Raw genomic sequence first — 56959 nt, 5'->3', positions numbered from 1 at the left:
GGCAGATCTTCGCAGTGGTTACACGCTCGGCGACGGCTCGCAGATGACGATCGGGATGGTCCGGTCGGTCCAGGACTGGTAGTCGTCGTAGGACGGGTACATGTCCACCAATTGCGGCCAGTAGTGGGCGCGTTCCTCGTCGGTGGCGTCGCGCGCGGTGAGGTCGAGCACCTCTTTTTTGATTTGCACCTGCACCTTGGGGTTGGCCTTGAGGTTCAGGTACCACATCGGGTTCTTGGCGGCGCCACCCTTGGACGCCGCGACGATCACCCGGTCGCCGTCGCGCAGGAAGTACAGCGGGCTGACCCGGGGCTCGCCGGTCTTGCGGCCGGTGGTGGTCAGCAGGGCGACGGGGATCTTCTGGAAGGTGCCGCCGAGGCCCTCGCCGCCGTTGCGGCGGTACATGAACGTGTTGAGGCGCGACATCCACTTGATGATGAAGTCGGCATATGGCGAGTCGTGAAACCGCGGGGGTGATTTCGGCATGACTGTAGATCCTACGGGCGGGCTAGCGCTGAATGAATGGACGCAGACTGGCCTTGATGTGATGGATCAGTCCGTCCTCTTCCGGTATCACGAAGGTCTCGTCGACCCGCGACGCTACTCGACGGCCGCCGAATGCGACCTTGGTCAGCACGTCGTACACCGCTCGCACCTCGTCGCCGGATACGGTGTACTGCGGCCGCGTCGTGGCCGAGATGATGCGGTATTGCGGTCCGCGATTCAGGCTGCGCCGCAAGTGATTTCCGGAGAACCCGGATTTGAGGCCCACCTCGATCCGGACGCAGTCCGGCGCGAACGGGACGGCGTCGGCGTCGTGGGTGACCAGCGCGTCGATGTATGCCTGGGCCGCCGCGATGCGGTCGGCCTCGGAGACGCCCACTAGATGCGTTCGATGATGGTGCCGGTGGAAAGGGCGCCGCCCGCACACATGGTGATCAGCGCGGTCGTCTGGTCGGTGCGCTCGAGCTCGTGCAGCGCGGTGGTGATCAGCCGGCTGCCGGTGCTGCCCACCGGGTGCCCGAGTGCGATGGCGCCGCCGTTCACGTTCACCCGGTCCATGTCGGGCTCGTGGACTCGCGCCCAGGACAGCACCACCGAGGCGAAGGCCTCGTTGATCTCGGTCAGGTCGATGTCGCCGATCTTCATGCCGGCCTTCTCCAGCACCTTCGCCGTCGACTGCACCGGGCCGTCCAGGTGGTAGTAGGGCTCGGCGCCGACGAGCGCCTGGCTGACGATCCGGGCCCGGGGCCGCAGCCCGAGCGCCTTGGCCTTGTCCTCGTCCATCCACAACACCGCGGCGGCGCCGTCGGAAATCTGCGACGACGTCCCCGCCGTGTGGATTCCGCCCTCAAGGACTGGCTTGAGTTGGCCCAGGCCCTCGATCGTCGTCTCACGCAGGCCCTGGTCGCGAGAGACCATGTGGCGCTCGCTGGTGGGCTGCTTCTGCTCGTCGAGCACCGGCGCCTCGATCGGCGAGATCTCCCGGTCGAAACGGCCCTCGTCCCACGCCCGCTTGGCACGCAGCTGCGACTGGAATCCCCAGGCGTCGATGTCGTCGCGGGTTATGCCGCGGCGCTTGGCGATTCGCTCGGCGGCGGTGAACTGGTCTGGCAGGTCGATGTCCCACGACGCGGGCCGCAGGATGCTGCGGTCGGGGCCGGCATTGGCGCCGAGTCCGACGCGGCTCATGGCCTCGATCCCGCACGCGATGCCGACGTCGATGGCACCCGCCGCGATCAGACCCGCGACCAGGCCGTTGGCCTGCTGGCTGCTGCCGCACTGGCAGTCCACGGTGGTGGCGCCGACGTGCTCCGGCAGTCCGGCGACCAGCCAGCTCACGCGGGTGATGTTGTTGGACTGCTCGCCGTATTGGGTGACGCAGCCGCCGACGACCTGTTCCACGTCGCCGGCGTCGATACCGGCCTTTTCGACCAGTGCCTTTTGCACCGCGCCCAGCAGCTCGGTGGCGTGCAGACCTGAGAGCCAGCCGTTGCGCTTGCCGATCGGGCTGCGGGTGGCTTCGACAATTACCGGGTTACCCATGCCGTCAGGCTAGAACACGTTTCATTACTATGACAAGCGACGATGCGTCGGCGCCTTTTTTCTACGGTGGAGGCATGTTTTACTGGCAACAGAGCTCCACTAGGAGAGCTAGTGTCCTGGGACCGCCAGTCACTGGGGAAGTCGCAGAGCCAGTCGCAGGACCAGCATAGGGACCAGCAGTAAGGAGAAGTAGCGTGCCCAGCCCCAACCTTCCGCCCGGGTTCGATTTCACCGACCCGGACATCTACGCGGAGCGGATTCCCGTCGAAGAGTTTGCGGAGGTGCGCTCGACCGCACCGATCTGGTGGAACGAGCAGGCCCCGGGCCACGGCGGCGGGTTCAACGACGGCGGTTTTTGGGCGATCACCAAGCTCAACGACGTCAAGGAAATCTCGCGGCGCAGCGACGTCTTCTCCAGCTACGAGAACTGCGTCATCCCGCGGTTCAACGACGACATCGCGCGCGAGGACATCGAGCTGCAGCGGTTCGTCATGCTCAACATGGACGCGCCGCACCACACCCGGCTGCGCAAGATCATCTCGCGCGGCTTCACCCCGCGGGCGGTCGGGCGGCTGGAGGACGAGCTCCGGGAGCGCGCCCAGAAGATCGCCCGGGACGCGGCGGCCGCCGGTTCCGGGGACTTCGTCGAGCAGGTGTCCTGCGAGCTCCCGCTGCAGGCGATCGCCGGCCTGCTCGGGGTGCCGCAGGAGGACCGCGAAAAGCTGTTCCGCTGGTCCAACGAGATGACCGGAAATGACGATCCCGAGTATGCCGACATCGACCCCAAGACGTCGTCGTTCGAGGTGCTCAACTACGCGATGCAGATGGCCGCCCTCAAGGCGGAGAAGCCCGGCGACGACATCGTCACCACGCTGATCAACGCCGACATCGACGGGGAAAAGCTTTCCGACGACGAGTTCGGCTTCTTCGTGATGATGCTCGCGGTGGCCGGCAACGAGACCACGCGGAACTCGATCACGCAGGGGATGATGGCGTTCGCCGACTTCCCCGACCAGTGGGAGCTGTTCAAGAAGGAGCGCCCGCAGACCGCCGCCGACGAGATCGTGCGGTGGGCCACCCCGGTCACCTGTTTCCAGCGGACCGCATTGGAGGACTACGAACTCTCCGGCGTGCAGATCAAGAAGGGCCAACGGGTGGTGCTGTTCTACCGGTCGGCCAACTTCGACGAAGAGATCTTCGACGACCCCTACACCTTCAACATCCTGCGGGATCCCAACCCGCACGTCGGTTTCGGCGGCACCGGTGCGCACTACTGCATCGGCGCGAACCTGGCCAAGCTGACGATCAACCTGATCTTCAACGCCGTGGCCGATCACATGCCCGACTTGAAGCCGATCTCCGAGCCGGAGCGGCTGCGCTCGGGCTGGCTCAACGGCATCAAGCGCTGGCAGGTGGACTACACCGGTAAATGCCCGGTGGCGCACTGACAATGGACTTCGATCTCACCGCCGAGCAGCAGGCCGTCGCCGACGTCGCGACGTCGGTGCTGGAACGGGATCTTTCGTGGGAGGCGCTGGTCAGCGGGGGCGTGACGGCGCTCCCGGTGCCCGAACGCCTCGGGGGCGACGGCGTGGGTCTGCCCGAGGTCGCCACGGTGCTGACCGAAGTGGGCCGCCACGGCGCCATCACGCCGGCGCTGGCCACGCTGGGCTTCGGCGTGCTGCCGCTGCTCGAGCTGGCATCCGACGAGCAGCAGGACCGCTACCTGGCCGGGGTCGCAAAGGGTTCGGTGCTGACCGCGGCGCTCAACGAGCCCGGCGCGGCGCTGCCCGACCGGCCCGGCGTCACGTTCGCGGACGGGCGGTTGTCCGGCACCAAGATCGGCGTGGCCTATGCTGAGCAAGCGGATTGGATGATCGTGACCACCGACAGCGCGGTGGTGGTCGTGTCGCCCAAGGCGGAGGGCGTGCGGCTGGTGGGCACGCCGACGTCGAACGGTTCGGACGAGTACACGGTCACGTTTGACGGTGTGGCGGTTGGCGATTCGGACGTGTTGGCCGGTGCCGATAGTAACGGGCCGCGCCGGGTCAACCAGCTGGTGCTGGCCGCGGTGGGCGCGTTCGCCGACGGGTTGGTGGCAGGGGCACTGCGCCTGACCGCCGACTACGTCGCCAACCGCAAGCAGTTCGGCAAGCCGCTGTCGACGTTCCAGACCGTGGCGGCGCAGCTCGCGGAGGTCTACATCGCCTCGCGCACAATCGATTTGGCGTCGAAGTCGGTGGTGTGGCGGCTGTCCGAAGGGCGTGACTCCGATAGCGACCTGGACGTCCTGGGTTACTGGATAACGTCGCAGGCGCCGCCGGTGATGCAGATCTGCCATCACTTGCACGGCGGCATGGGCATGGACATCACGTATCCCATGCACCGGTACTACTCCACGATCAAAGACCTGACCCGCCTGCTGGGCGGGCCGTCTCTTCGCCTTGACCTGGTGGGAGCGCAATGTTCATAGACCTGACCCCCGAGCAGCGACAGCTGCAAGCCGAACTGCGGGAATACTTTTCAAACCTGATCTCGTCCGACGAGATGAAGGCGATGGAGCAGGACCGGCACAACGAGGCCTATCGCGCGGTGATCCGGCGAATGGGCAAGGACCGAAAGCTGGGGGTGGGGTGGCCAAAGGAGTTCGGCGGCTTGGGCTTCGGTCCGATCGAGCAGTCGATCTTCGTCAACGAGGCGCACCGGGCCGACGTGCCGTTGCCGGCGGTGACGTTGCAGACCGTGGGTCCGGTTCTGCAGCAGTTCGGCAGCGAGGCGCAGAAGAAGAAGTTCCTGCCGGCGATCCTGGCCGGTGAGGTCCATTTCGCGATCGGCTACACCGAGCCCGAGGCCGGCACCGACCTGGCGTCCCTGCGGACCACCGCGGTGCGCCAGGGCGACGAGTACATCGTCAACGGCCAGAAGATCTTCACCACCGGAGCCCACGACGCCGACTACATCTGGCTGGCCTGCCGCACCGACCCGGAAGCCGTGAAGCACAAGGGCATCTCGATCCTGATCGTCGACACGAAGGATCCCGGATACTCCTGGACGCCGATCATCCTGTCCGACGGCGCCCACCACACCAACGCGACGTATTACAACGACGTCCGGGTGCCGGCCGACATGCTGGTCGGCGAGGAGAACGGCGGATGGCGGCTGATCACCACGCAGCTCAACAACGAGCGGGTGATGCTGGGCCCCGCGGGCCGCACCGCCGGCATCTACGATCGGCTGCACGCCTGGGCGTCCAAGCCGGGCGGTAACGGTGTCACGCCGATCGACCACGAGGACGTCAAGCGGGCGCTCGGGGAGATCTACGCGATGTGGCGGATCAACGAGCTGCTGAACTGGCAGGTCGCCGCCGCGGGCGAGGACATCAACGTGGCCGACGCCGCGTCGACGAAAGTCTTTGGCACCGAGCGCATCCAGTACATCGGCCGGCTCGCCGAGGAGGTCGTCGGCAAGTACGGGAACCCGGCGGAACCGGACACGGCCGAGCTGCTGCGTTGGCTGGACTCGCAAACCAAGCGCAACCTGGTAATCACCTTCGGTGGAGGCGTTAACGAAGTGATGCGTGAAATGATCGCGGCCGCCGGCCTCAAGGTGCCGCGGGTGCCCAGATGACGGACGCGGACACCATCAAGAAGGCCGTCGCCGAAATCACGTCCACCGTCGTAGCCGCGCCCCGCACGGGCCGGGATCCGGTGAACCAACCCATCATCAACAACTGGGTCGAGGCCATCGGCGACCGCAACCCGATCTACACCGACGAGGCCGCGGCGCGCGCCGCCGGCCATCCCGGACTAGTGGCGCCGCCGGCGATGATCCAGGTGTGGACGATGTTCGGCCTGGGCGGTGAACGTCCGGCCGACGATCCCATGGGCCCCATCATGGAATTGTTCGACGACGCAGGCTATGTCGGTGTCGTCGCCACCAACTGCGAGCAGACCTACCATCGGTATCTGCGGCCGGGCGAGCACGTGACCGTCCACTCCGAAATGCGCGACGTGGTCGGCCCCAAGCAGACGGCGCTCGGCGAGGGCTGGTTCATCAACCAGCACATCACCTGGCGCGTCGGCGACGAGGACGTCGCCGAGATGGCCTGGCGGATACTCAAATTCAAGCCTCGCGAGGCTGCCGCGACCCCGTCTTCGGTGCCGGAGGATCTGGACGCCGACGCCATGATGCGCCCCGCGGTGTCGCGCGACACCGCGTTCTTCTGGGAAGGCGTGGCGGCTCACGAGTTGCGGATTCAGCGGCGTCCCGACGGAAGCCTGCAGCACCCGCCGGTGCCGGCGGTATGGCAGGACAAAGATCAGCCGATCGACTACGTGGTGGCCGGTGGTACGGGCACGGTGTACAGCTTCGTGGTGCACCACGCGCCGAAGGTGCCCGGGCGCACGCTGCCGTTCGTCATCGCGCTGGTGGAACTCGAAGAGGGTGTCCGCATGCTCGGCGAGCTGCGGGGGGTGGATGCCGCCGCGGTGAAGATCGGAATGCCCGTCCGGGCAACCTATATCGACTTTCCCGCCGGCGAGTCCGGCCCCGAGTGGACCCTGTACGCATGGGAGCCCCAAGCATGAGCGCACCCGCCATCGAAGTGGGTACGAAGCTGCCCGAGCTCAAGATCGAAGGCACCCCCACGTTCATCATCTCGACGGCCATCGCCACCCGCGACTTCCAGGACGTGCACCACGACCGGGATCTGGCGCAGGCCAAGGGATCCAAGGACATCTTCGTCAACATCCTCACCGACACCGGGCTAGTGCAGCGCTTCCTGACCGACTGGGCGGGCCCGACGGCGTTGATCAAATCGATCGGGCTGCGGCTGGGCGTGCCGTGGTACGCCTATGACACGATCACCTTCTCCGGTGAGGTGACGGCGGTGGAGGACGGCCTGATCACGGTGAAAGTGGTGGGCCGCAACAGCCTTGGCGACCATGTCATCGCTACCGCGACGCTCACGATTGGGGACGCCTAATGCTGTCGGGTAAGGCCGCCATCGTCGGCATTGGCGCTACCGACTTCTCGAAGAATTCCGGCCGAAGCGAGTTGCGGCTTGCGGCCGAGGCGGTCCTGGATGCGCTGGACGACGCCGGTTTGAGCCCGTCCGACGTCGACGGGCTCACGACGTTCACGATGGACAGCAACAACGAGACCGCCGTAGCGCGGGCGACCGGCATCGGTGACCTGAGGTTCTTCGCCCAGACGGGCTACGGCGGGGGTGCCGCGTGCGGGACCGTCGCGCATGCCGCGGCGGCCGTCGCGACCGGACTGGCGGACGTCGTGGTGGCCTACCGGGCGTTCAACGAACGTTCCGGCCAGCGCTTCGGGCAGGTGCAGACCCGGCTGGTGGGAAATGCCGGCGTACAGGCCGATTCGACCGCGGCGGACAATTCGTTCTCTTACCCACATGGGCTGTCGACGCCGGCCGCGCAGGTCGCGATGATTGCGCAGCGATACATGCACTGGTCGGGCGCGACGAGCCGCGACTTCGGTGCGGTGTCGGTGGCGGACCGCAAGCACGCCGCCAAGAACCCCAAGGCATACTTCTACGAGAAGCCGATAACCATTGAGGACCACCAGAATTCGCGGTGGATCGCCGAGCCGCTGCGGCTGCTGGACTGCTGCCAGGAAACCGACGGTGCGGTTGCCCTGGTCGTTACGTCGGTGGAGCGCGCGCGTGACCTCAAGCAGCGGCCGGCCGTCATCGAGGCGGCGGCCCAGGGAGCCAGTCCCGACCAGTACACGATGGTCAGCTACTACCGCTCCGAACTCGGTCTGCCCGAGATGGGCGTGGTGGGCCGGCAGCTCTGGCAGCAATCCGGTCTCAAGCCGACCGACATCCAGACCGCCATCCTGTACGACCACTTCACTCCGTTCACGCTGATTCAGTTGGAGGAGTTGGGATTCTGCGGTCGCGGCGAGGCGAAGGACTTCATCGCCGACGGCGCCATCGAGTTGGGCGGCCGGCTGCCGATCAACACCCACGGCGGTCAACTCGGCGAGGCCTACATCCACGGCATGAACGGCATCGCGGAGGGTGTGCGGCAATTGCGTGGGACATCGGTCAACCCGGTACCCGACGTCGAGCACGTCCTCGTCACGGCGGGTACGGGCGTACCGACGTCGGGCCTGATCCTGGGCTAGCTTTTCCGCCGAGTGTGCGGCCAGCCGCCGCCGAGCGTCGCGCTACCGCGGCTGTCGGCGTCGAGGGCCACGCTAGCGTGACGCTCGGCGGGCCAATGCGGCTCGAACCCTGCGTACGACGTCTGGAGGTCGGTCGCCCGCGACAACCCGCACAACAATCCACCCGCGTCGTTCGAGCATTTCTAGCCGCCGGATATCCCAGGTGTACGCCGCCGATCATTGCGATGTTGCTCGCCGTCGTACTCAACCGCGACTTTGATGTCCTCCCAACCCATGTCGAGGTAGGCGAGGACGTTGCCAAAGTCATCTCGGACTGCGATCTGGGTTCGCGGCCTGGGCAGGCCGGCCCGTATTAAGACCAGACGAAGCCACGTTTCCTTGGGCGACTGGGCTCCGGGATCTGCAAGACCGATCGCGGTCCTTGCCATATGGACCCCTCGCCGGCCATGGTAGCGGTCCATCAACATCTCGACCTCGGCCGTCTTCAGGTCGGTGGCCCTGAGGAGGTCGTCGATCGCCGCGACCGACTCGGTGACCGAGTACCAACAGCCCAAATCAAGTGCCGTCCGGGCCGGCGTTGTCACCGGGATGCCGTCAATGAGCGCGACCTCGTCGTCATCGATGCGGTCACCTCGGACAATCAGGTTTGGCATCGGACTCCTGTTGCCGTGGAGAATCTCAAGTGGTGCGTTGACGTCCACCCATTCGGCGCCGTGGAGCGCGGATGCCGAGAGTCCGGCAACGATGCCGCGGCGTCGCGACCAGAGCCATCCCGCGCGGGCGCGAACCAGTGGAGTCAGCTCGGTACCGGGAGTGACATACACGTCGCGGAACAACTTCGTATAGCGCGTCCGCAGCGCGCTTTTCGCGACATTTCCGTGCGCGACTGCCTCGCTGCCGATAAACGGCTCCGCCATGACGGCAGCGTTCCAGGTGTCGCGACGAACGTCACTTCAGCCCGTGTCCGCCATCCACAGAACGTGCGACAACCGGGAAGACGGTCTCCATTCCGCGCCGGCCCTTGATTTCCACCTGCTCGGAGTCACCCCAAACGTATTGCGCCTCGGCGGCGGCGTGAACGCTGGTGCTGACCATCACGGCCGGACGCCCGGCCCGCCCGGCAATGCCGGCCAGCCGGAACGCCACGTTGGTCGCGTCGCCGATCACGGCCGTCACCGTTCTCGTCATTGCGGCGATCGCGGCCCGGCCCTGCACCACCCCCCAGCCCATCCGGATCGGCGAACCGTCCGGGCTACGCAGCGGGAGCGTGGGCCCGAGCTCCTCGACCCTCCGGTTCGCGGCGAGCGCGAAGTCGATCGCGAGCTCGTTGGCCTTCGGAATCGTCCGCAACTCCCAGACGGCATACAGTGCATCGCCGGCGTAATGGTTGAGTGTGCCGCGGTGGGCACGAAGCACCTGGTTTAGGTCGTGCCACAGATAGTTCAGGCTCTGGGCGATCACCCGGTTGTCGGTGACCTCCGAGATCGTCGAGTAGTTGGTGATATCGCCGACCACCATGACCATGGTCTCCTCGGCGATCCGGGTCAGGGTCGGGCTGGTGTTGGTCAACCCCGCGGTTTTGAACCGGTCCGACCGGAAGATCAGCACCACGTCGCCTATCGAGATCTGATCGTCGGGCTTGATGGGGACCTGCACGGCGCGTTCCAGCGGCATGCCGTTGAGCAACGTTCCGTTGGTGCTGGTGTCGATGAGGTATGCCCGGTCGGTTAGGACGTCCAAACGGATTTCGAGGTGGTTGCGGGAGATGTTCGGGTCCGGGATAACCAGTCGGCGCGCTTCGTCGATACCCGCGCACTGACGGCCGACGAATAGTTGATCGAAGATCGGCACGATCTTCTCGCCGCCGTTCAAGTGCATGACGAGATTGGCCTGCGGCTTGTCGAACCAGTCGGAGCGCATGGCCTAGCGACCTCGCCGCACTCGAACGGCCGGGTGTGCGGGCGAGACCCGTCGTTGTCTGCCCCGCCCGCCCTGACCACCCTGTGCACACACTAAGCGTCTGCCATCTGAAGATGCTGAGCTGTTAGCTGCAGGGGTAATCGTATCCGACGCTCAGCGCACGAGAGCCGGTTGCGCTTCGAGAGCCGCCCGGGCCGCTTTCCGCCCGGCGTCGAGGGCGGCGTCGATGTTTGCGAAGTCCAATGGACCGATCGCCGAGACGTCCGGCTCGATGATCGCCGTGACGCGGGGGAGCTCGCGCAGGTTCCACTTGGGGGCCGCGAGTTCGACGCTGCGAAGCAGTGTGTCTTGCAGCGGCGGCAGGGCCACGTCCGTTCCGGTCACGAGCCGCCGGACGAACGCGGGAGGCTGAAGCTTTGCCGGCAGCGGGCCAAAGCCCTTCGACGGCACCCACGTCGTGCGCAGATCGACGCATATCACTTCGCCGTCCGGGTCGGCACACATCACGTCGGCCGGCAGGATGTTCATCAGTCCGCCGTCGACGAGGAGCCGCTCGCGACGTTGCACCGGCGGCAGGAGGCCCGGTATCGAGATCGATGCGCGCACGGCGACCCATAGCAGCCCGCGCCGATGGATGATCTGGTCGCCCGTGATGATGTCGGTGGAGACGGAGAAGAACTCCCTAGGCAGGTGCTCGATCAAAGTGCTGCCGCCGAAGAATCCCTCGATCAGGCGGTCGACACGGCGACCTCGCGTGAGGGCTATCGCGGGAATCGTGTAGTCGCTGACCGGCCTGGTCTCCGCAACGTATTTCCGTGCCGCCGCGGTGCAATCCCGCGCGTCCAGCCCCAGCGCGAAGGTGGCGGCGGCGAGGGCACCCGAACTGGTCCCGCCGAACCGGTCGATGACGACGCCCGCCCGGGTGAGCTCTTCGTAGACGCCGTAATGCGCGAGGCCCCGCGCGCCCCCACCTCCGAGCACGAGACCGAGGGAGCGCCCGGCGATTCTGCGGGCCAGCGCGCCGATGCCGTCGTCGTCGGCGGGGTGATGCGAGACCGGCTCCAGCAGATCCCACCACCTTGGGTCCGCCACGACGCCGCAAGTGACCAGGTGGACCGGCCCCTGCGTGATCGGCGGTTCGAGCGCTTCCGGTGGGCGGGCCTGATCGGCGAGGACCACGACTCGGTCGCTTTGCGCGGTGACATACCGTCGCCAGCTGTCGCCCGAGCCCCGGTCGGCCACCAGCAGGACCCAATCGTTGCTTCGCTCGGCGCGGTCGAGGGTCTCGCTGAACGCGTCGACGAGCTCGCCGTAATGATTGGCTGCGGCCGTTGTTTCGACGGGCGGAGCGACGACGGCGGCTTGTCCGTGCGATCTCAAGCGAGCCGCGATCGCGTCGACGATCGGCATCGCGACCGCATCCCCGGTCGACACCACGCCGACGACCCGACGACCGCGAGAGACGCTGGCGGCTCGTGACTCGCGCAGCATCACCGCCATCGCCCGGAACATCGCCGATTGCAGTTGCGGCGCCTTGGCGAGCACCTCGCTGAACGTGTCAGCGGCGATCCTCCAGACGACGCCGTCCCGAAGGGCTCGTACTCCGGCCGAGCGAGCGGCGCCGGTGATCACGCCCAGGTCTCCGATCGAGTCGCCGGACGCCATCTCACGAAGCACCTGTCCGTCGAGGCCGATGGCCGCGAATCGCCCCGAGGCGATTACGTAGATGGCGTCCGACGGGTCGCCCAAGTGAAACAGCCACTCGTTGGCGGCGACGTGCTGGCGACCTACGGTCTTCGTGAGCAGGGCGAGTTGTTCGTCGTCGATCTCGGCGAATAGCGGGATGCTCCGCAGTGCGGTTCGCTCGTCGGCCGCACGCGGTTCGGGCGACTGCCCTTCAGCGACCATGCAAGGACGAAAGCATATTGCGCCGGTTAGCGGTAGTCCGCACGACGTGAAGGCGCTACGCGGGGACCAGCTCGACGCCGCTCAGCACGACGGAGTTGTCGCGCGACGGCGCGACAACGGTGGCCACGTAACGGCCGTTCTCCTTCCAGATGCCCACCTTGAGGGTTTCCCCGGGGTAGGCCACGCCGGCGAACCGCGCGCCGTAGGCCGCCACCGCCCCGGCGTCGCCGTCGAGCAGCGCATCGGTGATCGCCTTGCAGGTCATGCCGTAGGTGCACAGGCCGTGCAGGATTGGCCTGGGAAACCCTGCGGCAGCGGCGAATTCGGGATCGGAGTGCAGCGGGTTGCGGTCGCCGCACAGCCGGTACAGCAACGCCTGCTGCGGCAGGATCGGCACGTCGACCTCCAGGTCGGGGGCCCGGTCCGGCGCGGCGTCGGAGGATGACGGCCCGCGCTCGCCGCCGAAGCCGCCCTCGCCGCGGGCGAAGATCGACCGCCGCTGCGTCCACAGCAGCGTGCCGTCCGGGGCGCTGACCGTCGTTTCGCTCCAGATCACCGCGGCCTTGCCCTTGTCCCAGATATCGGTGAACCGGGTGACGGCCTTGGCCGAGCCCGACGGCGGCAGCGGCCCGGGCACCTCGACCCGCTCGCTGGCGTGCAACACCTTGGCCAGCTCGATGTCGATGCCGGGGAACTGCACCGTCGGCGGCTTGGTCATGTGAAAGGTGGCGGCGACGTTGCCGAACGTCGGCAGCACCTGCGGGGTGTCGTCCACCAGATAGCGCAGCTCGCGCGGATCCATCGGGTCCGAGCCGGCGCCCAACCCCAGGTGATAGAGCTGGATATCGCTGCTGACCCAAGAGAATTCGATGGGATCCAGCTCGGCGTTCAGCGCGACGTCGACATCGATCGGCATCTCAGTTAGCCCCCGCGATGTGCAGCGCGGCGAGGTAGCCGAAGGTCATCGCCGGCCCGATGGTGCCGCCCGGGCCCGGATAGGTGTGACCCATCACCGGCGCGCTCACATTGCCTGCGGCGTAAAGGCCTTCGATGATGCTGCCGTCATCGCGCAGCGCCCGGCCGTGCACGTCGGTGCGGATGCCGCCCTTGGTGCCCAGGTCCCCGGGCACCATCTTGGCGGCGTAGAAGGGAGCGTGGCTGATCTCGCCGAGGTTGGCGTTCGGCTTGTTGGTGGGGTCGCCGTAGTAGCGGTCGTAGGCGCTCTCCCCGCGGTGGTAGTCCTCGTCGACGCCGGATCGCGCGAAACCGTTGAACCGCTCGATGGTGGCGGTGAAGTCGGACACCGGCAGACCGGCCTTCTCGGCCAGCTGCTCGAGGGTGTCGGCTTGGATGATCACACCCGAATCCAGCCACTTGCGCGGGATGCGTTGGCCCGGTTGTAGTCCCGCGAAGATGTAGCGGTCGCGGTACTGCTGGTCGAACACCAGCCATGCCGGGATGTTCTCGCCCGGTCCTGGACCCTGGCCGAACTCGCCGCCGTACATGTGATGGCAGGCCTCGACGTACGGCATCGATTCGTTCATGAATCGCTTGCCCGACATGTTGACGATGATCGAGCCGGGCGAGTTGCGCTCGGACAACGCGAACCACGGTGCGCCCACCAGCGGCACCGTCGGGCCCCACCAGGCGTCCTCCATCAGATCCAATGCGGCGCCGAGCTTTTCGCCCGCGAGAATGCCGTCGCCAGTGTTGGCCTTGGCCCCGACGGTCCATTCGGTGGTGATGGGGGCGCGTTGGTATTTCACCCGCATCTGTTCGTTGTGCTCGAACCCGCCGCTGGCCAAGATCACGCCGCGCCGGGCCCGGATCAGTTGTGGATCAACGGCATCCGCTGCGGTGGTATCGCGAACGTACACCCCGCGCACCACCCCGTCCTCGACGTAGAGGTCGGTGAGCGCAGTATTGAGCAGCACCGGAACACCGGCGCGCTGCAACCCGATGCGCAGCGGCCCGATCAGCGCCCGGCCCATGCCGACCAGGTTCTTGCCGGTCGCCTTGGCCCACATCGTGCGCGCGCCCACCTTCAAGCTGCGCGCCACGCCCCGCGGATGCCGCTTGAGCTGATTGAGCCGCACGTAGTCCTGTTGCATTACAACGACGTTGAGCGGCACCTTGCCGTACGCGGGCTCCAGCCCCGCCTCGTCGGCGCCGAGCTTGCGGGCGTTGAACGGCTTGGGCTCGATCGAGCGCCCGCCCGCGCGGCCGCCGGGCGCCTCGGGGTAGTAGTCGGAATAGCGCGGCACCCAGCACATCTTGAGGGGCGTGTGCTTCAGCACGAAGGACAGCATCTCGGGACCACGCTCGAGGTAGGTGTCGATGCGCTCCGGCTCCACGATGTCCCCGATGATCCCGTGCAGGTAGGTCCGGGCCGCCTCGGGCGTGTCCTTCACCCCGTCGCGCTTGAGCACCTCGTTGTTCGGAATCCACACTCCGCCCCCGGACCGCGCGGTGGAGCCGCCGAAATGCGCGGCCTTCTCGATGACTACTGTCGAAAGGCCACGGTGCGCGGCGGCAAGGGCGGCAACCATGCCGGCTCCGCCGCTTCCGACCACGACGACGTCGTACTCCTGCCCTGTCATGTAGAACACGTTATAGAATTGCCCGGGTTGGGCGCTACCGGCCCGGTCAAACGAACTAAGGGGACTTCCGGGAAATGCTCAGTGTTGCGATCCGCGACGAGCTGGCCGCCGACCTGGCGCAAGCCGAGCGCAGCCGTGAGCCCATCAGACCGTTGACCGCGGCATACCCGGACATCGACGTCGTCGACGCCTACGAGATTCAGCTGATCAACATCCGCCAGCGCGTGGCCGAGGGCGCCCGCGTGCTGGGCCACAAAGTCGGGCTGTCCAGCAAGGCCATGCAGCAGATGATGGGGGTGGACGAGCCGGACTACGGCCACCTGCTCGACGAGATGCAGGTTTTCGAGGACATCCCGGTCAAGGCGGGCCGCTACCTGTACCCGCGGGTCGAGGTCGAGGTGGGCTTCATCCTGTCCGACGACCTGCCCGGCGCCGGCTGCACCGAGGACGACGTGCTGGCCGCCACCGAGGCCCTGGTCCCGTCGATCGAGCTGATCGACACCCGCATCACCGACTGGAAGATCGCGCTTTGCGACACCATCGCCGACAACGCCTCGTCGGCGGGTTTCGTGCTGGGAAAGGCGAGGGTGTCGCCGGCCGACATCGACGTCAAGGCGATCGACGCGGTGCTGACCCGCAACGGCGAGGTGATCGCCGAGGGCCGCAGCGACGCCGTGCTGGGCAACCCCGTCACAGCGGTCGCATGGTTGTCCCGCAAGGTGGAAAGCTTCGGGGTGCGGCTGCGAAAGGGTGACATCGTGTTACCGGGATCGTGCACGCGAGCGATAGATGCACGTGCGGGAGACGAATTCGTCGCCGACTTCACGGGATTGGGTTCCGTGCGGTTGTCCTTTGAATAGCGCCGGAATAGCTTTGAATTAGTCCAGAAAACGAGGAGCATCATGCCGTCCAAGGCGAGTGTTGCCATTGTCGGGTCGGGAAACATCAGCACCGACCTGCTCTACAAGCTTCTCCGGTCGGACTGGCTGGAACCTCGCTGGATGGTGGGCATCGATCCGGAAAGCGAAGGCTTGGCGCGGGCCCGCAAACTCGGCCTGGAGACCACCCACGAGGGGGTCGACTGGTTGCTGGCACAGCCCGAGAAACCCGACCTGGTGTTCGAGGCGACCAGCGCCTACGTGCACCGGGATGCGGCGCCGAAATACGCAGCCGCCGGCATTCGGGCCATCGATTTGACGCCCGCCGCGGTGGGCCCGGCGGTGATCCCGCCGGCGAACCTGCGTGAACACCTCGACGCGCCGAACGTCAACATGATCACCTGCGGCGGGCAGGCCACCATCCCGATCGTCTACGCCGTCTCCCGGGTCGTCGAGGTTCCGTACGCCGAAATCGTCGCGTCGGTGGCCTCGGTCTCCGCGGGACCGGGCACCCGCGCCAACATCGACGAGTTCACCAAGACCACCAGCAAGGGCGTCGAGACCATCGGCGGCGCCAAGCGCGGCAAGGCCATCATCATCCTGAACCCCGCCGACCCGCCGATGATCATGCGCGACACCATCTTCTGCGCCATCCCCGAGGACGCCGACCGCGACGCCATCGCCAAGTCCATTCACGACGTCGTCGCCGAGGTGCAGACCTACGTGCCCGGATACCGGCTGCTCAACGAGCCGCAGTTCGATGACCCGTCGCTCAACTCCGGCGGTCAGGCCCTGGTCACCACGTTCGTCGAGGTCGAGGGCGCCGGGGATTACCTGCCGCCGTACGCGGGCAACCTCGACATCATGACCGCCGCGGCGACCAAGGTCGGCGAGGAGATCGCAAAGGAATCTTTGACTGCGACGGCGGGAGGAGCGCAATGAGTACCGACGTCTTTTTCAACCCCATTTGGGACGTTCGGATGACCGACACGTCCCTGCGGGACGGGTCGCACCACAAGCGCCACCAGTTCACGAAGGACGAGGTCGGGGCGATCGTGGCCGCCTTGGACGCCGCGGGCGTGCCCGTCATCGAGGTGACCCACGGCGACGGGCTGGGCGGCTCGAGCTTCAACTACGGGTTCTCCAAGACGCCCGAGCAGGAGCTGATCAAGCTCGCGGCCGAGACCGCCAAAGAGGCCAAGATCGCGTTCCTGATGCTGCCCGGCGTGGGCACCAAAGAGGACATCAAGGAAGCGCAGGACAACGGCGGCTCGATCTGCCGCATCGCCACGCACTGCACCGAGGCCGACGTCTCGATCCAGCACTTCGGGCTGGCCCGGGAGCTGGGCCTAGAAACCGTCGGCTTTCTGATGATGGCCCACACGATCCCGCCGGAGAAGCTGGCCGCCCAGGCCCGCATCATGGCCGACGCCGGATGTCAGTGCGTCTACGTGGTCGACTCGGCCGGGGCGCTGGTCCTCGAAGGAGTGCGCGACCGGGTCGCGGCGCTGGTCGCCGAGCTCGGCGACGACGCCCAGGTCGGCTTCCACGGCCACGAAAACCTGGGATTGGGCGTGGCCAACTCCGTGGAGGCCGTCCGGGCCGGCGCCAAGCAGATCGACGGCTCCTGCCGCCGGTTCGGCGCCGGTGCGGGCAACGCGCCGGTCGAGGCCCTGATCGGGGTGTTCGACAAAATCGGCGTGAAGACCGGCATCGACTTCTTCGACATCGCCGACGCCGCCGAGGACGTCGTGCGCCCGGCCATGCCCGCCGAATGCGTGCTCGACCGCAACGCCCTGATCATGGGGTATTCGGGTGTCTACTCCAGCTTCCTCAAACACGCCGTGCGCCAGGCCGAGCGCTATGGCGTGCCCGCGCACGCGCTGTTGCACCGGGCCGGCCAGCGCAAGCTCATCGGCGGCCAGGAAGACCAACTCATCGACATCGCGCTGGAAATCAAGCGCGAACAAGAGAGCGGCGCGGTCGTCACGCACTGACGAGGTCCTGATGCTGGGGTGGCCACGTTAGCCACCCAATTTGCCGAAACCTGGGACGCTGCGCCCCTGGTTGCTTTACCGTTCGGTGTCGTCGTAGGCATTCGGGCTGAAAAGGACTACACCACATGAGTTTTATGGCGTTGCCACCGGAGATCAACTCTTTGCTCATGTTTTCCGGTGCGGGATCCGCGCCGTTGCTGGAGGCGGCGGCGGCGTGGGACGGGCTGGCGTCGGAGTTGGGTGCGGCGGCGGCGTCATTCTCCTCGGTTACCTCGGGGTTGGCCGGCCAGACGTGGCAAGGGCCGGCGTCGCAGGCGATGGCCGCGGCGGCCGCTCCCTACAGCGGGTGGCTGAGCGCCGCGGCGGCGCAGGCCTCGGGGGCGGCCGGGCAGGCGCGGGCGGTGGTGAGCGCTTTCGAAGCGGCGCAGGCGGCGACCGTGCAGCCGATCATGGTGGAGCTGAACCGCAATTCGTTTGTCCAGACAGTGATGTCGAATTGGTTCGGGCTGAATGGCCCGGCGATCGCACAGTTGGAGTCCGAGTACGAGGAGATGTGGGCGCGCGACGTCTCGGCGATGTCGGGCTACTACTCGGGGGCGTCGGCCGCGGCCGCCGGGCTGACCCCGGCGCAGACTCTGCAGGACCTGCTGGCCGGCCTGCCCAACATCGGCATCGGCAACCAAGGCGGCACCGGGAACCTGGGCAGCGGCAACAAGGGCGGGCAGAACCTTGGCAACGGCAACATCGGCAGCGGAAACTTCGGCGGCGGCAACCAAGGCAGCTCCAACCTGGGCAGCGGCAACACCGGCAATTTCAACATGGGCAGTGGCAACTACGGCAATGGCAACTTCGGCAATGGCAATGGGGTGAACACAACCCCCAGCAGCGGAAACTATGGCGACGGAAACATCGGAAATAACAATTTCGGCAGTGGGAACAACGGCAACGGCAACATCGGCCTCGGCAATGCGGGCAACGCCAACATCGGCATAGGAAACAGTGGCAGCAACAATGCCGGAGCCGGCAACAGCGGGTCTGGTAACCAAGGTTTCGGGAACAGCGGCATCGGCAACATCGGCTTCGGCAACAGCGGAACCAACAACATCGGCATCGGAATGACCGGAAACGGTCAAGTGGGCATCAACCTCGCCGGCCTGCTCAATTCCGGCAGCGGCAATATCGGGTTGTTCAATTCCGGCAACAACAACATCGGGTTCTTCAACTCCGGCGACGGCAATGTCGGGATTTTCAACTCGAGCGTCGGCAATGTCGGCGTCGGAAACTCGGGCACCATGGTCGGCGGCGTCATGGCGGGTCACAACACGGGTTTCTTCAATTCGGGTGGTCTCGACACGGGCCTGTTCAACGGCGGCGCCCTGGACAGCGGCATCGGCAACGGCGGCGCGGGGAACTTCGGCTACGGCAACTCGGGTCAGCTCAACGCCGGCTTCTTCAACTCGGGCCTTTTGAACACCGGCAACTTCAACTCGGGAACCGTGAACACCGGCGACTTCAACTCCGGTCAGGTGAATACCGGCAGCGCCAACTCCGGGAACCTCAACACTGGTGCCTTCAACTCGGGGTCGGTGAACACCGGCGTCGGAGCCATCGCTGTCGGCCCCGGCAACACCTCCGGCTTCGGCAACACCGGCTCCTTCACCTCCGGGTTCTTCAACTCGGGCGGCACCAGCTCCGGCCTGTTCAACGCGGCCAATAGCAGCTCGGGTTACGAAAACCTGGCGGGCGCGCTGCAGACGGCTGGCATCGCGAACTCGGGCCACCAAGACGCTGGACTGGGGAACTCCGGCTCGGTGACCAGCGGCATCTTCAACTCGGGTGCCATCAGCTCGGGCGGGTTCAATCGGTCCAACAACCAGTCGGGCTTCGGCCACTGACGTCACAGGTGACGTGCGCGCTGCCGACGACCTTGAAATCGCTGTTGTCGCTTATCACGCCCCCCGCTTCTCATAGAATGCTTTGAAAGCGGCGGAAGGTGCTGATCTGCCGTCGGCCTTGGCCTAGCGTTGTTCTATCGACTGCACGCGCGAGGGGTTTGGATGAGTTTTTTCACGTTGCCGCCGGAGATCAACTCGCTCCTGATGTACGCGGGTGCGGGTTCGGCTCCGATGCTGGAGGCCGCGGCGGCGTGGAACGGGCTCGCGTCTGAGTTGTCGTCGGCCGCTCAGTCGTTTGCGTCGGTGACGTCGACGTTGGCCGGCCAGGCCTGGCAGGGTGCGGCCGCGCAGGCGATGGCGGCGGCGGCCGCGCCGTACGCCGGGTGGTTGAACGCGGCGGCCGCCCAGGCGGCCGGGGCCGCGGCCCAGGCCCAGGCCGTCGTGAGCGCGTTCGAGTCCGCGCTTGCCGCGACGGTGCATCCCTTGCAGGTGGAGGCCAACCGCAACGGCCTGGTCCAGTTGGTGATGAGCAACCTGTTCGGGCAGAACTGGCCGGCGATTGCGGAGACCGAGTTCAACTACATGGAGATGTGGGCCCAGGACGTGACGGCGATGGTGGGCTACCACGGCGGCGCCTCGGCGGCGGCCGGGCAATTGCTCTCGGGGCAGGCGAGTCTGCCGCCGATTCCGAGCCTGCCCGGGCTGGGCGGCATCGGCGCCGGCGGATCTAGCCCCGCGGGTGGCACCGCCACTGCCGGGGCGGGCGGAGCAGCCGCGGCCAGCTCGGGTGGCGGGGGCGGCGGCGCGGGCGGCGCGGCCGCGGGTGGCGCCGCTGGCGGCGGCGGAGGAGGCGACACGGCCGGTAGCGCGGTCGCTGCCGGGGGTGCGGACAGCGGTTACGCGAGCGGTGTCGGCGCCGCCGATCCCAACGCCGGCGTCGCGGCGACCGGCGGCGGCTACCTCGGCACCGGAGACGCGAGCGCGGCGAACGCCGCCGCCGTGAGTGGCGGTGGTGGCGGCGCTGCACCCGGCATGGGCATGTTCGGGGCGGGTGGCATGGGGGCGATGATGATGGCGTCCGCCGCGATGGGGGCGTCGAACTCGTCGACCACACCGTCGGCGCAGCAGGCTCCGCCGGCCAAGGTGGCGGAGGAAACCGCGCCCGCTGCCCCTCCAGTCGAGGAAGCGGTGGCCCCGGAAGTGGAGGAAGCGATTCCGGTGGCTGCGACGCCTCTCGGGACGACACAGGCCGCAGCCGGACCGGCCGCGGAGATCTCGGCGGCCGAACCCAAGGCCGCGGGAGCACGGGAGACATCGGAGGCGGGGGAGCGCGAGCGAGTGGCGCTGGCGCTCGACGATGTACCGGAAGCGGAAGCCCGGGCCAACTAACCTTCGGCCCGGTTCGGTTGCCGTCGCCGCGGGTAGTGTTGATCGCGACGTCTCTGGCAAAGGAGCGATCCGATGACCATGAAAATTCTCAGCCCCCTTCGTCGCGGACTGTGCGGGCTGGTTGCCGCCGGTCTGCTGAGCGTCCCTGTGCCCGCGTTGCCGCTGGCCGGCGCCGATCCGCAATGCGATCAGACCGTGGGTCAATCCATCGACTCGTACCTGACCCGGCATCCGGACGTGAAGCAGCAGTTGCAGGCCAAGTCCCAGGCCGAGGGTGGCGGCGGCAACGTCATCGACTACCTGAATCGGCATCCCGATGTGCGGCAGCATCTGATCGACCTGTCCCAACAGTGCGTGCCCTAGCGAGCGGGTGTCGTCTCGAAACGCCGTCGGCGACGCGCGGGAACGTTCGCCATTGACTAAAAAGTAGAACACGTTCTAGGTTTAGGCGTGTTCTCTGATCCCCTCACCAATGCGATCGCCGAAGCCGAGCAGCTGGTGGCCGCCGCGCCGTTCATCGAGACCGAAGCCGACCTGCTGGAAGGGCTGCAGTACCTGGCCGGCTGCATCGCGGGGTGTACGCATCTCGCCTTCGATTACGAGCGCGACCATCCCTTCCTGCAGTCGGGCACCGGGCCGTTCACCAAGATGGGCCTCGACAACCCCGACACCCTCTACTTCGGCACTCGGGTGCAGGCCAACCACGACTACGTCGTGACCGGCAGGCGCGGGACCACCACCGACCTCAGCTTTCAGCTGCTCGGTGGTGAGTACACCGACGACAACGTGCCCGCCAGCCAGGCCGCCTTCGACGACCGCGAGCTCGACATCGCCGCGGACGGCAGCTTCGAGTGGCGAGTGCGCCCAACCAGCCCCGGGCAATTGGTGATCCGCGAGGTATACGGCGACTGGTCGGCGCAGCGCGGCACGCTCACCATTTCCCGACTGGACACCGCGGGCACCGCACCGCCACCACTGACCCGCCAGACGATCGAAAAGCGTTATGCCACAGCGGGCAAGCAACTGGTCAACAGGGTGAAGACCTGGTTGGAGTTTCCGAAGTGGTTCTACCTGGACATCCCGGTCAACACCATGGTCCCGCCTAGGTTGACTCCCGGGGGGTTGGCGACGCAGTACTCGTCGGTCGGGCATTTCGACCTGAACCCCGACCAGGCGCTCGTGATCACGATCCCGGTCTCGGACGCCCCCTACCTCGGCTTCCAGCTGGGCAGCATGTGGTACATCTCGCTGGACTACATCAACCACCAGACCTCGCTCAATAACACTCAGGCCCAAGCGGATCCGGACGGCAAGGTCCGCATCGTCGTCGCCGACCAGAACCCGGGCGTGACCAACTGGGTGGAAACGCTTGGGCATCGGCGCGGCTTCTTGCAGTTCCGCTGGCAACGAGTGTCGCGTGAGCTGACCGACGCCGACGGTCCCGCCGTCGAGCTGGTCGACTTCGACGCCGTACCCGCCGCGTTGCCGTATTTTGAGCACAACAAGATCTCCGAGGACCAGTGGCGCGAGCGAATTACGTTGCGCCAACAGCAAATCGCGGCAAGGATGCTGGGGTGACGATGTCAGGAATGCTCGAGGGGAAGGTCGTCGTTATCAGCGGCGTCGGGCCGGGGCTTGGAACCACGCTGGCGCACCGGTGTTCGCGGGACGGTGCCGACCTGGTGCTGGCGGCGCGCTCCCTCGACCGGCTGGAGGCCGTCGCCAAGCAGATCAACGACACCGGGCACAAGGCGCTGGCGGTGCGCGCCGACATCACCGACGACGAGGAGGTCGCCTACCTCGTCGAGACCACCATGGGCACCTACGGCAAGGTCGACGTGCTGATCAACAACGCCTTCCGCGTGCCGTCGATGAAACCGTTGGCCGGCACGTCGTTTCAGCACATCCGCGACGCGATCGAGCTGAGCGCCCTGGGGGCGCTGCGCCTCATCCAGGCGTTTACGCCCGCCCTCGAGGAGTCGTCGGGATCGGTCGTGAACGTCAACTCCATGGTGCTGCGGCACTCGCAGGCGAAGTACGGCGCCTACAAGATGGCGAAGTCCGCGCTGCTGGCCATGTCGCAGTCGCTGGCCACCGAGCTGGGGGAGAAGGGGATTCGCGTCAATTCCGTTGCCCCCGGCTATATCTGGGGCGACACGTTGCAGAGCTACTTCGAGCATCAAGCCGGCAAGTACGGCACCACGGTGGACCAGATCTATCAGGCCACCGCGGCGAATTCCGACCTCAAGCGGCTGCCCACCGAGGACGAGGTGGCCTCGGCGATTCTTTTCCTGGCCAGTGACCTGTCCAGTGGCATCACCGGGCAGACCCTGGACGTCAACTGCGGGGAGTACCACACCTGATGCCTGACCGTACAGATGTAGCCACGGCCGACGAACTGCACGCATCGGCCTCCAAGCTGGTCGGCCTCGACGACTTCGGGGCCGACGACGACAACTACCGTGAGGCGCTGGAGGTGCTGCTCGACTCCTACCGGCGCGAGGCAGACCTAACGGTGTTGGGCAGCAAGATGAATCGGTTCTTCCTGCGCGGCGCGCTGGTGGCCCGCCTGCTCTCCGAGGCCTCCTGGAAGCAATATCCCCAGCACGCCGACGTGGCGATCGAACGGCCGATCTTCGTGACCGGGCTGGTGCGCACCGGCACCACGGCGCTGCACCGGTTGCTCGGCGCCGACCCCGCGCATCAGGGCCTGCACATGTGGCTGGCCGAGTTCCCGCAGCCGCGACCGCCCCGTGAGGAATGGGACTCGAACCCGTTCTATCGCCAGCTGGACGCCCAATTCACCCGGCACCACCAGGAAAACCCCGGCTATACCGGGCTGCACTTCATGGCCGCGTACGAGCTGGAGGAGTGCTGGCAGCTGCTGCGGCAGTCGCTGCATTCGGTGTCCTACGAAACTTTGTCTCATCTGCCCAGCTACTCAAAGTGGTTGTCGCAGCAGGACTGGACGCCGTCGTATCGCCGGCACCGCAAGAACCTTCAGCTGATCGGGCTCAACGATGCCGACAAGCGCTGGGTGCTGAAGAACCCCAGCCACCTCTTCGCGCTGGACGCTTTGATGGCGACCTATCCCGACGCGCTGGTGATCCAGACCCACCGGCCCGTGGAAACGATCATGGCCTCGATGTGCTCGCTGGCCCAGCACACGGCCGAGGGCTGGTCGGAGACCTTCGTCGGACCCCGGATCGGTGCCGACGCAATGGAAACCTGGTCGCGTGGGCTGGAATGTTTCAACACCGCCCGCGCCAAATACGACCCGGCTCAGTTCTACGACGTCCACTACCGCGACCTGATCGCCGACCCGTTGGGCACTGTGGCCGACATCTACCGGCACTTCGGCCTGACGCTGACTGACGAGGCGCGGGCAGCCATGGAAAAGAGCCATGCCGCAAGCCAATCCGGTGAGCGGGCGCCCAAACACACGTATTCGCTGGCCGACTACGGGCTGACCGTCGAAGAGGTCAAGGAGCGGTTCGCGGGACTGTAGCCCGCGAGTTGCTCACGTCGGTCACGGCTGCCACACCAGCCTCTGCGCCGGGCGGCACCCGATGCGCCCGCCTCACAGCGACAATCGGTTAGCCGGTGACGTAGTCGCTATGAGGCGGGCACAACGAGTGCCCGCCCAGCCAGGGGCCCATGTGGCGAATGTGACTGCGCGGGGAGGTTAGTCCGGATCGTCGGGGTGATCGAGGTAGCCCTCGGCGGCGGCATGGTCGATGCTGTCGCTGAGCTTCGGACAGGCACGCGCACGCGCGGTATCGCCACCGGATTCGCGAATTTCGGTGAAGTACGCGCAACGCCGCGCCGCCTGGGTGTTCCACTGCACCGCAGTGTGACCCGGGCCGAGCCTCTTGACCGTGACCGTAACGTGGCAGAACCGGCAATCCACCGGCAGCAGCCCCGACGTCAGGTAGCGCTCACGATCCGCGCGGCTGGCTTCGGCGACCGCGGCGGCGCGTTGCGGGTCGTCGGCGAAATCCCTTGATTTCGACCAGGGTCCCGTCCCAGCGTTTGGCGCGGGCGGTTCGTCGTGATCGTGATGATCGCCGTGCAGCAGCAGCATCGACCGGGCGAGCCGATCGACGTCGGGTACTGCCGGCTGGTCCTCGGGCATGGTCTCAGTGTTGCTCGGCCGGTACGCCTTCGGATTGGGATTCGGATTCCCTTGCCTTCAGGTTTTCCTCGACCTCGACGTTCCAGTGTTCGATGGCGCGGGTGGTGTCGATCTCAATCTCGAAGCGCTCCACCATTTCTGGCGTGATGTCGGCGACGTCGACGTAGAACTGCTGGTACCAGCGGCGCAGCTGGTAGACGGCGCCGTCCTCCTCGACCAGCAGGGGGTTGTCGATCCGCGTCTTGTGCTGCCAGATCTCGACGTCCTGCAGGAAGCCCTTGCTGACCCCTTCGGTGAAGACCCGCGAAAGCTTGTCGGTCATCTTTTCGTCCATGCCCTTGGGCTTTTCGACGATGACCCCCCACTGCAACACGAACGAGTTCTGGGTGACCGGGTAGTGGCAGTTGATCAGGATCGACTCGGCCTTGTAGCCGCCGTAGCTGTTGTGCAGCCAGTTGATCATGAACGACGGCCCGAAGTAGGAGGCCTCCGAATCCAGGTGCGCCTCACCGTAAGACGTCCCCAGGTCGTCGACGTCGGGCCGGCCCACGTTGTGCAGGTACTGCGAGGCGATGTGGCCCTCGAAGACGTTCTTGAAGTACGTCGGCAGCCCGAAATGGATGTAGAAGAAGTGCGCCATGTCGGTGACGTTGTCGATGATGTCGCGGCAGTTGGATCCCTCGATGAGGATGCGGTTCCAACGCCATTCGGTCCATTCGTCGCTGTGCGCCTCGGGGATCTCGGGGATCCTGACCGCGGGGTCCGGCGGATTGCCCTCGTGGTCGTGCCAGACGAACAGCAGGCCGCCGCGCACGTCGGTCGTCCAGGAGCGCGTGCGCGCGGTCTTGGGTGTGCGCTTGGCGTAAGGCACCAGCTTGCAGCGGCCGTCGCCGCCCCAGCGCCAGTCGTGGAACGGGCAGGCGACCTCGTCGCCCTTGATGGTGCCCTCGGACAGGTCGCCGCCCATGTGCCGGCAGTAGCCGTCGAGCACCTTCAAATCCCCGTGCGAGTCGGCGAAGACCACCAGCTTGGTGCCGAATGCCTGCACGGAGTGCGGCTTGCCGTCGCGGAACTCCTCTGCGACGCCCAGGCAATGCCAGCCCCGGGCATATCTCGTCGGCAAGGCGCCCGGATCGATTTCCCGGATGCCGACCGCCTTGGTGTCGGTACTCACCTGTCACCTCCAGTGCTCTCTAATTAGAACACGTTACAGTTTTGGGCCGCGCCGGCGCAATGAGCGCTGGTCTGGCCGCGTTACCGCGGGCGTATTGGCGCAAGGTATATCTAGACGATGCCGCTGTTTGCTTTCGAGGGCCGCTCGCCGCGCGTCGATCCGACCGCGTTCGTGGCCCCGACCGCGACCCTGATCGGTGACGTCACCGTCGAGGCGGGGGCGTCGGTCTGGTTCAACGCCGTGCTGCGCGGCGACTACGGGCCGATCGTGGTGCGCGAAGGCGCCAACGTTCAGGACGGGTCGGTGTTGCATGCCCCGCCCGGCATCCCGGTGGACGTCGGACCGGGCGCGACGGTGGCGCACATGTGCGTCATCCACGGTGTGCACGTCGGGAAGGAGGCGCTGATCGCCAACCACGCCACCGTTCTGGACGGCGCGGTGATCGGCGCGCGGAGCCTGATCGCCGCCGGGTCACTGGTTTTGGCGGGCACCCAGATTCCGGCCGGGATGCTGGCGGTCGGCTCGCCGGCGCAGGTGAAGGGCCCGGTCGCCGGGACGGGCGCGGAGATGTGGGTCAACATCAACCCGCAGGCCTATCGCGATCTGGCGCAGCGCCACCTCGCCGGGCTGGAGCCGATCTAGACCTTTTTGGTGTTCGCGATGGCGCGGTCCATCTCCCAATACGCGCGCAGCGCGACCATCTGGCCGTCGTCGTTGGCCTTGTAGGTGAAGACGCCCTCCGCGGTGGTCTGGTAGTCGCCCGTGGTGATGAGGATGTGCCCGACGTTGGCTTCCTCGTTGCCGCACTTGTAGGTGTCGCGGAAGAAGAACTCGATCTTGGTGGTGGGCGCGATGGTGTTGTCCCAGAAGGCCTCGATCGCGTCGCGACCGCGGTGCCCCTTGCCTTCGGGGTCGAGGGGCGACGGCCCGATAGGGTCCTCGACGATCGCGTCGTCGGCGAACACCGCCAGCCACGCCTCCTTGTCCCTGGCGATGACCGCCTCGCGGGAGCGTCGCCCGGCCTCGTGGGCCGGGTGCTCGGTCATGCCGGGACCTTATCTGGCTTGTCCGCACCGACGACCCACATGGAGTAGTACTGCGAACCGCCACCGTAGGCGTGGCCCAACGCCTTTCGTGCGTTGGGAACCTGGTGATCGCCGCCCTTGCCCATCACCTGGATCGCGGCCTCCGCGAAGCGAATCAGGCCCGACGCCCCGATGGGGTTCGACGACAGCACGCCGCCCGACGGGTTCACCGGAAGCCGGCCGCCGATCTTGGTCTCGCCCGCCTCGGTGAGCTTCCAGCCCTCGCCCTCGGGGGCAAACCCGAGGTTTTCCAACCACATCGGCTCGAACCAGGAGAAGGGCACGTAGATCTCGGCCGCGTCGATCTCGTCGATCGGGCTGGTGATGCCGGCCGCCTTCCACAGCGCCGCGGCCGCGTCCCGCCCTGCCTGCGGGCTGACCTGGTCGCGTCCGGAGAACTGCAGCGGCTCGGTGCGCAGGGCGGTCGCGTGAATCCAGGCCACCGGCTGCCCTTGCGCCACACGGGCTTCGGCGGCCTCCTCGTTGCCGATGACGACCGCCGCCGCGCCGTCGGAGGACGGGCACGTCTCGTCGTAACGGATCGGGTCCCACAGCATGGGGGACTCCATCACCTTCTCGACGGTGATGTCGGGCTGGTGCAGATGGGCCAGCGGGTTGCGCGCCCCGTTGAGCCGGTCCTTCACCGCGACCATGGCACCGATGTTCAGTGGTGCCCCCGAACGGCGGATGTAGGACCGCACGTGCGGGGCGAAGTATCCGCCCGCGCCGGCACCGACCGGCTTGATGAACGGGATCGGAATCGACAACGCCCACATGGCATTTGATTCCGACTGCTTTTCCCAGGCCATCGCCAGCACGCGCCGGTACTTTCCGGATTGCACCAGGCTGGCGGCGACGACGGCGGTGGACCCGCCGACCGAACCCGCGGTGTGCACCCGGATCATCGGCTTGCCCGTGGCCCCCATGGCGTCGGCCATGAACAGCTCGGGCATCATGACGCCCTCGAAGAAGTCCGGAGCCTTGCCGACCACGACGGCGTCGATGTCGTCGAAGGTCGAACCGGAGTCTTCCAGTGCGCGGTCGATCGCCTCGCGCACCAGGCCGTTCATCGAGACGTCTTTGCGCTTGGCAACGTACTTCGTCTGCCCGGTACCGAGTACCGCGGCAAGGTGTGCCCCTGCACCGGCCATCAGTTCTTTCCTTCCATGACCGCGACCAGGTTCTGTTGCAGGGCGGGCCCGCTGGTGGCGTGCGCCAGCACCCGCCCGGCCGAACCGTTCCAGATGTGTTGTGCGGCAAAGCCGATCCGTTCCAGGCCGGCGACGAACATGGGGTTTGCCGCCAGCGCCCCGCCGGACGGGTTGACCTTCGTCGTGTCGGCAAGCCCAATAGCCTCGGCCAGAATCAGGTGCTGGTGGGTGAACGGCGCATGAATCTCGGCGATGTCGACCGAGGTGTTGCCGCCGGTGGCCGCCTTGGCGGAAACCGCCGTCGACGGCGACTGCGTCAGGTCGCGGGCACCCAGGACGGGGGTTTCGATGCGATGCTCGATTCCCGTTATCCAGGCCGGGTTCTCCCGAAGTTCGCGCGCCCGTCCGTCGGCGGCGAGCACGATGGCCGCGGCGCCGTCGGTGATTGGCGCGATGTCGTGCCGGCGCAGGGGGTCGTTGAAGAACGGCCGGGCAAGCAGTTCGTCGATGCTCTTGGCCGGTTTTACCGAGTCATTGCGGTCGGCGTACGCAAACGAGTCGAGGGCGACTTGGGCCATCTGTTCGGGCGTCCATTTGCCAGAGTCGAGCCCGAGACGGGCCTGCAGGCCGGCCATCGACACCGAGTCCGGCCACAACGGTGCCACCGTGTAGGGGTCGGTCTGCCGCGACAGGATCTGCCGCAGGATCCCGGCCGACGACTTGCCGAAGCCGTACACCAGGGCGGTGTCGACCTCACCGGTCAGGATCTTGATGTAGGCCTCGTACAGCGCCCACGCCGCGTCCATCTCGACGTGCGACTCGTTGATCGGGGGAACGGCGCCAATCGAGTCGATCGCCGAGATGAACGAAAACGCCCGTCCGGCAAGGTAATCGGACGATCCCGAGCACCAGAATCCGATGTCGGACTTGGTGATGCCCAGCTCCTCGTAGAGCTGGGCGAAGCACGGCATCAACATCTCGACGCCGTTGGTGGTGCCGTCGGTGCGACGGACGTGCGGCGCGTGCGCGAAGCCGACGACCGCAACGTTGCGAGCGCTCATGTGCAGCTGGGTCCTTTACAGGTGGTGCTTGTAGGTGTCGTACTCGGCGTCGGGTTCACCGGTCGGCCGGAAGTACTCGATGTTGTCGATGCCGAATCCCCACTCGTCGCGGGGTTTCCAGACCGCCTCTACGCGCATGCCCATTCGCACCTCGTGCGCGTCGACGTCGGCGACGAGATGCAGGAACGGGATGTCGGCGCCGTCGAGCAGCACGTAGGCCGCCACGTAGGGCGGCTTGATCCGCTGGCCCTGGAACGGAATGTTGATGATCGCGAACGTCGTCACCGTGCCCTTGTCGGGCAGCTCGACGAAGTCGGTGGTCGGCAGGCCGGTGGCCGGGTCCGCGCCGTGCGGCGGGAAATACACCTTTCCGTTCTCGCCCGTTTTGGCACCCAACAGCTTGCCCTCCGCGATGGCGCGCAGGTAAGCGCTCTCCTCGTGCGACGCGCTGTGCTGAATGGTCAGCGAGACCGGCGTGACGATCATAGTGACGGGGTCCTGGTCGCTGGCGGGACCTTCCGGTTCGGCCTCCTCACCCAGCGCGAAGTAGGCGATATCGGTGATCGCGCCCACCGTCTCATCGGCCCAGTGCGCGTGCACCCGGGCGCCGGTGTGGATCTTGTCGGATTCGCCGGCATCGACGGCGTGCATCAGCAGGGTGTCCGCGCCGTCCAGCTTGATCAGCGCCCACGCGAAGGGCCGGTCCAGCGGCTGGCCCTCGATCGGCTCGGGTTGCCACGTCCAGGACGCGACGGTGCCGACGCTCGACACCGGTACCATCTCGCCCAGCGGCTCGTAGGTAACCGGGTCATATTCCGCCGGCGGCACATGCACCCGGCCATCCGATCCGCGCACCCCGAGGATGCGGCGGTCACGCAACGCGGTGAAGAACTTGCTCAGCGTAGCGCCCACCGAACGGGTGTAGTCGAATGACAACGTCAGTGGCGCGGAGAGCGGTGGCTCAGGGTGATCCATCAAGGTCGGGCTGCTCGAACTGGCTGTCACGCCATCGAGTAGAACAGGTTCTAAGAATCGTTTCAACATCGGGTCAGGAGAGGCACTCATCATGAAGCTGGGGTTGCAGCTGGGGTATTGGGGCGCCCAACCGCCGGAGAACCACGCGGAGCTCGTCGCCGCCGCGGAGGAGGCCGGATTCGACGCCGTCTTCACCGCCGAGGCGTGGGGATCGGACGCCTACACGCCGCTGGCCTGGTACGGCTCGTCGACGTCGCGGGTGCGGCTGGGCACGTCGGTGGTGCAGCTGTCGGCGCGGACGCCGACGGCCTGCGCGATGGCCGCCCTGACGCTCGACCACCTGTCCGGGGGCCGGCACATCCTGGGGCTGGGCGTGTCCGGCCCACAGGTGGTGGAGGGCTGGTACGGCCAGTCCTTCCCGAAGCCGCTGGCCCGCACCCGTGAATACATCGACATCCTGCGGCAGGTATGGGCCCGGGAAAAGCCGGTGACCAGTGCCGGGCCGCACTACCCGCTTCCACTGACGGGTGCTGCGACAACCGGGCTGGGCAAGCCGCTCAAGCCCATCACCCATCCGCTGCGCGCCGACATCCCGATCATGCTGGGCGCCGAGGGCCCCAAGAACGTGGCGTTGGCCGCCGAGATCTGCGACGGCTGGCTGCCGATCTTCTACACTCCGCGGCTGGCCGACATGTACAACGAATGGCTCGATGAGGGTTTCGCCCGTCCCGGTGCCCGTCGCACGCGGCAGGACTTCGAGATCTGTGCGACGGCCACCATCGTCATCACCGACGACCGCAGCGGCGCCTTCGCGGCCATGAAGCCCTATTTGGCGCTGTACATGGGCGGCATGGGCGCCGAGGACACCAACTTCCACGCCGACGTCTACCGCCGGATGGGCTACTCCGAGGTCGTCGACGACGTCACCAAGCTCTTCCGCAGCAACCAGAAGGACAAGGCCGCCGAGATCATCCCCGACGAGCTGGTCGACGACGCCGCGATCGTCGGCGACATCGACTACGTCCGTAAGCAGGTGAAGGTGTGGGAGGCCGCGGGCGTCACGATGATGGTGGTCAACGGCCGCAATGCCGAGCAGATCAGCGAGCTTGCTACCTTGGTCTAGCCCGGTATTGCCGTCCGAATAGAACGCGTTCTAGATTGGCCCGATGACCGCCTCGCAACACACGATCGCCGGCACCGTACTCACGATGCCGGTGCGGATCCGCCGGGCAAATCAGCACATGGCGATGTTCTCGGTGGACGCCGACGCCGCGCAACGCCTGATCGACTACAGCGGCCTGCAGGTCTGCCGTTACCTGCCGGGCCGCACGGTTGTCGTGCTGATGCTGATGCACTACATCGACGGTGACCTCGGCCAGTACTACGAGTTCGGCACCAGTGTGATGGTCAACCCGCCGGGCTCGGCGGCGAGCGGACCGCGTGCGCTGCAGTCGGCCGGCGCCTTCATCCACCACCTGCCGGTCGACCAGCCGTTCACGCTGGAGGCGGGGACCAAGATCTGGGGTTACCCGAAAGTCATGGCGGACTTCACCGTTCGCGAGGGCCGCGATTTCGGATTCGACTGCGCGATAGACGGGCAACTGGTGATCGACATGGAATTCCGTCGGGGCCTGCCGTTTTCGCTGACCCCGCGCCAGCAGGCGCAGCGCACCTACTCGCACCGCGACGGCGTCACCCGCGAGACCTCCTTCGAACACACGCTGGACGGGGTGCGCACCCGATTCGGCGGGGTGCGCGTCCGGCTGGGCGATCACCCCTACGCCAAAGAGCTGGCGTCGCTGGGCCTTCCGAAGCGTGCCATGCTGTCCAGCTCGGTCGACAACGTACAGATGACCTTCGGTGATGCTCAGGAGATCTCATGACAGTGACTTCCACGACCAGACCCGATGTGGACCTGACCGACGGAACCTTCTACGCCGGTGACTCGCACGCCGTCTACCGCTGGATGCGGGAGAACGAGCCGGTCTTCCGCGACCGCAACGGGCTGGCCGCCGCGTCGACGTACCAGGCCGTCATCGATGCCGAGCGCAATCCCGAGTTGTTCTCGAACGCCGGCGGCATCCGGCCCGATCAAGACGGCGTCGAGATGATGATCGAGATGGACGATCCGCAACATTTGTTGCGCCGCAAGCTCGTCAACTCCGGATTCACCCGCAAACGCGTGAAAGACCAAGAGTCCAAGATCCTTTCGCTGTGCGACACGCTGATCGACGCGGTGTGTGAACGCGGCGAGTGCGACTTCGTCTGGGACCTCGCCGCGCCGCTGCCGATGGCGGTCATCGGCGACATGCTGGGTGTGCTCCCGGAGGAACGCGCGATGTTCCTCAAGTGGTCCGACGAATTGGTCGGCGCGTTGAGCAGCACCGCAGCCGAGGCCGATATCCAGGTCACCATGGACGCATTCGCCGCCTACAGCGAATACATGATGGGAATGATCGCGGCCCGCAAGGCCGAGCCGACCGACGATCTCGTCAGCGTCCTGGTACACGCGGAGGTCGAGGGGTCACGCCTGGAGGACCACCAGATCGTCACCGAGGTTCTGCTGCTGCTGATCGGCGGCGACGAGACCACCCGCCACACGCTGTCCGGCGGCACCCGGCAACTGCTGTTGCATCCCGATCAGCACCGGCGGTTGGTCGACGATCTGAGCCTGCTGCCCAACGCGATCGAAGAGATGCTCCGCTGGACCGCGCCGGTGAAGAACATGGCCCGCACCATCACCGCCGACACCGAGTTCCACGGCACGGCGCTGCGTCAGGGCGAAAAGATGATCCTGCTGTTCGAGTCGGCCAACTTCGACGAGAAGGTCTTCGAGGATCCGGAGAGCTTCAACATCGAGCGCTACCCGAACAACCACCTGGCGTTCGGCTTCGGGACGCACTTCTGCCTCGGCAATCAGCTCGCCCGGCTGGAGTTGTCGATCATGCAGACGCGGCTGCTGCAGCGCCTGCCGGACTTGCGGCTGGCGTCGGACGCGGCGCTGCCATTGCGCCCGGCGAACTTCGTCTCCGGCCTGGAGAAGATGCCGGTGGCGTTCACGCCGAGCGCGCCGCTGGGCTGAGCATCGGTTTGCGCCTGGCGCAGGCGTTAGTCACATCAGCACCATTGGCCTCTGGTGGAAAGCACCATGCGTTGTGCCCGCCTCCGAGCGACAACACGTCGGTACGGGGGTGTGACCGCGCAACCTACGGGCGTCTGTCGCTGTGAGGCGGGCACGAAGGCACTTACCCAGCCGGGGGGCTGGTGTGGCCGATGGTGCGTCAGCGGTTCTGGAAGTTGGGCTTGCGCTTCTCGGCGAACGCCCGCGGACCTTCCTTGGCGTCGTCGGACAGGAACACTTTGATGCCGATCTGGGTGTCGATCTTGAACGCGTCGTTCTCGTGCATTCCCTCGGTCTCCCGGATCGCCCGCAGGATCGCCTGAACGGCAAGGGGACCGTTGTTCTCGATGATCTCGGCGATCTCCAGCGCCTTGGTCAGCGCCTGCCCGTCCGGGACGACGTGCCCGATCAGGCCCATCTCCTTCGCCTCGGCGGCGGTGATGTGCCGTCCGGTCAGCAGCAGGTCGCAGGCGACCGTATAGGGGATCTGCCGCACCAGCCGCACGGCGGACCCGCCCATCGGGTACAGGCTCCACTTGGCTTCCGAAATGCCGAATTTGGCGCTCTCACCGGCCACCCGGATGTCGGTGCCCTGCAGGATCTCGGTTCCTCCGGCGATCGCGGGTCCCTCGACGGCCGCGATGAGCGGTTTTGTCAGCCGGCGCCCCTTCAGCAACGCGTCGATCCGTGACGGGTCGTAGCTGCCGTCCTTGAACGAGTCGCCCGGCGGTTTCTTGGTTGCCGTCTTGAGATCCATGCCGGCGCAGAAGTAGCCACCGGCCCCCGTCAGGATGCAGCACCGAATGTCGTCGTCATTGTCGACGCGGTCCCAGGCCTGCACCATGATTTCCATCATTTCGGTGCTCAGCGCGTTGCGGGCGTGCGGCCGGTTCAACGTGACGATCAGGGTGTGACCGCGCTGTTCGACGAGTGCGTCAGGTCCCGTTTGTTCGTTTGCTGGAGACTCGGCCACGGCGGGTGCCTTTCCGTCGACGTTGGGGGTGAGCTTGTCAAGAAATGTAACACGTTCTAATTTGGTGGCCGTGGCCCTGAATATTGCCGACCTTGCCGAGCACGCCATCGACGCTGTGCCTGACCGTGTTGCCCTCATCTGCGGCGACGAGAAGCTGACCTACGCCCAGCTGGAGGAGAAGGCCAACCGCTTCGCCCACTACCTGATCGACCAGGGCGTCAAGAAGGACGACAAGGTCGGACTGTACTGCCGCAACCGCATCGAGATCGTCATCGCGATGCTCGGCATCGTCAAGGCCGGCGCCATCATCGTCAACGTCAACTACCGCTACGTCGAGGGCGAGCTACGTTACCTGTTCGACAACTCCGACATGGTCGCGCTGGTGCACGAGCGCCAGTACTCCGACCGGGTCGCCAACGTGCTGCCGGACACCCCGAACGTTAAGACGATCCTCGTCGTCGAGGACGGCAGCGACAACGACTACCAGCGCTACGGCGGCGTCGAGTTCTACGCGGCGATCGCGCAGGGCTCGCCGGAGCGCGACTTCGCTCCGCGCAGCGCCGACGACATCTACCTGCTGTATACGGGTGGCACGACGGGCTTTCCCAAGGGCGTGATGTGGCGCCACGAGGACGTCTACCGGGTGCTGCTCGGTGGAACCGACTTCGCCACGGGCGAATTCGTCAAGGACGAATACGATCTGGCCAAGGCCGCCGCCGCCAACCCGCCGATGATCAACTATCCGGTTCCGCCGATGATCCACGGCGCCACCCAGTCGGCCACCTGGAGGTCGATCTTCTCGGGCCAAACCACCGTGCTGGCACCGGAATTCAACGCCGAGGAGGTCTGGCGCACGATCCACGATCATAAGGTGAACATGCTGTTCTTCACCGGCGATGCGATGGCCCGGCCGTTGCTCGACGCGCTTGACAAGCAAAACGACTATGACCTGTCGTCGCTGTTCATGCTGGGCAGCACCGCGGCGTTGTTCTCGCCGAGCATCAAGGAGCGCCTGCTCGAGCTGCTGCCCAACCGGGTCATCACCGACTCGATCGGCTCCTCGGAGACCGGCTTTGGTGGTACCAGCATCGTCGCCAAAGACGCCCCGCACAGCGGCGGGCCCCGCGTCACGATCGACCATCGCACCGTCGTGCTCGACGAGGACGGCAACGAGGTGAAGCCCGGCTCGGGCGTGCGCGGTTTCATCGCCAAGAAGGGCAACATCCCGGTCGGCTATTACAAGGACGAGAAGAAGACGGCCGAAACGTTCCGGACCATCAACGGTGTTCGCTACGCGATCCCGGGCGACTGGGCCTTGGTCGAGGAGGACGGCACGGTCACAATGCTGGGCCGCGGCTCGGTGTCGATCAACAGCGGCGGCGAGAAGATCTACCCCGAGGAGGTCGAGGCCGCGCTCAAGGGCCATTCCGACGTCTTCGACGCCCTGGTGGTCGGCGTGCCCGACCCCCGCTACGGGCAGCACGTGGCCGCCGTCGTGCAGCCGCGGCCCGGGGCGCGGCCCTCGCTGGCGGAGCTGGACAGCTTCGTGCGCTCCGAGATCGCGGGATACAAAGTGCCACGCAGCCTTTGGCTGGTCGACGAGGTCAAGCGGTCGCCCGCGGGCAAGCCCGACTACCGGTGGGCCAAGGAGCAGACCGAGGCGCGCCCCGCCGACGAAGTGCATGCGAGCCACGTAACAACCTGATCGGCTCCTAGCCGCGGGGCCCACTGCACGGTGGGTCTAGAGTCGAATCGCGATGACGATCGACGTGTGGATGCAACATCCGACGCAACGGTTTCTGCGCAGCGACATGCTGGCGTCGCTGCGGCGTTGGACCGGGGGATCGATCCCCGACACCGACATCCCGATCGAAGCGACCCTCGCGGCGATGGACGCCGCCGGCGTCGACTTCGGCCTGCTGAGTGCGTGGCTCGGCCCGGGCGGCCAGGACTTGGTCTCCAACGACGAGGTTGCGGGATGGGTTCGGGCGCACCCGACCCGGTTCGTCGGTCTGGCCACGGTCGACCTCGATCGCCCGATGGTCGCGGTCCGCGAGCTGCGGCGCCGCCTGAAGGAGGGATTCGTCGGCCTGCGGGTGGTGCCCTGGCTGTGGGATGCGCCCCCTACCGACCGCCGCTACTACCCGCTGTTCGCCGAATGCGTGGAGTCCGGGGTGCCGTTCTGCACCCAGGTCGGTCACACCGGCCCGCTGCGGCCGTCGGAGACCGGGCGGCCGATTCCCTACATCGACCAGGTGGCCCTCGACTTCCCCGAGCTGGTAATCGTCTGCGGCCACGTCGGCTACCCGTGGACCGAGGAGATGGTGGCCGTCGCACGCAAACACGAGAACGTCTACATCGACACCTCGGCCTACACCATCAAGCGGCTGCCGGAAGAGCTCGTCAGGTTCATGAAAACCGGCACCGGGCAACGCAAGGTCTTGTTCGGCACCAACTACCCGATGATCATCCACACCCACGCTCTTGCGGGGCTGGATGAACTTGGGCTCAGCGACGACGCCCGCCGGGACTTCTTGCGCGGCAACGCACAACGCGTTTTCAGACTGGAGGAAAACAGGTGAACGGCGCACAAGCCCTGATCAATACCCTGGTCGACGGCGGCGTCGACGTGTGCTTCGCCAATCCCGGCACGTCGGAGATGCACTTCGTGGCCGCACTCGACGCGGTGCCCCGAATGCGGGGCGTGCTCGCCCTTTTCGAGGGGGTGGCCACCGGCGCGGCCGACGGATACGCGCGCATGGCCGGTCGGCCGGCCGCGGTGTTGCTGCACCTGGGCCCCGGGCTGGGCAACGGCCTCGCCAACCTGCACAACGCGCGCCGCGCCCGGGTGCCGATGGTGGTGGTCGTCGGCGACCACGCCACCTATCACAAAAAGTACGACGCCCCACTGGAATCCGACATCGACGCCCTGGCCGGCACCGTCTCCGGATGGCTGCGCCGCACCGAACAGACCGCCGACGTCGCGTCCGACGCCGCGGAGGCGATCGCCGCCAGCCGGTCGGGATCGCATATTTCGACGCTGATCCTCCCCGCCGACGTGTCCTGGTCGGACGGCGGGCAACCGGCGCGAACACCGCCCGCCGAGCCGCCGCGAACCGATCCCGCCCTGGCGTCCGAGGTGCTCGAGGTCTTGCGTTCGGGGGAGCCCGCGGTGCTCATGATCGGCGGCGACGCCACCCGGGGGCCCGGGCTGGCGGCCGCCGCCCGCATCGCCGAGGCGACCGGGGCCAGGCTGTTGTGCGAGACGTTCCCGACCCGGCTGGAGCGCGGCGCGGGAGTCCCCGCCGTCGAGCGGCTGGCCTACTTCGCCGAGGCGGCCACCTCCCAGCTCAACGGCGCCAAGCACCTGGTGCTGGCGGGCGCCAAGTCGCCGGTGTCGTTCTTCGCTTACCCGGGCATGCCCAGCGACCTGGTGCCGGCCGGCTGCCAGGTGCATGTGCTCGCCGAATACAACTGCGCCGCAAACGCTTTGGCCGCATTGGCCGATGAGTTGGCGCCCGGGACGGAGGCGCCGGTGGCGGCCGCATCGCGTCCGCAGCTGCCCACGGGTGCGCTGACGTCCGCGTCGGCGGCCGAGGTGATCGGGGCGCTTCTGCCGGAAGGGGCGATAGTCGTCGACGAGTCGAACACGTCGGGCATCATGCTGGAGCGGGCCACGGCCGGTGCACCGGCCCATGATTGGCTGACGCTGACCGGCGGCGCGATCGGCTACGGCATTCCCGCCGCGGTGGGGGCCGCGGTGGCCGCGCCCGATCGTCCGGTGTTGTGCCTGGAATCCGACGGGTCGGCGATGTACACGATCTCGGGGTTGTGGACCCAGGCACGCGAAAACCTCGACGTGACGACCGTGCTCTACGACAACAGCGCCTACGACATCTTGCGGATCGAGCTGGGGCGCGTCGGGGCCGGGTCGTCGCCCGGCCCGAAGGCGCTCGACCTGCTGGACTTGTCGCGTCCAACAATGGATTTCGTCAAGATCGCCGAGGGCATGGGAGTTCCCGCGCGGCGCGTCACCACGGCCGAGGAGTTCGCCGATGCCCTGCGCGTGGCCCTGGCCGAACCGGGGCCGCACCTGATTGACGCCGTGGTGCCCTCACTGACGGGCTAGCGCCTGAGGCATCCGCCGCCTACCGCTCGCTCAGCGCCGGAAGGTGTGCGATGAGCCAGTCCGTCATCGCGTCGACAACCTCGACGCCGGCCTCGAACGCGTGCGCCTGGGCCGCCAGCGCCACACCCACGTGCCCGGAATCCGTTGGCACGATGCCGAATTGCCGGACCAGGTAGTCGCCGCGCACGCCCGGGCCCCAACCGCCCTTGGCTGCAGACCCTTTGGCGGCCAACCCCCATCGTTGGGCGGGCGTGAGGCGGCGCATGAGGACGACGACGGTGGCCGCGTCGGCGAGGCCCGGAAGCTCGGCGGCGAATCGCGCCTGCCGGCGCAGCGCCCATTGCGTCTGCCCAAACGCGGTGTAGCCGCGGCGAAGTCGTTGGGATTCGACCACCGTGTCCGGATCGCCGCATTCGTTGACGACGGCCCGCACCCGCCCGGCGGCTTCCGGCGGCTCGCCCAGCTGGGACCACAATTGCTCGGAGGCATGGTTGTCGGATTCGGTGATGGCCTTGCCGACCAGATCCCGGGCGCGGACCGGATCGGCGCGCAGCGCTGCAATCGCCAACGGCACCTTGATCGTTGACCATGCGACGCCGGACGACCATCGGCCCCACGAATAGACCTCGGCAACACCCGGGGGAGCGATCGCGATGCCGATGGTCGCCGGGACCGTGGCGGCCAGCTTCTCGAAGCTCGCTTCGATGGCGGGCGCTACCGGCGAATCGGCCATACCGGATCACCGCAGTCGACACCCTGCGCCGACAACTGGCGCTTGAGCACCTTGAAGGTCACCGTTCGCGGCAGCTCCGCGCTCACCCGCACGTACGACGGCCACTGCTTGGGGCCCAGGTCGGGTTGTTCGGCCAGGAAGGCCCGGAACTTGTCGGGATCGAACTCGACACCGGCCGCCATGACCAACGCGGCCATCACCTGGTCGCCGACGACCGGGTCGGGCACCGCGTACACCGCGACCTCGGTGGCGTCGGGGTAGCGCAGCAGCACCCGCTCGATCGGGGCCGCGCCCAGGTTCTCCCCGTCCACCCGCATCCAATCACCAAGCCGTCCAGCGAAATACACGTAGCCGGCCTCGTCGCGGTAGCCCAGGTCACCGCTGTGGTAGATGCCACCCGCCATCCGCTCTGCCTCGGCGGCCTCGTCGTTGTAGTAACCCTCGAAGCGGCCCGGTCCGGCGGTGTTCACGATCTCGCCGACCACCCCGACGGGACACGGCTCACCGGTGTCCGGGTCGACGATCTCGACGCCGTCCGGCAACGGGCCCAGCGCGCCCGGCGGGGTGTCGGGCGTGCGGGCGATCGCCACCCCGCCCTCGGTCGAGCCGAAGCCGTCCTGCACGACGCAGCCGAACCTGCGGCCGAAGCGCTCGATGTCGCCGGGCACGCCCTCGTTGCCGTAGACCGCCCGCAGCGGGTTGTCGGCGTCGTCGGGCCGTTCCGGCGTGGCGAGCACGTACGACAACGGCTTGCCGACGTAGTTGGCGTAGGTGGCGCCGTAGCGGCGGACGTCCGGCAGGAAGCCAGACGCGGAGAACTTGCGCCGCAACGCCATTGACCCCTGGCACGCGACGGCCACCGCCCAGCCGACCAGCACCGCGTTGGAATGAAACAACGGCATCGACACGTAGCAGACGTCGTCGCGTCCCAGGCCGAAGCGCTGCGTCATCGTCACGCCGGCGATCGCGACCTTGCCGTGGCTGCACTTCACCGCCTTGGGCTCCCCGCTGGTGCCCGAGGTGAAGATCAGCATGAACAGGTCCCCGGCCGAGGCGGACTGGAACCGGGGCTCCGCGTCGCGATGCGCGTCCACCTCGGCGGCCCACGCCGCGGACTCGACGTTGACATGCTCGATGTCGCCCAGCGGCTCGGCCGACCTCGAATCGGCAAGCACCACTTGACAGTCGGCGTGGGCGATGTCGCGGGCCAGCGCCTCACCGCGCCGCACCGGGTTGAGCCCCACCGGGACGATGCCGGACATCCCCGCTGCCACCAGCATCGCCGAGAAGAACGGGGTGTTCTCCAGCAGCACGCCGACGTGTGGCGGCTTGGCCGGGTCGAGGCGCTCACGCAGCGCCGCCGCGATCGCGGCACCGTGCCGGAGGTGATCCCGCCAGCTGACGAACGTGTCCTCGAAATAGACGCCGCGGTCGTCGATTTCGGCCAGCGGAACCAGGAGCTTGGTGACGGTCGGGTCGGCTGGGATCACGAAGCCCACGGCGAACGCCGCCCTCAGGCCGGCGTTTCCGCCAGTTCGCGGCCGATGCGGCGCAACTGCCCGGTGGCACCGTGCAACGCGAACTCGATCTCCTTGGCGGCCAGGAAGTAACGGTGCACCGGGTGATCGGTGTCGACGCCGACGCCACCGTGGATGTGCACGATGGTGTGCGCCACCCGGTGCCCGGCGTCGGCGGCCCAAAACGCCGCGCTGGCCACATCGATGTCGGCTGCCATGTCCTCCGATACCCGCCAGGCCGCCTGGGTGAGCGTCAGCCGCAGGCCCTTGACGTCGATATACCCGTCGGCCAGTCGCTGTCCCACCGCCTGGAAGCTGCCGATCGGGCGGTCGAACTGCTCGCGCGTACGCGCGTATTCGGCCGTCATTTGCAATCCCCGCTCGAGCACCCCGAGCTGAAAGGCGCTGCGCCCCAAAGTAATCAGCGTGTCGAGCCAGACTGCGACAACCCCGTCGCCCACCATGCGCCCGGCGTCCACCTGGGTCCCGTCCAGGGCCAGGTGCCCGACGCTGCCCCGTCCCGTGGTTTGCAGCGCCGTCACCGTGACGCCCGGGTCGTCGGCCGCGACGAGGAAAACGGCTGTCCCGGAATCGGTTTCGGCCGGAACCAGAAATGCATCGGCGACGGGCGCAAAGCCGATCTGGGTGCGCGTCCCGGTCAGCCGGTAGCCCGCACCGGCGCTGACCGCTTGCACCGCGCCCTCACCCATCTCGCCGTCGAGCGCCACGGTGAGGATCTTTTCCCCTCGCACCGCCGGAGCGCCCCAGGCCTGCTGCAGTTCCTCGGAGCCGAACCGGGCCAGCGCCCCGGCGCCCAGCATTACCGATTCCAGGTAGGGCACCGCGGCCAGCTGGTGGCCCAGCGCCACCAGAATGGCGACCTGCTCGAGCACGCCGAAGCCGTCGCCACCCAATGACGCCGGCGCCGCGCTGGTTAGGATGTCGGCCTCGACCAGCTTGTCCCACAGCGAGCGGTCGAATCGTTGCTCCAGCCCGTCCAGCTCGCGGTGGTGCTGCGGCGTGCACACCGCATCCACAATGGTGTCGACCAGCCCGCCGAGGTCCTGTGCCGCTTCTGTCGTCGTGAAGTCCATGAATTCTCGTCCTTATATATAGAGAAAGCGCTAGCGGTTGGCTCGGGGAAGGCCCAGCGCGACCATCCCGATGATGTCGCGCTGCACCTCGTTGGTGCCGCCGCCGAAGGTCAGGATCAGGCAGGCGCGGTGCATCCGCTCGACCCGGCTGCGCAGCAGCGAACCCGGCGAATCCTGGCGGACCGTCGCCGCGGTGCCGAGCACCTCCATCAGCAGCCGGTAGGCCTCGGTGGCCAGCTCGGTCCCGTAGACCTTGGCCGCCGACGCGTCCGCCGGGTTCAGCGATTCGCTGTCCGACGACGCGAGCTCCCAGTTGATCAGCTTGAGCACCTCGGCTTTGGCGTGCACCCGGGCCAGATTCAGCTGAACCCACTCGGAGTCGATGAGCCGGGCCCCGCCGCCGTCCTTGGTGTTCTGCGCCCACTCGCGCACCTCGCGCAGGGCCAGGAAGATCGGTTGCGGCGACACCAGCGCGACCCGCTCGTGGTTGAGCTGGTTGGTCACCAGCTTCCAGCCGCCGTTTTCCTCGCCGATCAGGTTGGTCACGGGCACCCGGACGTCGGAGTAATACGTGGCACTGGTGTCCACACCGGCCATGGTGTGCACCGGCGTCCAGGAGAAGCCCTCGGCGGTGGTCGGCACGGTCAGCATCGAAATGCCGCGGTGCTTCTTGGCCTCCGGGTTGGTGCGCACCGCCAGCCAGACCCAGTCGGCATAGGCGATCAGGCTGGTCCACATCTTCTGGCCGTTGATCACGTAGTCGTCGCCGTCGCGCACGGCGGTGGTGCGCAGGTTGGCCAGGTCGGTGCCGGCGCCGGGCTCGGAGTAGCCGATCGAGAAGTGCAGTTCGCCGGCCGCGATCTTGGGCAGGAAGAACTTCTTCTGCTCGTCGGTGCCGAAGGCCATGATCGTCGGCGCCACGCTGTTGATCGTCAGGAACGGCACGGGCACGCCGGCGATCGCGGCCTCGTCGGTGAAGATCAGCGAATCCATCGGGGAGCGGTCCTGGCCGCCGTACTCCTTGGGCCAGTTCAGGGTGAGCCACCCGTCCTTGCCCATCTGCGCAACGGTGTCGCGATACGCGTTGCCGGTCCCGACCTCGCCCTCGGTCGACGTCAGCGCCGCGCGGCGCTCCGGGGTCATGAGCTTGGTGAAGTACGACCGCAGCTCGCGACGCAGCTCCTCCTGTTCAGGGGTGTAACTGATGCGCATTCCAGCCGTCCTTTGGTTAACGTGACACGCGTAGCTCGACCAACGGCTACCCGTTCGCCTCCCCGGTTGTAACACGTTCTAGTCTGGGAATCCAGCGACCGTTTCGCCTGGCGCACCGGGGCCCTATGGTGGACCTACGAACCGATAGGGCGTGTGCTCAGGTTGAGGGCCAGTTTCGAGGAGGGTGCCGTGCGGGTGATCGTGGATCGTGACCGGTGTGAAGGGAACGCGGTGTGCTTGGGAATCGCACCCGACCTCTTCGATCTGGACGATGAAGACTATGCCGTCGTGAAGATCGATCCGATTCCACCCGACCGGGAGCAGCTGGCCGAGCAGGCAATCGCCGAGTGCCCGCGTGCCGCGCTGCTCCGTGAAGACTGAACACAGACTAGAGGTATTCATAAATTGACTAGCAGCACAAACGCGACCGATCTATCCGGAAAGGTCGCGGTGGTGACCGGCGCGGCCGCGGGGCTGGGACGCGCCGAGGCGCTCGGCCTGGCCGGGCTGGGCGCCACCGTCGTCGTCAACGACATCGCCGCCGCGCTGGACGCCTCCGACGTCATCGACGAGATCAACTCGGCAGGGGCCAAGGCGGTCGCGGTGGCCGGCGACATTAGCCAGCGCGCGACCGCCGACGAGCTCGTGGCCACCGCCGACGGGCTGGGTGGCCTGGACATCGTCGTGAACAACGCCGGGATCACCCGCGACCGGATGCTGTTCAACATGTCCGACGAGGAATGGGACCTCGTCATCGCCGTCCACCTGCGCGGCCACTTCCTGCTGACCCGCAACGCGGCCACCTACTGGCGCGGCAAGGCCAAGGACGCGGGCGGTCGGATCTTCGGCAGGATCGTCAACACCGCATCGGAAGCCGGCCTGGTCGGGCCGGTCGGGCAGGCCAATTACGGCGCGGCCAAGGCCGGCATCATCTCGCTCACCCTCACGGCCGCGCGGGCGTTGGGCCGCTACGGGGTGTGCACGAACGCGATCTGCCCGCGGGCCCGCACGGCGATGACGGCGGACGTCTTCGGCGACGCGCCGGAGGTGGAGGAGGGCGGCATCGACCCGCTCTCGCCCGAGCACGTGGTGAGCCTGGTCAAGTTCCTGTCGTCGCCCGCTGCCGCGGAAGTCAACGGGCAGGTGTTCATCGTTTACGGGCCGCAGGTGACACTTGTGGCCGCACCGACGGCGGAGCACAGATTCAAGGCGGACGGGCCGGCCTGGGAGCCCGGCCAGCTCAGCGGCGCCCTCCAGGAATACTTTGCTGGACGCGATCCGGAGCGAAACTTTTCCGCCGTCAACCTCATGGAGCAATGACGGGCTAAACGCGCTTTTCGAGCTGAAAATGCCAAGTAGAACACGTGTCAGATTGAACCCTCAGCAACACCTCTGACCTGGACAAATTAACGGTTCGGATACGGAAATGCTGTTCATTGACATGGTGCTCGTTCTCTGAGTTAATATGATCCGGCTTACACCGAGCCGCATGCGACCGAAGACAACGTTAAGGCGACACACAGGCTTCGCCGCGAGCAGCAGAGGGGGGCGGCCAAGTTGATAGAACAACTTTCGGTTCCCGCCCGCGCTGTGGGCGGGTTCTTCGAGATGATGATCGACACCGGCCGCGAGACTTTTCGACGGCCGTTTCAATTGGGGGAGTTCCTCGAACAGACGTGGATGATCGCCCGCGTGTCGCTGGTGCCGACGCTGCTGGTGTCCATCCCCTTCACCGTGCTGGTCGCGTTCACCCTCAACATCCTGCTGAGCGAGATCGGAGCCGCCGACTTGTCGGGCGCCGGAACGGCTTTCGGCACCGTCACTCAGCTCGGCCCGGTGGTGACGGTGCTCGTCGTCGCCGGCGCGGGCGCCACCGCGATCTGCGCCGACCTGGGTGCCCGCACCATCCGGGAAGAGATCGACGCGATGCGCGTGCTCGGCATCGACCCGGTCCACCGGCTCGTGGTGCCAAGGGTTTTGGCGTCGACCGTGGTAGCGCTGCTCCTCAACGGCCTGGTGTGCGCCATCGGCCTATCCGGCGGTTATGTGTTTTCCGTCTTCCTGCAGGGCGTCAACCCGGGCGCCTTCATCAACGGCCTAACCGTGCTGACCGGGCTGCGCGAGCTGGTGCTCGCCGAAGTCAAGGCGCTGCTGTTCGGCTTGATGGCCGGGCTGGTCGGGTGTTACCGCGGCCTGACCGTCAAGGGCGGACCGAAGGGCGTCGGTAACGCGGTCAACGAGACCGTCGTCTACGCGTTCATCTGCCTGTTCGTCATCAACGTCGTCATGACCGCCGTCGGCGTGCGGATCACCGCCAAGTGAGCACTCGATGAGCTACGACGCCACCCTGCGGTTTCGCCGTTTCATGTCGCGGCTGCAGGGGCCCATCGACGACTTCGGCGAGCAGGCGTTGTTCTACGGCAAGACAGTGCGTTACGTGCCGCAAGCGCTCACCCAATACCGGAAGGAGACGATCCGGAACGTCGCCGAAATGACGCTGGGCGCGGGGGCTCTCGTCATGATCGGCGGCACGGTCGGCGTCGCGGCCTTCCTGACCCTGGCCTCCGGTGGCGTCATCGCCGTGCAGGGGTATGCGTCGCTGGGCAACATCGGCATCGAGGCGCTGACGGGTTTCCTGTCGGCGTTCCTCAACGTCCGCGTCGTCGCCCCGGTGATCGCGGGCATCGCGCTGGCGGCCACCATCGGAGCGGGCGCCACCGCGCAATTGGGCGCGATGCGGGTGTCCGAGGAGATCGACGCCGTCGAATGCATGGCCGTGCAGTCGGTTTCCTACCTGGTGTCGACCCGGCTGATCGCCGGCCTGATCGCGATCATTCCGCTGTACTCGCTGTCGGTGCTCGCCGCGTTCTTCGCCGCCCGGTTCACCACGGTGTACATCAACGGGCAGTCCAAGGGCCTCTACGACCACTACTTCAATACGTTTCTCATCCCGTCGGACCTGCTGTGGTCGTTCCTGCAGGCCATCGTGATGGCCATCGCGGTCATGCTGGTGCACACCTATTACGGCTACAACGCCAGCGGCGGCCCGGTCGGCGTCGGCATCGCGGTCGGTCAGGCCGTGCGCACCTCGCTGATCGTCGTGGTCGTCATCACCTTGTTCATCTCGCTGGCCGTGTACGGCGCGTCCGGTAACTTCAACCTCTCCGGGTGAAGGGAGCTCCCGAAAAGACATGGCAGACGGCGCATCACGACGCTCATCGGTTCGGCTGGCAGCGGCGCTGCTGGCCGGCGTGATCGTGGCCTTCGCCGTCCTCACCTACCTTTCGTACACCGCGGCCTTCGCCTCGACCGACACCGTCACCGTCTCGGCGCCACGGGCGGGCCTCGTGATGGACAAGGGCGCCAAGGTCAAGTACCGCGGCATCCAGATCGGCAAGGTCACCAGCATCGACTACTCCGGTGACCAGGCTCGGCTGACGTTGGCCATCAGCAGCGATCAGATGCACTTCGTCCCCTCCAACGCGACGGTGCACATCGCGGGCAACACCATCTTCGGCGCCAAGTCGGTCGAATTCATTCCGCCCCAGGCGCCTTCGCCGACATCCCTGCGCCCGGACGCGCACGTCGAGGCGTCCGCGGTGGCGCTCGAGGTCAATACGCTGTTCCAATCGCTCGTCGACCTGCTCCACAAGGTCGACCCGGTGGAGCTGAACGGCACGCTGAGCGCGCTGTCCGAAGGGCTGCGTAACCACGGCGACGACTTCGGATCGCTGCTGTCGGGGCTGAACACGCTGGCACGCCAGGCGAATCCGAAGCTGCCCGCCCTGCAGGAGGACTTCCGCAGGGCCGGAATCGTGACCAACAACTACGCCGACGCCGCCCCCGACCTGAACACCGTCTTCGGCAACCTGCCCACCATCAACCGGACTGTCGTCGACAAGCAGAAGGACCTCAACGACACGCTGCTGGCGGCGATCGGCTTGGCCAACAACGCCTATGAGACGTTGGAACCCGCCGAGCAGAACTTCATCGACGCCATCAACAGGCTGCGCGCCCCGATCAAGGTGGCTCACGACTACTCGCCCGAATTCGGCTGCTTTTTCGCCGGTGTCGAGCGCGGCATCAAGGAATTCGCCCCGCTGATCGGTGTGCGCAAGGCCGGGCTGTTCACGTCGTCCAGCTTCGTCCTGGGTGCGCCGTCGTACACGTATCCGGAATCCCTGCCGATCGTCAACGCCTCCGGCGGTCCGAACTGCCGCGGACTGCCCGACATCCCGACCAAGCAGACCGGTGGGTCGTTCTACCGGGCGCCCTTCCTCGTCACCGACAACGCCAACATCCCGTACGAGCCGTTCACCGAGCTGCAGTTCGACGCGCCCTCCACCCTGCAGTTCCTGTTCCACGGCGCTTTCGCGGAACGGGACGACTTCTGATGGCGGCCGCGGGGATGCCGTCACACCGGTCGATGTTGATCAAGGTCAGCATCTTCGCGGTGGCCATGATATTGGTGAGCGCGTCGCTGGTGGTGGTCTTCGGCGACTTCCGGTTCGGTCCCGAAAGTACCTACCACGCAACGTTCACCGACGTGTCGAAGCTGAAGGCCGGTCAGAAGGTTCGCATCGCCGGCGTGCCGGTCGGCGCGGTGTCGGGCGTTAAGCTCAACCAGGACAACACCATCGACGTGAAGTTCGGGGTGGACAGTCGCTACACGTTGTATTCGTCGACGCGGGCGGTGATCCGGTACGAAAACCTGGTCGGCGACCGCTATTTGGAGATCACCTCGGGCCCGGGGGAGCTGCGTAAGCTGCCGCCGGGCGGCACGATCAACTCCCAACACACCCAGCCCGCACTGGATCTCGACGCGCTGCTGGGCGGGCTGCGGCCGCTGGTCAAGGGCCTGGACGCCGATAAGGTCAACACCATCAGCAGCGCGGTGATCCAGTTGTTGCAGGGCCAGGGCGGAGCGTTGTCCAACGTGCTCGCCGACACGAGCGCGTTCTCGTCGGCGCTCGGCCAGCGCGACCAGCTGATCGGCGACGCGATCACCAACCTCAACACCGTGTTGGGCACCGTCGACCAGAAGAGCGCGCAATTCTCGGCCAGCGTCGACCAGTTGCAGCAATTGATCACCGGGCTGGCCAAGAACAAGGACTCGATCGCCGGGGCCATCCCCCCACTGGCGTCCACCACCACGGACTTGACTGAGCTGCTGAAGAATTCGCGCCGCCCGCTGCAGGGCATCCTCGAGAACACCCGACCGCTGGCCACCGAGTTGGATAACCGCAAGGCCGAGGTGAACAACGATGTCGAGCAACTCGGCGAGGACTACCTGCGGCTGGCCGCGCTGGGCGCCTACGGGTCGTTCTTCAACATCTACTTCTGCTCGGTGACGATCAAGATCAACGGCCCGGCCGGCGGCGACATCCTGATACCGTTCGGCGGCCCGGTGGACCCCAGCAAGGGAAGGTGCGCTTTTGTCAAGTAACGCAAGGCGTGAACGCGACCCGTTGCGCACCGGCATCTTCGGCGTGGTGCTGGTGGTTTGCGTGGTGCTCATCGCGTTCGGATATGCGAACCTGCCGTTCTTTCCGCAGGGCAAGATGTACGACGCCTACTTCACCGACGCAGGCGGCATCAACCCGGGCAACTCCGTTTACGTGTCCGGCTTCAAAGTGGGCAAGGTGGCCTCGGTCGGCCTGGCCGGCAACAGCGCCAAGGTGACCTTCAGCGTCGACCGGCACGTCGTCGTCGGCGATCAGTCGATGGCCGCGATCCGCACCGACACCATCCTCGGTGAGCGTTCCATTGCCGTGACGCCGGCCGGCAGTGGCAAGGCGACCACGATTCCGTTGAGCCGCACGACGACGCCGTACACGCTGGCCGGCGCGCTTGAGGACCTGGGCAATAACGCCAGCAACCTGAACAAGCCGCAGTTCGAGCAGGCCTTGAACGTGCTCACTGACACGCTGCACGACGCCACTCCCGAACTGCGTGGCGCGCTGGACGGCGTGACGTCGCTGTCCCGTACGCTGAACCGCCGCGATGAGGCGCTGCAGGGCCTGCTGGCGCATGCGAAGTCGGTGACGGGCGTGTTGTCGCAGCGCGCCGACCAGGTCAACAAGCTGGTGGACGACGGCAACGAGTTGTTCGCCGCGCTCGACGAGCGGCGCGCCGCGATCGGCGAGTTGATCTCGGGCATCGGCGGTCTCTCACAACAGATTTCCGGTTTTGTCGCCGACAACCGCAAGGAGTTCGGTCCGGCGCTGAGCAAGCTGAACCTGGTGCTGGCCAACCTCAACGAGCGCCGCGACTACATCACCGAAGCGCTCAAGCGGTTGCCCACCTATGCCACCGAGTTGGGTGAGGTCGTCGGCTCCGGTCCCGGATTCAACGTCAACGTCTACGGTGTGATCCCGGCGCCGTTGGTGGCGACGATGTTCGACTTCTTCTACCAGCCGGGCAAGCTGCCGGCCAGCCTCGCCGACTACCTGCGCGGGCTGATTCAGGAACGCTGGATCATCAGGCCGAAGTCGCCATGATGAATCGGGTCGCCGGCAGCAGGGGGCTGCGCTACGGCATCATCATCGCGCTGGTCGCGATGCTGGTGGGTGGCGTGTATGTGCTGTCGTCGCAAGGCAATAACCGGACCGTCATCGGCTACTTCAGCTCCGCCGTCGGTCTGTATCCCGGCGACCAGGTCCGCATCCTGGGCGTGCCGGTCGGCTCGATCGACACGATCGAGCCGCGGCCTTCCGACGTGAAGATCGTCATGTCGGTGGAAAAGGACGTCAAGATCCCCAAAGACGCCCGGGCCGTGATCATCTCGCCGAACCTGGTGTCGGCGCGGTTCATTCAGCTGACCCCCGCGTACACCGGCGGGGCGGTGTTGCCCGACGGCGGCAGCATCGACCTGAACCGCACCGGGGTGCCGGTGGAGTGGGACGAGGTCAAGGAGTCCCTGACGCAGCTGGCCGTTCAGTTGGGCCCGACGACGGGCTCGATGCAGGGGCCGCTGGGCAAGGCGATCAACCAGGCCGCTGACACCCTCGACGGCAAGGGCGAGTCGTTCCACAACGCGCTGCGCGAGCTCTCGCAAGTCGCGGGGCGGCTCGGCGATTCGCGCAGCGACATCTTCGGCACGGTCAAGAACCTGCAGGTGCTCGTCGATGCGCTGTCGGCGAGCAACGAACAGATCGTGCAGTTCGCCGGCAACGTGGCGTCGGTGTCGCAGGTGCTCGCCGACAGCTCGCGGCATCTGGACAACACCCTGGGCACGCTCAACCAGGCGCTCTCGGACATCCGCGGATTCCTGCACGAGAACAACTCGACGATCATCGATACGGTCAACAACCTCAATGACTTTGCGCAGACGTTGAGCGACCAGAGCGACAACATCGAGCAGGTGTTGCACGTGGCCGGCCCGGGCATCGCCAACTTCTACAACATCTACGACCCGGCGCAGGGCACCCTGAACGGTTTGTTGTCCATCCCCGAATTCGCCAACCCCGTGCAGTTCATCTGCGGTGGTTCCTTCGAGACCGCCGGCGGACCGCGAGCGCCCGACTACTACCGGCGCGCCGAGATCTGCCGCGAGCGGCTCGGCCCGGTGCTGCGCCGGCTCGCGGTTAACTACCCGCCGGTGATGTTCCACCCGCTCAACACGATCACCGCGTACAAGGGTCAGATCATCTACGACACCCCGGAGACCCAGGCCAAGGCGGCCACCCCGATTCCGCAGCTGACCTGGATACCGGCCCAGGGGTCCCACCTCCCCCCGGCCGCCCAGAACCCCGCGGATCTGCAGGCCCTGCTGGTCCCGACGGCGCCGCAGCCGGCCCCGGGACCCCCGCCGGCCGGACTCAGCTCGGGCGCCTCGCCTGGTCCGGCTCCGGGTCCTGGCCCGGGGAACGCGTATGGTCCGCTGCCCGGCCCGCCGCCGAGCGCACCGCCGCCGGCCAACCTGGGCGGTGGCGGATGAGGCGAATCTGGTTGCGCGGCGGCGTGTTAGCCGCCGGTAGCGCGCTGCTGGCCGGGTGCCAATTCAACGGCCTCAACTCCCTGTCGATGCCCGGCACTGCCGGCCACGGCAGCGGCGCGTATTCGATCACCGTCGAGATGCCCGACGTGGCGACGCTGCCGCAGAACTCACCGGTGATGGTCGACGACGTCACCGTCGGCAGCGTCGCGGGAATTTCGGCCGAGCAGCGTTCCGATGGATCCTTCTACGCCGCGGTGAAGCTGGCGCTGAACAAGAACGTCGTGCTGCCGGCCAATTCGACCGCGACGGTGGCCCAGACGTCGTTGCTGGGCTCGATGCACATCGACCTGGCGCGTCCCAAGGACAAGCCGGCGACCGGGCGACTCAAGGATGGCTCGAGGATCACCGAGGCCAACACGGGCCGCTATCCGACCACCGAAGAGGTGCTCTCGGCTTTGGGCGTCGTCGTCAACAAGGGCAATCTCGGTGCGCTGGAAGACATTACCGACGAGACCTACCAGGCGTTCGCGGGTCGTCAGGACCAGTTCGTCGACCTGATCCCGCGGCTCGCCGAATTGACGGCGGGGCTCAACCGGCAGACCAACGACATCATCGATGCGGTCGACGGGCTGAACCGATTCTCCGCGATCCTGGCGCGCGACAAGGACAACCTGGGCCGGGCGCTGGACACGCTGCCCGAGGCCCTCCGCGTGCTCAACAAGAATCGGGACCACATCGTCGAGGCATTCGCGGCTTTGAAGAAGCTCGCGACGGTGACCTCCCACATCCTGGCAAAAACCAAGGTCGACTTCGCCGAAGACCTCAAGGGCCTGTACTCGGTCGTCAAGGCCCTCAACGACAACCGGAAGAACTTCGTCACCTCGTTGCAGATCCTGCTGACGTTCCCGTTCCCCAACTTCGGCATCAAGCAGGCGGTGCGCGGCGACTACCTCAACGTGTTCACCACGTTCGACCTGACACTGCGCCGGATCGGTGAGACGTTCTTCACCACGTCCTATGCACTCGACCCGAACATGATGCACATGAGCGAGGTGCTCAACCCGCCCGACTTCCTGACCGGCGAGCTGGCCAACCTGTCCGGACAGGCGGCCGACCCGTTCAAGATTCCGCCCGGCACGACTTCGGGTCCTGAGGGACGGTAGGGCGGCGCGCATGATCGACAAACTCACCAAAGTCCAGCTTGGCATCTTCGCGGTGATCACCGTTATCACGCTGAGTGTTATGGCCGTCTTCTACCTGCGGCTGCCCGCCACCTTCGGCCTCGGAACGTACGGCGTCAGCGCCGATTTCGTGGCGGGGGGCGGTCTGTACAAGAACGCCAACGTCACCTACCGTGGGGTCGCGGTCGGCCGGGTGGAGTCGGTAGGCCTCAACCCCAATGGCGTCACCGCCGAAATGCGGCTCAACAGCGGCACGCCCATACCCTCGAACGTCACCGCCGCCGTGAAGAGCGTCTCCGCCGTCGGTGAGCAGTACATCGACCTGGTACCGCCCGGCAACCCGGCATCGACCAAGCTGCACAACGGATCCCGGATCGACCGGCAGAACACCCGGATCGGTCAGGACGTCGCCGACCTGCTGAAGCGGGCGGAGGCACTGGTCAACAGCCTCGGCGACACCCGGTTGCGCGAACTCCTGCACGAGACGTTCATCGCGGCCAACGGGTCGGGTCCCGAGCTGGCCCGGCTGATCGAGTCCGCTCGGCTGTTGGTGGACGAGGCCAACGCCAACTATCCGCAGGTATCCCAGCTGATCGATCAGGCCGGCCCGTTCCTGCAGGCCCAGATCCGCGCCGGCGCCGACGTCAAATCGCTGTCGGATGGGTTGGCGCGCTTCACTTCCGAGGTGCGCCAGGCCGACCCGCAGCTGCGCGAGACACTGGCCACCGCCCCGGGCGCGACCGACGAGGCCAGCACCGCGTTCTCCGGGATCCGCCCGTCGTTCCCGGCGTTGGCCGCCAGCCTGGCCAACCTGGGTCGCGTCGGCGTCATCTACCACAAGTCGATCGAGCAGCTGCTGGTGGTGCTGCCGGCGCTGTTCGCGGCGATCACCACGGCCGCCGGCGGCGCCCCACAGGACGAGGGCGCGAAGCTGGACTTCAAGCTCGACCTCAACGACCCGCCCCCGTGCGCCGTCGGCTTTCTGCCCCCGCCGCTGATGCGCACGCCGGCGGACGAGACGCTGCGCGAGCTGCCGAGGGACATGTATTGCAAGACGGCACAGAACGATCCGAGCACCGTGCGCGGCGCGCGCAACTACCCGTGCCAGGAGTTCCCCGGCAAACGGGCGCCGACGATCCAGCTGTGCCGCGACCCGAAGGGCTACGTTCCGGTCGGCCGCAACCCGTGGCGCGGCCCGCCGGTGCCGTACGACACCCCGGTGACGAATGGGCTGAACGTGTTGCCGCCCAACAAGTTCCCGTACATCCCGCCCGATGCCGAACCCGATCCGGGCACACCGATCGTGGGTCCACCGCCGCCGGGCGTAGTGCCCGGGCCCGGGCCGTTGCCGAATCACCAGCCGGCCTACGATCCGCCGCCCCCGAACGACACCCTGCCGCCGCCGGGCAACCCGTCGTGGCACCCGCCCGGTGTCCCACCGGTGCCGCCCTTGCTTCCCTATCCCAAGTGGCTGCCACCGCCGGCGCCTCCGGAGGGCATCAATCCGCCGCCGGCGGGCCCGGGACCGGAGAAGCCATGGGGGCCGCCGCAGGGTCCACCGCCGCAGGCCAGCGGCCCGGCCTACACCACCTATGACCAGCGCACCGGAGCGTTTGTGGACCCGGCCGGCGGGACTGGTACGTTCGCGGCCGGCGCCAGTGGCGCCTCCAGCGCCGAGAACTGGGTGGACCTGATGCTTGATCCGAGGCCGATGTAGTGGCCCCAGAAGTGCCAGAAACGACGACGCGGCGAGTGCGTCGCCGTGCTTCGCGTGCGGCGGGGCCGGCCAAGGGCGAGGCGCGCGAGGCCGCTCCGGTCAAGGTCGACGTTGCGGCCCCACCGAAGCCGCCGGCGAAACCCGTTGCAAGCCTGAAGCCGGTCAAGCCGCCGCCGCGGCGCCGGCCGAACCGCGCCCTGGTGCTGTGGACGTCGTTCGCCGCCGCGCTGGTGGCGGTCGGCGCACTGACCGCCTGCCTGGTCGCGCTGCTCGTCCAGCAGGGGCACGCCGACGCGGCACAGGCGCGCGATCAGCGCTTCGTCGACACCGCCACGCAGACGGTGGTCAACATGTTCAGCTACAAGCAGGACAACATCGACGAGAGCGTGAACCGGTTCTACGACGGCACCAGCGGCCCGCTGCGCGGAATGCTGGGCGCCAACAACAACATCGAAAACCTCAAGGGCCTGTTCCGCTCCACCAACGCGACGTCCGAAGCCGTCGTCAACGGCGCCGCGCTGGAGGGCATCGACTCGGTCACCGACAACGCGTCGGTGTTGGTGTCGGTGCGGGTGACGGTCGCCGACATCGACGGGACGAACAAGCCGTCCATGCCGTATCGGCTGCGGGTGATCGTGCACGAGGACGAGCACGGGCGGATGACCGGCTACGACCTGAAGTATCCGGACGGGGGTAACTGATGCGGTGGCTGATCGCCGTCGCGGGCTCCCTGCTGGTGGCCGCCTTCGTCGGCCTGTCCGCGGCGTCCGGTTGGTTTTACTGGGAGCGGGCGCAGACGCGCGGCGAGGCGGCCGCGCGGGCGGTGTTGCCGGGGCTGGCCGCCAAGGAGATACCCGAGGTGTTCGCCTACGACTATCAGACCGTCGAACGCAGCCTCTCGGCCGCGTACCCGTTGCTGACGCCCGCCTATCGCCAGGAGTTCCAGAAGAGCGCCAACGCGCAGATCATTCCGGAGGCGAAGAAGCGTGAGGTCGTCGTCCAGGCCAATGTCGTTGGCGTGGGCGTCATGTCGGCCAAGCGGGATTCGGCGTCGGTGATGGTCTACCTGAATCGCACCGTGACCGACAAGTCACGACAGCCCCTCTACGACGGCAGCCGGTTGCGCGTGGACTTCACCAAAGTCGGCAAGCAATGGTTGATCGCCTACATCACACCGATCTAGGAACCGGCCGAGCGTGATGCTCGGCGCCCACGGTTGCGCTGGCGTGACTCTCGGCCGTGGCGCAACAGGCCAACCCTCAGAAGCACATCGCAATGTCGTTGCAGCGCAATGGATAACGCTCGATCGGGCTGGGCGGAGGGCCGGTGAGTGCCAACGAAAACGGTTGCTTGCTCATCGCCGACTCCAGGCCGCACTCCGGGCCATGCAGACTGGTGTGTGTGCCGGTGAGCGTCTCGTCGTCAAACGCAAAGGTTTCGGTGGACGCCGCGGTGCCGCCGCCCGGGCACGAAACGCCGTCGGCGATGTCGACTTTGAAGGTCCAGCGTTGGCTCACCAGCCGGGCCCTGCCGCTGTAGTTCTGCAGTTTGTCCTGCCGGCTGATCCGTTCGTCGGTCGAGCTCACGATGTTCAGGGCGCAAAAGTCCGCCATGATGTCCGGGTTGGAATAGTCCTTGTAGTAGCGGCTTCCGTTCACCTGATCGCACAGCGCGGTGATCGTCCAGGTCACCCCGGAGACCCCCGCCTGATTGAAGGAGTAATTGCCGTCCGGTGGCGGCGCGACGGCGCCGGCCGGTTCGCCCGATTCCAACGCGATTCCGAGCGCGACGGCCGAGCAGATGCCGGCGCCGGCGGCCAGGCCACGACGGAGCTTCATGACGTTCCTCCCTCTACGCTGCATCGAGTATCACAGCGTTTGGGCGGCAGCACCATGGGGGGTTATGGCAAACCGTGCGCCCCGCTGTGGCCGAGCGGCCCGGCAAAGCCCCCGCTTCCGCCGTTTCCGCCGCCGCTGCCATTCCCGCCGTTCCCACCGTTGCCGATGAATACGGCGTCGCCGCCTCTGCCGCCGTTGGCGGGTGCGGCGCCGCTGCCGGCGTCGCCGCCCCTGCCGCCGCCGCCGAAGAGCCCGCCGACGCCACCGTCTCCACCGGCCCCGCCGGCGCCGGTGCCGGATCCGGCGCCACCCGTGCCGCCGGCACCGCCGTGGGCGAATATCCCGGTCCCGCCGCCCTTCCCGCCGGCGCCGCCGACTCCGACCGGGCCGCTGCCGGCACCGCCCGTGCCGCCGGCACCGCCGCCGCCCAACAGCTTGACGTTGCCGCCGTCGGCCCCGCGGCCGCCGACAAGGCCGGCCCCGCCGTCGCCGCCGTTGCCGCCGTCGCCGATGATCCCGCTGTTGCCGCTATTGCCGCCGTTCCCGCCGGTGCCGAGGAACGCGGAACCGCCCTGGCCGCCGTGACCACCGTTGCCGAACACCCCGGCGGTGCCCGCGTCGCCGCCGCTGCCGCCGTGTCCACCCGCTCCGGTGGCGTCACCGCCGGTCCCGCCGGTGCCGCCGTTGCCGTGCAGCCACGCGCCCTTGCCGCCGTGGCCACCGAAACCGCCTATCCCGTTGGCGCCGGTAGCGCTCCCGCCGGCCCCGCCGGTGCCGCCGTTGCCCTGCAACCACCCGCCGTTGCCTGCGTTACCACCCAAACCGCCGGCGGTGTCGCCGACTCCACCCGCCCCGCCGCTGCCGCCGGAGCCTTGTAGCCATCCGCCGCTGCCGCCGGCGCCGCCGTAACCCCCGAAACCGTTGGCGTCGCTTCCGCCGGCTCCGCCCGCGCCGCCGTGGCCGAGCATCGGGGCGTTGCCGCCCGCCCCGCCCATACCGCCAGTGCCGCCGACGGCCGTGGCGATCCCGCCCGCCCCGCCTGCGCCGCCGGAACCGATCAGCCACCCGCGCGGCCGCCTCGCCGCGCGTCTGCGCCCGCTCCCAGTAAAACCAACCGGACGCCGCGGACAGGCCGACG

The 56959-nt window shown here is 67.0% G+C and carries 53 protein-coding genes and 2 pseudogenes; 34 read left to right on the top strand and 21 right to left on the bottom strand.

Annotation, left to right across the window (positions count from 1 at the left end):
* Positions 1 to 18: 18 nt before the first annotated feature.
* From A5712_RS13415 to A5712_RS13405, 3 genes are read right to left on the bottom strand one after another with little or no spacing between them, the layout of a single operon-like run.
* Positions 19 to 486 carry a nitroreductase family deazaflavin-dependent oxidoreductase gene (locus A5712_RS13415; protein WP_068105536.1) on the bottom strand — a complete coding sequence of 156 codons (468 nt, stop codon included), beginning with the start codon at positions 484 to 486 and terminating at the stop codon, positions 19 to 21.
* Positions 487 to 508: 22 nt separating this feature from the next.
* A complete protein-coding gene (locus tag A5712_RS13410; protein WP_068105533.1) occupies positions 509 to 883 on the bottom strand; it encodes a nuclear transport factor 2 family protein in 375 nt (124 codons plus the stop codon).
* Positions 883 to 2046 (bottom strand): steroid 3-ketoacyl-CoA thiolase, encoded by a 1164-nt coding sequence (locus A5712_RS13405; RefSeq protein WP_068105530.1) that lies wholly within the window; start codon positions 2044 to 2046, stop codon positions 883 to 885. Before A5712_RS13405 ends, A5712_RS13410 begins: the two co-directional genes overlap by 1 nt.
* 194 nt (positions 2047 to 2240) lie before the next feature.
* On the opposite strand from A5712_RS13405, the gene A5712_RS13400 reads away from it, so the two are divergent.
* From A5712_RS13400 to A5712_RS13375, 6 genes are read left to right on the top strand one after another with little or no spacing between them, the layout of a single operon-like run.
* Positions 2241 to 3494, top strand: a complete 1254-nt coding sequence (locus tag A5712_RS13400; RefSeq protein WP_068105526.1) for a cytochrome P450 — start codon at positions 2241 to 2243, stop codon at positions 3492 to 3494.
* 2 nt (positions 3495 to 3496) lie between these two features.
* Positions 3497 to 4519: an acyl-CoA dehydrogenase family protein gene (locus A5712_RS13395; protein WP_068105523.1), complete on the top strand. Its 1023-nt coding sequence runs from the start codon at positions 3497 to 3499 to the stop codon at positions 4517 to 4519.
* Positions 4510 to 5673, top strand: a complete 1164-nt coding sequence (gene fadE29 / locus A5712_RS13390) for an acyl-CoA dehydrogenase FadE29 (protein ID WP_068105519.1) — start codon at positions 4510 to 4512, stop codon at positions 5671 to 5673. The genes A5712_RS13395 and fadE29 overlap by 10 nt, the downstream gene beginning before the upstream one ends.
* Positions 5670 to 6632, top strand: a complete 963-nt coding sequence (locus A5712_RS13385; RefSeq protein WP_068105516.1) for a bifunctional MaoC family dehydratase N-terminal/OB-fold nucleic acid binding domain-containing protein — start codon at positions 5670 to 5672, stop codon at positions 6630 to 6632. The genes fadE29 and A5712_RS13385 overlap by 4 nt, the downstream gene beginning before the upstream one ends.
* Positions 6629 to 7030: a MaoC family dehydratase gene (locus A5712_RS13380; protein ID WP_068105513.1), complete on the top strand. Its 402-nt coding sequence runs from the start codon at positions 6629 to 6631 to the stop codon at positions 7028 to 7030. The genes A5712_RS13385 and A5712_RS13380 overlap by 4 nt, the downstream gene beginning before the upstream one ends.
* The gene (locus A5712_RS13375) at positions 7030 to 8199 is read left to right on the top strand and encodes a lipid-transfer protein (RefSeq protein WP_068105511.1); all 1170 of its coding nucleotides are present in this window, start codon (positions 7030 to 7032) and stop codon (positions 8197 to 8199) included. Before A5712_RS13380 ends, A5712_RS13375 begins: the two co-directional genes overlap by 1 nt.
* A gap of 72 nt (positions 8200 to 8271) precedes the next feature.
* On the opposite strand, the pseudogene A5712_RS13370 reads toward A5712_RS13375, so the two are convergent.
* The 5 genes and pseudogenes from A5712_RS13370 to kstD all read right to left on the bottom strand — a co-directional run bounded on the left by A5712_RS13370 (position 8272) and on the right by kstD (position 14627).
* Positions 8272 to 9116, bottom strand: a pseudogene (locus A5712_RS13370) (hypothetical protein).
* Positions 9117 to 9147: 31 nt separating this feature from the next.
* The gene (locus A5712_RS13365) at positions 9148 to 10119 is read right to left on the bottom strand and encodes an adenylate/guanylate cyclase domain-containing protein (protein ID WP_068105509.1); all 972 of its coding nucleotides are present in this window, start codon (positions 10117 to 10119) and stop codon (positions 9148 to 9150) included.
* Between the two features lie 153 nt (positions 10120 to 10272).
* Positions 10273 to 12027: a patatin-like phospholipase family protein gene (locus A5712_RS13360; RefSeq protein WP_068105507.1), complete on the bottom strand. Its 1755-nt coding sequence runs from the start codon at positions 12025 to 12027 to the stop codon at positions 10273 to 10275.
* A 55-nt stretch (positions 12028 to 12082) separates the two neighbouring features.
* Complete coding sequence (locus A5712_RS13355) at positions 12083 to 12943, bottom strand: MaoC family dehydratase (protein ID WP_068105505.1); 861 nt, start codon at positions 12941 to 12943, stop codon at positions 12083 to 12085.
* 1 nt (position 12944) lies between these two features.
* Positions 12945 to 14627 (bottom strand): 3-oxosteroid 1-dehydrogenase, encoded by a 1683-nt coding sequence (kstD, locus tag A5712_RS13350; RefSeq protein WP_068105786.1) that lies wholly within the window; start codon positions 14625 to 14627, stop codon positions 12945 to 12947.
* A 74-nt stretch (positions 14628 to 14701) separates the two neighbouring features.
* Between kstD and A5712_RS13345 the strand changes: the two genes are divergently transcribed.
* The 9 genes from A5712_RS13345 to A5712_RS13305 all read left to right on the top strand — a co-directional run bounded on the left by A5712_RS13345 (position 14702) and on the right by A5712_RS13305 (position 24294).
* Positions 14702 to 15487, top strand: coding sequence for a 2-keto-4-pentenoate hydratase (locus A5712_RS13345; RefSeq protein WP_068105504.1), 786 nt, complete (start codon positions 14702 to 14704; stop codon positions 15485 to 15487).
* A 42-nt stretch (positions 15488 to 15529) separates the two neighbouring features.
* Positions 15530 to 16447, top strand: a complete 918-nt coding sequence (locus A5712_RS13340; protein ID WP_068105501.1) for an acetaldehyde dehydrogenase (acetylating) — start codon at positions 15530 to 15532, stop codon at positions 16445 to 16447.
* Positions 16444 to 17502: a 4-hydroxy-2-oxovalerate aldolase gene (gene dmpG, locus A5712_RS13335; protein WP_068105498.1), complete on the top strand. Its 1059-nt coding sequence runs from the start codon at positions 16444 to 16446 to the stop codon at positions 17500 to 17502. The genes A5712_RS13340 and dmpG overlap by 4 nt, the downstream gene beginning before the upstream one ends.
* Positions 17503 to 17627: 125 nt before the next feature.
* Positions 17628 to 19397, top strand: coding sequence for a PPE family protein (locus A5712_RS13330; protein WP_068105496.1), 1770 nt, complete (start codon positions 17628 to 17630; stop codon positions 19395 to 19397).
* A 162-nt stretch (positions 19398 to 19559) separates the two neighbouring features.
* Complete coding sequence (locus A5712_RS31960; protein ID WP_068105493.1) at positions 19560 to 20786, top strand: PPE family protein; 1227 nt, start codon at positions 19560 to 19562, stop codon at positions 20784 to 20786.
* Between the two features lie 72 nt (positions 20787 to 20858).
* A complete protein-coding gene (locus A5712_RS13320) occupies positions 20859 to 21149 on the top strand; it encodes a hypothetical protein (RefSeq protein WP_068105490.1) in 291 nt (96 codons plus the stop codon).
* Between the two features lie 87 nt (positions 21150 to 21236).
* Positions 21237 to 22364, top strand: a complete 1128-nt coding sequence (locus A5712_RS13315; protein WP_068105486.1) for a hypothetical protein — start codon at positions 21237 to 21239, stop codon at positions 22362 to 22364.
* 2 nt (positions 22365 to 22366) lie between these two features.
* On the top strand, positions 22367 to 23149 hold the full coding sequence (locus tag A5712_RS13310; RefSeq protein ID WP_068105483.1) for an SDR family oxidoreductase: 783 nt from the start codon (positions 22367 to 22369) through the stop codon (positions 23147 to 23149).
* Entirely contained in the window at positions 23149 to 24294 is a 1146-nt protein-coding gene (locus tag A5712_RS13305) for a sulfotransferase (protein WP_068105480.1), read from the top strand. Before A5712_RS13310 ends, A5712_RS13305 begins: the two co-directional genes overlap by 1 nt.
* A 177-nt stretch (positions 24295 to 24471) precedes the next feature.
* Here the strand turns inward: A5712_RS13305 and A5712_RS13300 are convergent, their stop codons facing one another.
* On the bottom strand, positions 24472 to 24921 hold the full coding sequence (locus A5712_RS13300; RefSeq protein WP_068105477.1) for a hypothetical protein: 450 nt from the start codon (positions 24919 to 24921) through the stop codon (positions 24472 to 24474).
* Positions 24922 to 24925: 4 nt separating this feature from the next.
* Positions 24926 to 26095 carry a Rieske 2Fe-2S domain-containing protein gene (locus tag A5712_RS13295; protein ID WP_068105474.1) on the bottom strand — a complete coding sequence of 390 codons (1170 nt, stop codon included), beginning with the start codon at positions 26093 to 26095 and terminating at the stop codon, positions 24926 to 24928.
* A 117-nt stretch (positions 26096 to 26212) separates the two neighbouring features.
* Here A5712_RS13295 and A5712_RS13290 point away from each other — a divergent pair, with 117 nt between their 5' ends.
* A complete protein-coding gene (locus tag A5712_RS13290; RefSeq protein ID WP_068105471.1) occupies positions 26213 to 26737 on the top strand; it encodes a gamma carbonic anhydrase family protein in 525 nt (174 codons plus the stop codon).
* Here the strand turns inward: A5712_RS13290 and A5712_RS13285 are convergent.
* From A5712_RS13285 to A5712_RS13270, 4 genes are read right to left on the bottom strand one after another with little or no spacing between them, the layout of a single operon-like run.
* A complete protein-coding gene (locus A5712_RS13285; protein ID WP_068105461.1) occupies positions 26734 to 27141 on the bottom strand; it encodes a nuclear transport factor 2 family protein in 408 nt (135 codons plus the stop codon). The two genes, A5712_RS13290 and A5712_RS13285, sit on opposite strands and share 4 nt — an antisense overlap.
* Positions 27138 to 28331, bottom strand: a complete 1194-nt coding sequence (locus A5712_RS13280; RefSeq protein ID WP_068105458.1) for a thiolase domain-containing protein — start codon at positions 28329 to 28331, stop codon at positions 27138 to 27140. Before A5712_RS13280 ends, A5712_RS13285 begins: the two co-directional genes overlap by 4 nt.
* Positions 28331 to 29392, bottom strand: a complete 1062-nt coding sequence (locus A5712_RS13275) for a thiolase domain-containing protein (protein ID WP_068105455.1) — start codon at positions 29390 to 29392, stop codon at positions 28331 to 28333. Before A5712_RS13275 ends, A5712_RS13280 begins: the two co-directional genes overlap by 1 nt.
* A 15-nt stretch (positions 29393 to 29407) precedes the next feature.
* Complete coding sequence (locus A5712_RS13270; RefSeq protein ID WP_197519377.1) at positions 29408 to 30397, bottom strand: Zn-ribbon domain-containing OB-fold protein; 990 nt, start codon at positions 30395 to 30397, stop codon at positions 29408 to 29410.
* 61 nt (positions 30398 to 30458) lie between these two features.
* On the opposite strand from A5712_RS13270, the gene A5712_RS13265 reads away from it, so the two are divergent.
* Genes A5712_RS13265 through A5712_RS13255 form a run of 3 tightly spaced genes read left to right on the top strand, consistent with a single transcriptional unit; the run spans position 30459 to position 33449 of the window.
* A complete protein-coding gene (locus tag A5712_RS13265; protein ID WP_068105449.1) occupies positions 30459 to 31490 on the top strand; it encodes an LLM class F420-dependent oxidoreductase in 1032 nt (343 codons plus the stop codon).
* A gap of 43 nt (positions 31491 to 31533) precedes the next feature.
* Entirely contained in the window at positions 31534 to 32250 is a 717-nt protein-coding gene (locus A5712_RS13260) for an acetoacetate decarboxylase family protein (RefSeq protein WP_068105446.1), read from the top strand.
* Positions 32247 to 33449, top strand: a complete 1203-nt coding sequence (locus A5712_RS13255) for a cytochrome P450 (protein ID WP_068105444.1) — start codon at positions 32247 to 32249, stop codon at positions 33447 to 33449. The genes A5712_RS13260 and A5712_RS13255 overlap by 4 nt, the downstream gene beginning before the upstream one ends.
* Positions 33450 to 33648: 199 nt before the next feature.
* On the opposite strand, the gene A5712_RS13250 is transcribed toward A5712_RS13255, so the two are convergent.
* Positions 33649 to 34461 (bottom strand): crotonase/enoyl-CoA hydratase family protein, encoded by an 813-nt coding sequence (locus tag A5712_RS13250; protein WP_068105442.1) that lies wholly within the window; start codon positions 34459 to 34461, stop codon positions 33649 to 33651.
* Between the two features lie 64 nt (positions 34462 to 34525).
* Between A5712_RS13250 and A5712_RS13245 the strand changes: the two genes are divergently transcribed.
* From A5712_RS13245 to A5712_RS13235, 3 genes are read left to right on the top strand one after another with little or no spacing between them, the layout of a single operon-like run.
* The gene (locus A5712_RS13245) at positions 34526 to 36166 is read left to right on the top strand and encodes an acyl-CoA synthetase (protein ID WP_068105439.1); all 1641 of its coding nucleotides are present in this window, start codon (positions 34526 to 34528) and stop codon (positions 36164 to 36166) included.
* Between the two features lie 52 nt (positions 36167 to 36218).
* The gene (locus A5712_RS13240) at positions 36219 to 37043 is read left to right on the top strand and encodes an amidohydrolase family protein (protein ID WP_068105436.1); all 825 of its coding nucleotides are present in this window, start codon (positions 36219 to 36221) and stop codon (positions 37041 to 37043) included.
* Positions 37040 to 38590, top strand: a complete 1551-nt coding sequence (locus tag A5712_RS13235; RefSeq protein ID WP_068105431.1) for an acetolactate synthase large subunit — start codon at positions 37040 to 37042, stop codon at positions 38588 to 38590. The genes A5712_RS13240 and A5712_RS13235 overlap by 4 nt, the downstream gene beginning before the upstream one ends.
* Before the next feature lie 19 nt (positions 38591 to 38609).
* Here A5712_RS13235 and A5712_RS13230 read toward each other — a convergent pair whose 3' ends face one another.
* Genes A5712_RS13230 through A5712_RS13215 form a run of 4 tightly spaced genes read right to left on the bottom strand, consistent with a single transcriptional unit; the run spans position 38610 to position 43146 of the window.
* Positions 38610 to 39323, bottom strand: a complete 714-nt coding sequence (locus A5712_RS13230) for a hypothetical protein (protein ID WP_068105428.1) — start codon at positions 39321 to 39323, stop codon at positions 38610 to 38612.
* Positions 39305 to 40813, bottom strand: coding sequence for a long-chain-fatty-acid--CoA ligase FadD17 (fadD17, locus tag A5712_RS13225; RefSeq protein ID WP_156766553.1), 1509 nt, complete (start codon positions 40811 to 40813; stop codon positions 39305 to 39307). The genes A5712_RS13230 and fadD17 overlap by 19 nt, the downstream gene beginning before the upstream one ends.
* A 23-nt stretch (positions 40814 to 40836) precedes the next feature.
* The gene (locus tag A5712_RS13220; RefSeq protein ID WP_068105424.1) at positions 40837 to 41934 is read right to left on the bottom strand and encodes an acyl-CoA dehydrogenase family protein; all 1098 of its coding nucleotides are present in this window, start codon (positions 41932 to 41934) and stop codon (positions 40837 to 40839) included.
* Positions 41935 to 41964: 30 nt separating this feature from the next.
* The gene (locus tag A5712_RS13215) at positions 41965 to 43146 is read right to left on the bottom strand and encodes an acyl-CoA dehydrogenase (protein WP_068105420.1); all 1182 of its coding nucleotides are present in this window, start codon (positions 43144 to 43146) and stop codon (positions 41965 to 41967) included.
* Between the two features lie 189 nt (positions 43147 to 43335).
* Here A5712_RS13215 and A5712_RS13210 point away from each other — a divergent pair, with 189 nt between their 5' ends.
* The 12 genes from A5712_RS13210 to A5712_RS13155 all read left to right on the top strand — a co-directional run bounded on the left by A5712_RS13210 (position 43336) and on the right by A5712_RS13155 (position 55166).
* Positions 43336 to 43527, top strand: a complete 192-nt coding sequence (locus A5712_RS13210; RefSeq protein WP_068105780.1) for a ferredoxin — start codon at positions 43336 to 43338, stop codon at positions 43525 to 43527.
* 24 nt (positions 43528 to 43551) lie between these two features.
* Positions 43552 to 44466 (top strand): 3-oxoacyl-ACP reductase, encoded by a 915-nt coding sequence (locus tag A5712_RS13205; RefSeq protein WP_068105417.1) that lies wholly within the window; start codon positions 43552 to 43554, stop codon positions 44464 to 44466.
* Positions 44467 to 44703: 237 nt separating this feature from the next.
* Entirely contained in the window at positions 44704 to 45468 is a 765-nt protein-coding gene (locus A5712_RS13200; RefSeq protein ID WP_068105414.1) for an ABC transporter permease, read from the top strand.
* A gap of 7 nt (positions 45469 to 45475) precedes the next feature.
* Positions 45476 to 46318 carry an ABC transporter permease gene (locus A5712_RS13195; protein WP_068105412.1) on the top strand — a complete coding sequence of 281 codons (843 nt, stop codon included), beginning with the start codon at positions 45476 to 45478 and terminating at the stop codon, positions 46316 to 46318.
* Between the two features lie 19 nt (positions 46319 to 46337).
* Positions 46338 to 47540: an MCE family protein gene (locus A5712_RS13190; RefSeq protein ID WP_068105409.1), complete on the top strand. Its 1203-nt coding sequence runs from the start codon at positions 46338 to 46340 to the stop codon at positions 47538 to 47540.
* Positions 47540 to 48592 carry an MCE family protein gene (locus A5712_RS13185; RefSeq protein WP_068105406.1) on the top strand — a complete coding sequence of 351 codons (1053 nt, stop codon included), beginning with the start codon at positions 47540 to 47542 and terminating at the stop codon, positions 48590 to 48592. Before A5712_RS13190 ends, A5712_RS13185 begins: the two co-directional genes overlap by 1 nt.
* Complete coding sequence (locus A5712_RS13180) at positions 48582 to 49646, top strand: virulence factor Mce family protein (protein WP_068105403.1); 1065 nt, start codon at positions 48582 to 48584, stop codon at positions 49644 to 49646. The genes A5712_RS13185 and A5712_RS13180 overlap by 11 nt, the downstream gene beginning before the upstream one ends.
* The gene (locus A5712_RS13175; protein WP_068105400.1) at positions 49643 to 51085 is read left to right on the top strand and encodes a virulence factor Mce family protein; all 1443 of its coding nucleotides are present in this window, start codon (positions 49643 to 49645) and stop codon (positions 51083 to 51085) included. The genes A5712_RS13180 and A5712_RS13175 overlap by 4 nt, the downstream gene beginning before the upstream one ends.
* The gene (locus tag A5712_RS13170; RefSeq protein ID WP_068105397.1) at positions 51082 to 52248 is read left to right on the top strand and encodes a virulence factor Mce family protein; all 1167 of its coding nucleotides are present in this window, start codon (positions 51082 to 51084) and stop codon (positions 52246 to 52248) included. The genes A5712_RS13175 and A5712_RS13170 overlap by 4 nt, the downstream gene beginning before the upstream one ends.
* A gap of 10 nt (positions 52249 to 52258) precedes the next feature.
* Positions 52259 to 53983: a virulence factor Mce family protein gene (locus A5712_RS13165; protein ID WP_068105394.1), complete on the top strand. Its 1725-nt coding sequence runs from the start codon at positions 52259 to 52261 to the stop codon at positions 53981 to 53983.
* A complete protein-coding gene (locus A5712_RS13160) occupies positions 53983 to 54684 on the top strand; it encodes a mammalian cell entry protein (protein WP_068105391.1) in 702 nt (233 codons plus the stop codon). The genes A5712_RS13165 and A5712_RS13160 overlap by 1 nt, the downstream gene beginning before the upstream one ends.
* A complete protein-coding gene (locus A5712_RS13155; protein WP_068105387.1) occupies positions 54684 to 55166 on the top strand; it encodes a mammalian cell entry protein in 483 nt (160 codons plus the stop codon). The genes A5712_RS13160 and A5712_RS13155 overlap by 1 nt, the downstream gene beginning before the upstream one ends.
* 76 nt (positions 55167 to 55242) lie before the next feature.
* On the opposite strand, the gene A5712_RS13150 is transcribed toward A5712_RS13155, so the two are convergent.
* Positions 55243 to 55821, bottom strand: a complete 579-nt coding sequence (locus tag A5712_RS13150; protein ID WP_068105384.1) for a hypothetical protein — start codon at positions 55819 to 55821, stop codon at positions 55243 to 55245.
* 62 nt (positions 55822 to 55883) lie between these two features.
* Positions 55884 to 56959: pseudogene (locus A5712_RS30810) on the bottom strand (hypothetical protein); the annotation flags it as partial.

Origin of the sequence: Mycobacterium sp. E2327 (assembly GCF_001672675.1) — a bacterium.
GTDB lineage: Bacteria > Actinomycetota > Actinomycetes > Mycobacteriales > Mycobacteriaceae > Mycobacterium.
The sequence above is the reverse complement of the archived record's forward strand: the minus strand, read 5'-3'. Positions and strand labels throughout refer to the sequence as shown.

Coding starts and splice junctions, on each gene's coding strand:
- A5712_RS13190 (WP_068105409.1), top strand. CDS start 46,338: ATGGCAGACGGCGCATCACGACGCTCATCGGTTCGGCTGGCAGCGGCG.
- A5712_RS13215 (WP_068105420.1), bottom strand. CDS start 43,146: ATGCGCATCAGTTACACCCCTGAACAGGAGGAGCTGCGTCGCGAGCTG.
- A5712_RS13365 (WP_068105509.1), bottom strand. CDS start 10,119: ATGCGCTCCGACTGGTTCGACAAGCCGCAGGCCAATCTCGTCATGCAC.
- A5712_RS13385 (WP_068105516.1), top strand. CDS start 5,670: ATGACGGACGCGGACACCATCAAGAAGGCCGTCGCCGAAATCACGTCC.
- A5712_RS13405 (WP_068105530.1), bottom strand. CDS start 2,046: ATGGGTAACCCGGTAATTGTCGAAGCCACCCGCAGCCCGATCGGCAAG.
- A5712_RS13305 (WP_068105480.1), top strand. CDS start 23,149: ATGCCTGACCGTACAGATGTAGCCACGGCCGACGAACTGCACGCATCG.
- A5712_RS13185 (WP_068105406.1), top strand. CDS start 47,540: ATGGCGGCCGCGGGGATGCCGTCACACCGGTCGATGTTGATCAAGGTC.
- fadE29 (WP_068105519.1), top strand. CDS start 4,510: ATGTTCATAGACCTGACCCCCGAGCAGCGACAGCTGCAAGCCGAACTG.
- A5712_RS13280 (WP_068105458.1), bottom strand. CDS start 28,331: ATGGCCGGTGCAGGGGCACACCTTGCCGCGGTACTCGGTACCGGGCAG.
- dmpG (WP_068105498.1), top strand. CDS start 16,444: ATGAGTACCGACGTCTTTTTCAACCCCATTTGGGACGTTCGGATGACC.
- A5712_RS13150 (WP_068105384.1), bottom strand. CDS start 55,821: ATGAAGCTCCGTCGTGGCCTGGCCGCCGGCGCCGGCATCTGCTCGGCC.
- A5712_RS13300 (WP_068105477.1), bottom strand. CDS start 24,921: ATGCCCGAGGACCAGCCGGCAGTACCCGACGTCGATCGGCTCGCCCGG.
- A5712_RS13290 (WP_068105471.1), top strand. CDS start 26,213: ATGCCGCTGTTTGCTTTCGAGGGCCGCTCGCCGCGCGTCGATCCGACC.
- A5712_RS13375 (WP_068105511.1), top strand. CDS start 7,030: ATGCTGTCGGGTAAGGCCGCCATCGTCGGCATTGGCGCTACCGACTTC.
- A5712_RS13175 (WP_068105400.1), top strand. CDS start 49,643: ATGATGAATCGGGTCGCCGGCAGCAGGGGGCTGCGCTACGGCATCATC.
- A5712_RS13360 (WP_068105507.1), bottom strand. CDS start 12,027: ATGGTCGCTGAAGGGCAGTCGCCCGAACCGCGTGCGGCCGACGAGCGA.
- A5712_RS13380 (WP_068105513.1), top strand. CDS start 6,629: ATGAGCGCACCCGCCATCGAAGTGGGTACGAAGCTGCCCGAGCTCAAG.
- A5712_RS13345 (WP_068105504.1), top strand. CDS start 14,702: ATGCTCAGTGTTGCGATCCGCGACGAGCTGGCCGCCGACCTGGCGCAA.
- A5712_RS13255 (WP_068105444.1), top strand. CDS start 32,247: ATGACAGTGACTTCCACGACCAGACCCGATGTGGACCTGACCGACGGA.
- A5712_RS13260 (WP_068105446.1), top strand. CDS start 31,534: ATGACCGCCTCGCAACACACGATCGCCGGCACCGTACTCACGATGCCG.
- A5712_RS13330 (WP_068105496.1), top strand. CDS start 17,628: ATGAGTTTTATGGCGTTGCCACCGGAGATCAACTCTTTGCTCATGTTT.
- A5712_RS13230 (WP_068105428.1), bottom strand. CDS start 39,323: ATGGCCGATTCGCCGGTAGCGCCCGCCATCGAAGCGAGCTTCGAGAAG.
- A5712_RS31960 (WP_068105493.1), top strand. CDS start 19,560: ATGAGTTTTTTCACGTTGCCGCCGGAGATCAACTCGCTCCTGATGTAC.
- A5712_RS13165 (WP_068105394.1), top strand. CDS start 52,259: ATGATCGACAAACTCACCAAAGTCCAGCTTGGCATCTTCGCGGTGATC.
- A5712_RS13415 (WP_068105536.1), bottom strand. CDS start 486: ATGCCGAAATCACCCCCGCGGTTTCACGACTCGCCATATGCCGACTTC.
- A5712_RS13285 (WP_068105461.1), bottom strand. CDS start 27,141: ATGACCGAGCACCCGGCCCACGAGGCCGGGCGACGCTCCCGCGAGGCG.
- A5712_RS13340 (WP_068105501.1), top strand. CDS start 15,530: ATGCCGTCCAAGGCGAGTGTTGCCATTGTCGGGTCGGGAAACATCAGC.
- A5712_RS13155 (WP_068105387.1), top strand. CDS start 54,684: ATGCGGTGGCTGATCGCCGTCGCGGGCTCCCTGCTGGTGGCCGCCTTC.
- A5712_RS13320 (WP_068105490.1), top strand. CDS start 20,859: ATGACCATGAAAATTCTCAGCCCCCTTCGTCGCGGACTGTGCGGGCTG.
- A5712_RS13170 (WP_068105397.1), top strand. CDS start 51,082: ATGAGGCGAATCTGGTTGCGCGGCGGCGTGTTAGCCGCCGGTAGCGCG.
- A5712_RS13240 (WP_068105436.1), top strand. CDS start 36,219: ATGACGATCGACGTGTGGATGCAACATCCGACGCAACGGTTTCTGCGC.
- A5712_RS13395 (WP_068105523.1), top strand. CDS start 3,497: ATGGACTTCGATCTCACCGCCGAGCAGCAGGCCGTCGCCGACGTCGCG.
- A5712_RS13275 (WP_068105455.1), bottom strand. CDS start 29,392: ATGAGCGCTCGCAACGTTGCGGTCGTCGGCTTCGCGCACGCGCCGCAC.
- A5712_RS13355 (WP_068105505.1), bottom strand. CDS start 12,943: ATGCCGATCGATGTCGACGTCGCGCTGAACGCCGAGCTGGATCCCATC.
- A5712_RS13265 (WP_068105449.1), top strand. CDS start 30,459: ATGAAGCTGGGGTTGCAGCTGGGGTATTGGGGCGCCCAACCGCCGGAG.
- A5712_RS13195 (WP_068105412.1), top strand. CDS start 45,476: ATGAGCTACGACGCCACCCTGCGGTTTCGCCGTTTCATGTCGCGGCTG.
- A5712_RS13220 (WP_068105424.1), bottom strand. CDS start 41,934: ATGGACTTCACGACGACAGAAGCGGCACAGGACCTCGGCGGGCTGGTC.
- kstD (WP_068105786.1), bottom strand. CDS start 14,627: ATGACAGGGCAGGAGTACGACGTCGTCGTGGTCGGAAGCGGCGGAGCC.
- A5712_RS13310 (WP_068105483.1), top strand. CDS start 22,367: ATGTCAGGAATGCTCGAGGGGAAGGTCGTCGTTATCAGCGGCGTCGGG.